This window comes from Pseudomonas sp. GW456-L12 (assembly GCF_059424045.1).
The window spans coordinates 1-56623 of record NZ_JBWKZA010000035.1; the positions used below are offsets into that span (position 1 = coordinate 1).

A 56623-nucleotide genomic window follows, 5' to 3' on the forward strand; every position below is an offset into this window, starting at 1 on the left:
GGGCGAGTGGGAGGTGCTGGGGCTTGCGGGATTTGATTACGCCCTCAATTGAATGTCCGCGGTTCCTAATAAGAGACCGCGAACACCCCAAAAGCGGTCATTCGCGAAGGGCAGTAATCGGTCAGAAGCTGTCATTCTGCTTGGGGTAGCTGGTCACCCTGTGTGTTATCTCTCATGGTTCAGGCCACAAAGGTTGCAAAGGTGCCGAGGTATGGCTTGATAGCGGCAACGACAGCGTTACGCTCGTTAGTTCGCGCAAGGCGAATCACGAGTTCGACGAGCTCTCCCGATTTCAGCCCTAGTGCATTTCCGATCTGATTCGGAAGAGACTTGCGGTTGTAGAGCCGCAGCAAACCTCGGTAGTCTGACACATCAATTACAGTCTGAAACTCCACGTTGAACTGAGCGTATAAGGCGGAAATGTCAACTCCCTGGGTCAGTTTTTGCAAAGCAGTCGTGAGCCCGGGCACTCCGCGGGCCGACGCATCGAAGCAATTGAGCTTGAACTTCACTTCTGCGATGACTCGCAAGGATACTTGGGTGTCGAGCTCTGCTTTCAACTGCTTAAAGACGTGTGTGACTGACTGATTGAAATCGATTTTTACATCGCGAGCCAAGCGATTGCTGACAAGAGCTAGAACCTCCTCTGTGCAGAAAAGGTTTTCGACCTCCGCGACATCCAGCGTGAAGATATTGTCAGTCTGCAGCGCTGCGATTTCAGACGGCGTGCGCCGATCACGATCGATAAGGCCGTAGACCTGCAGGTGGTGGAGTTGGGTGTTCGAACGCAAAGCGCGAACAGCTTGGATGACCTGTTCGCAACTACCGCGAGGAATTACCAAAAATTCTGCGAGTATCTCGCGGTAGAGCGACACATCGTGACTGCCATTCACTCCCTCGACAAAGACAACGGGCTTTCGACTGCCCAGAACTTCAATCAATAGGTCATCCGGAAGGTCATCTTTGTCTTCGATGAGCTCCCAATCCCAAGATGCTCCGTCAAAAGACTTAAGCCAGACTCTCTGCGCGCCTTCTTGGGCCACAGTAAAATCCACATCATGGGTCAGATAGACAAATAGACAATCGGGACGCAATTTCTCAACCTCGGCCCAGAGAGGGGTCTGCACCGACTTATGCAGGTGCAGCTCAGGCTCGTCGATGACGACGATGCTATCCTTGGGCGCGGCAATACACTGCCCGATCAGGTAAAAAATGACGCGTTCGCCATCGCTCATTTCAGAAGAGTTGTAGATTTTGCTCGCGTCACCCCGAACCTGGGTCTGAATGCGTAAACCACTGACTACGAGCTCGCGATGTGGAAGGATCCGTTCCCATGCCTGCTTCAGTTTGTCCATCCTAGTAAGCGGCGGCTCAACCCGCGTAGATGACTGCCGCTGAGCGACCTTGTATTTGGCGTTCTCCTCCGTCTCGTCTGAGAATAGAAAGATCATAAGTTTCTCGTAATCGTTCAGGAAAGCCGTGGCAGGCTTGTTTTGCCATCGGTGGTATTTGTTTGAATCCGTTGGATGACCGAAAACAAGGTTCCGCTCCGCAAGGTCAAAAGACATAGGCGTCGCCGTATCGGGCATAGCCAGCGACTTCTGCGCGGAGATCCTAAACACGTGGGTTTTTTCAGGCGACTCCATTTCAAGCCAGGTTCCTAGGCGAGTCTTGCCTGAACCATTGGCGCCAACAAAAAGTAGACTCCGGTTTGTCGTAATCGTCTGATGAGCGCCGCCGTGGCTTGGTAACGTGATTGTTCGCGGAAATGGCATGTTTGACATCGAATGTGCTGTGCTCAGATTAATTGTCTGGGGCCGTCCTGCAAACATCTAGGCTGCCGAGCGGTTTGTAGGTCGCAGCGTGAAGCGGTTCTCAAGCGTAGCCCAGCTAAAAGATCGGATGGTCTCTGGCTGTTCGAGGTTCGACCCCGACCGCGAGGATAAAGCGACCAGCGGATATTTTTGGGGCAGCATACTTCCTCTCTCGAATTGATACGAGCACTCAGCCTGAAACGGTCACGGCGCAAGTATCTGAAGGGCAGATCCTGGCCGATTCCAGCCCATCGCGACGCTCAGCAAACGCCCCCATCCCGTCTCGCATCCGCCAGCCACACCATAAACCATGCTGTACAGCTCCTTGGCGCTGTAGATCATTGGCCCGGCGCATCGGCGACGTTGATTTAGTAATTGAAGCGGTTTTCCCGCGCCACTTCCTCGTCCAGGATGCGGTAGCCGTTTTCCATTAGCCATTGGCGCAGCCGCTGTTGGGATGCTGGACCGGGCGCTCCTGGCCGCTGTCGAGGATGTCGCGAATCGCCCGAAAGGAGATGTACCTGACCACGCACTCTTGTGCTTATATCGCCCGTCTGGAAAAAGGCCAGGAACATCAGGATGAAGACCCCACTGCTGGTAACGATGCCGCGCTCATGAAAACACTGTTGATCGCAGCCACTTTGACGCTCCTGGCGGTGTTCTATGTCGGTTACTACCAGGCGCTTGAGGATGGCGATATCGAGACGATCGTGTTCATAAAGCAGCATCCGACGATTCAAATGAAGTTCTACAACCTGCACGCCAACGATGGCGAGATCAGGAGAGTCGAGCGCCTCACCGGGCAGGAGCGGCGCTGGATCATCGATTACTGCCGCTACCGGCTGGGTATCGACACTGCCTTGACCCGCCAGGACGATGTGGAAACCTGCGGGAAAAAATAGCCATGGATTGAACGCCCGGAATGCTCCGCCGGCCACCGCTTAATCACCGCCATACCGATACACCGTCGCGCTCCAATAGCGGCTGCTGCCGTTAGGTGTCTGGCGAACCCATCCCTGTGCCTCCAGTTGCCTGGCGATCAGCCGATTCATGAAGCCATGGCCGAGCAGCAGAACCGGTCCAGCGCTGGCGAGGGCTTGAAGGCGTTGCGCGGCGGTGCTGGCGCGGGTCCTTGCAGTGGCGGCGGATTCGACGCTGGGCGAGTAACCGCACAACCACAGGACCCGAAGTCAATGCAAGGCGAGACCAACGGCTTTGGGGCTCGACGGTCACGCCATCGGCAACAAGTCAGTCTTCGGCCATGGCGCGGGCGTGTCTTGCACCCTGGGTTTCAAACCAGTCGCGGTCGCGGTACCACGCCACGGTGTCGGTGATCGTCAGCTCCAGCGCTCGAAAGTTCAGGCCCAGCTCCTGTTCGCTCTTGTGGTGGTTGAAACGGCTGCGGTCCTTCTCCCGTACCAACAGGCGCAAGGTGGCCAGGCTCAGCAGGATGGGCCTGCCGGTCAGGCGCGCGTAGACCTCCTGCACCGCCGCCAGGGTGTAGAGAAGGGGCAGCGGCACGTAGCGAGCAGGGGTCTTGACCCCCGCGATACGCCCGAGCACAGGCACCAGTTCGGCCATGGTCATATGCCGGCCCGCCGCCAGATAACGTTCACCGCTGCGCCCGTGCCCGGCCGCGGCAATCTGCGCCAAGGCCACATCGCGGGCATCGACGACGGAAAAGCTGCCGGGGATCAGCCCGGGCAACTTGCCGTGCAGGACATCGTTGACCAACTGCCCCGAGGAGGTCGGGCCCAGGTCGCCAGGGCCCCACATCCAGCCCGGCAGGACCATGCAGGCCTGCATCTCGGGATGGGCCTCGAGGAACGCCAGGACGGCACGGTCGGCGAGGATCTTGCTGCGGTAGTAGCCATCCGCGTTGGCGTCGGTGCGCAGGCAGGTTTCATCGATGGAGTTGCCAGGCGCGCCGTCGAGCACGGCAATCGAGGACGTATGGATGAACCGGCGGATACCGGCGCGGTAGGCCTGCTCGAGCAGTTCCCGGGTGCCGATGACATTGATCTTTTCCAGTTCCTGCCAGTGGCTGCCGCCCTTGTAGTTGTCGCGAAAGAACGCCGCGGTGTGAAACACCGTATCGCAGCCTCGCAGGGCCGCGGCGAAGGCCTCGACATCGCCCATGTCGCCAACGACCAGTTCCACGCCCGACAGGTTCTTGAACTGCTGTTCCCCCTTGGCCCTCGAGCGCACCAGGGCCTTGACCGCGCAGCCACGCGCGAGCAATTCACGCACCAGGTTGTTGCCCAGCAGACCGGTGGCGCCGGTCACGAATGCACGACGCATGGCTCAGCCCTCACTCGGTTCGGCTGACGGCATCAACACCGCGCTGTCGAAGAACACCTCTTGATGGATGGCCAACCCGTCCTTGAAGGTGAAGTGTGCGGCGTAGTGCACGGCAATAAAGCGTCCATGGGGCGCAAGCACCCGATCCGGCAGCACCAGGGGCGCTGCAAAGGTGCCGCTCAGCATGGCCGTCAGCGCCAGACGATCGGCCCCGACGGCGAACGGGTTGAAGATCACATGGGCATCGGGGAAGGCTTCGAACAGCGCGGTTTCTCGTTGGCGCATGGCCTCGCGGCCCACTTGTATCCCCATGCCATCGAGGTAGGTGAAGTCTTCGCTCACCATCACCAGCAGCGCTTCCACATCGCGGCGGTTGAAGGCATTGGCGGCGTGTTGCGCGTAGTCGTTGGGGCCAATCGGCATACAGTCCATTCCAGTTGTTTCCAGGGCCTGTAGATATACCGTCGAGCTCCCTCTCGAAAAACAGCGACTCCTGCATAATGGCTTTGCATATATGCAAATCAGGGAGCAGATGAAACATGGTGTCGGAAGCGAATTGGGACGATCTTCGCCTGCTGTTGGCCGTCTCGCGGCGTGGCAGCTTTCTGCAAGCGGGCCAGTTGCTGGGGATCGCGGCGTCTACCGTGTCCCGTCGGTTGACCCAGCTTGAGGAGGCGCTGGGCGAGCCGCTCGTCGAGCGTGGTGTCGAAGGATGCCGGTTGACCTCGCGGGGCCAGTCCCTGGTGGAGGTTGCCCAGGCGGCGGAAGCGGGCTTGAGGCGGCAAACCGTGACCGGCCTGTCCGCGCTGGACAGCGAGCTGTCGGGCAGTGTCCTGGTCAGTGCGGGGGAGGGCTTTGCGTCGTGCGTGCTGGAAGCTGCGAGTCGCTTCACCGCGCTTCACCCACGTTGCACGGTGGAATTGCTGGTAGCCGCCGACTTTCACAAGATCGTGCGCGGCGTGGCCGATATTGCGGTGCGCACCGCGCACCTGGGCGAGCCGTCATTGATTTATCGACCCATGGGCCGGCTTGCCTACGGGGTCTTCGCCGCTGCGGATTATCTGCGGCGGTTTCCACAGGTGACGCCGGCCACGGCCGTCAATATTGGCCTGCTGCCGCCGCTGGACATGTTGCCGCAAGTGCGCGCGGCCAAGGCCGCGGGCCTGGAGCGCGCGCAGATCAGCGTGAACTCGTTCGCCCTGCAGCTGGACGCGGTGAGGCGTGGCCTGGGGGTGGCAGTACTGCCGCGGGTGCTGGCGCAGAACTTGATTGAGTTGTTCCCGCAGCTCCAGCTTCCCGATATGGAGGTCTACCTGGTGACCCGGCCACAGGCATTGAAGCAGGCTCATATCAGCTGTTTCTTTGCCATTCTGCAGCAGGTGCTGCTCCAAGCCCTGGCCCTGGAAACGGTTGAAAGTGACGCCTTGGGGGCGAGGGCTGAGGGGTGAAGCGATCCCGGTTTTCCTGTGGGTTATGCATGATCGGCAGAGCGCGGTCAGAAGCAGGCACTCGGAAACTCAACCCTGCACCAGATAGGCTCCGGACGGAACCCGATCGCGCAGCTTCTTGCATTTGCCGGGTTTGGGTTGATGCCCCGGCGGGCGATCAGGAAACCAGATTCGACATTTACCCGGAGGCGGTCGATGGCCACGGGGAATTTCAATCTCGTCGTACGTGGGGGTTGGCTCGGCGGAAGTCATTCGCAGTTGCCCTTCGGGACTTGGCCTGTCACCCGTCGGCCAGTTCGGTGCGTTCTCCGCCGCTTCGCGGGTGAGGGGCTCAGTGTGGCGTTCAGTGTCCGGCGTGGGCTGCTCGGCGGCGACAGTTTCTGCTTCACGGCGCCTTTTAACCTCTTCTTCCAGGCCTTCCCGTACGGCAACAAGACGCTCGTCGGCGTTGGGTGGGTTATTCGACGCCAGGGCCTTCTGCGCCGCCTGGATCAATTGGAGGTTGCGATTGCGTAGAGCGACGTTGTGACCCACCCGCATATTGGAGCGCGTCGCCAGCGCTTCAGCCTGCTGATACTGCCCTTGCTGAAGGCGCAACACACCGAGGTAATGCAGCGTCGCGGGATTGTTCGGCTGGATATGCAGGGCCCGTTCCAGCGTGGCAGCGGCTTGGTCCAACTGGCCATCTGCATACTGCTGCGAGGCGGATTCAATCAGGGTTGTTGAGGCGTTGTTACTTTGCTGAGAGGCTTTGCGCTCGGCCGCAACCGAACAATGCGACGCGGCTGCGCAGAGCGCCAGGATCAGACCCGGCAGAAAACTCTTGGTTGGCATCAGGGGGCAGACTCGGTTGATCATCGACGGCACTGGCGTAAAACAGGCCTTCAGCGCTGCTCGGCCGGGGTTTGTTCACTGTCCCGTCATGACCGATGAAGGGGCTGCTATCGACCTGGCCCGTACCCTGAAGTTCCTGCAGGAACGGCCAACAGGTGGGCAAGTCCTTGCAGTTACCCATAAGAAAAAGCAGAGGTGTGTATGCCGCCATTCAAAATGCGCGAGCTGAGCCGTACCGATACGCAAGCGCTGCTGGCGTTCGAAACCCGGAACCGTGAGTGGTTCGAATCCCATATCGAGGCGCGCGCCCCGGCCTTTTATTCGTTGCAGGGCGTCGCCGGGCATATCGAGGGCTATCTGGCCGCTTTCGCGGCCGGCACCTGGTATCCCTTGGTGATCGAGGATTGCAGCGGAAACATCATCGGTCGCGCCAACCTGAAAAACATCGATACCGCGCAGCGCTCCGCCGAAGTCGGCTATCGGATTGCCCAAAGCGCCTGCGGCCAGGGGCTCGCGACACAGGCGCTGCGGCAACTGATCGAGCAAGCGCGGACGCGCTGGCAACTGACGCAGCTGGTGGCTTATGTCTACCCGGAAAATCTCGGCTCGACCAAGGTCGTGGAACGCTGCGGGTTCTTGCCGGAGCAGCCCGCAGAAGACACCAAGGCGGGAGCCGAGCGCCGGTTCGTTCTCCCGATCTAGATAAGGGTTGTGGCCCTTTACCGCACTCGCGACTCTGACTGCTGGCCTGTAACCGCTACGTCGCGTCAGTCAGCCGGATAGCGCTTATCCGCGCCGCTCGGCCACCAACAGCAACGACTGTGGCACCGGGCTTTGTGGGTGTTGCGGTTCCTGCAGGCTGGCGAGCTGGAAGCCGGCCATGTCCAGGGCGTTGAGCCAGCTGGACAGGGTGCGGAAGTACCAGGGCATGGGTTGCCACTGGCCCTTGATGCCGGCGAAGGTCTCTTCGCGCCAGCCATCCTGGTAGTCGCCGGCCGCGGCGCTCCAGGGGTGCAGGGTCTGGATTAGCAGCGCGCCGCCCGGGGCGAGCAGGGCGTGCATGGCGGCCAGCAGCGGGATGATGTCCTGGTGCAGCAGGGCGAAGTTGGCGCAGATCAGCTCGTAGTCGCGGCCGATGTCTACTTGCGCTTCCGCCAGTGCTGCATAGCTGGCCACATGCACCGTTGCCGAGCCCGCCGCCCGCGCTGCCTCCACCAGGGCCGCATCGCCATCCACCCCGACCGCCTCGATGCCCCGTTGCGCCAGGGCGCGCAACAGCCAGCCTTCGCCGCACCCCAGGTCGAGCACGCGCTCGGGCTGACGGCCCAGCACCGCCAGCAGGATCGCCTGGTCGGTGACCTCGACGCGGCTTTGAATGGCGCCGCCGCGAATGGCGTCGATCCAGGCCTGGGCATTGTGGTGCCAGCTGTGCAGCAGGGTGGATTCGGGAGTCGGCATGTCGGTGTCCAGCGTCAGTGGTGGGGGCTACGGGGTCGCTAGCGCTGACGTTAGCAGGCGGGGCGCCCGGGTCCAATACGTTGTTCGCCAATACATCGTTCCATGTCGGGCCCTATGCCAAGCTGATTGAAGCCGCGGACCTGTCCTGGCTGGTGGGGCTTGTCGGCGGATAGCTCAGTTGCGGGAAGCAAGGCGCCTGGAGTGAAAATCCCAGCGCCTTTTTTAATGGATATAGCGTTCTGAGGCGGAGGGCGCTGGAGATGAAAAACGCCTCTACTTTTTGGCTCACGCCGATTAGAGTTGCCGACTTTCGCAAGACGGCGCGACAGCATCCGCCCGTCTCTCAAGGAGGAGAGTCATGCAGTACTTCGATCGTAGTTCCGTACCACCGCCAAGCCTGTTGCAGAGCCGGGAGGCCAACGCCGACAGGCAGGTACTGGTCGATTATTTCCTGGCTGACAAGACCAAGAGGGCACAGAGTCGGGTCCCGGAATCGCTTGTCGATCTGAATGAAGACTCCGTCCGTCTTGGCCTGAGCCGGCTGTTTCACGGCAAATGTGCGTTCTGCGAGCGGGCGGAGGTCCCCACGGCCATCTATCGATTTCGTCCGAGGTCGCAGGCCAGCCCATTGAAGCTAACGCCGGATGCCCACCTGTATTACGTCTGGCTGAGCAGCGCCTGGGAAAACCTCTACGCCATCTGCAAGGGCTGCGAGCCCGAGCGAGCGGACTACTTTCCTGTTCGGGGCAGCCGCTCGCCTTTGCCTTCGGCGCGGCAGATCGAGGCCTATGCCCAGGAGAACATGGGGCTATGGCGCGACTACCCGCTCAAGGAGCAGCAACTCCTGCTCGACCCTTGCGAACAAGTCGGCCTGGCCCGCCATCTGTCGGTCGATCTATCGGGCCAACTTTATGCGCTGAGCGAGCGTGCGGCTGTAACGATCGAGCATTTCAAGCTCAATCGTCTGCAGGTACTCAAGCAGCGCAAGATCAAGCTGAAGCGCTATTTTGACGAACTGATCGACAGCTGGTTCTTCCGGTCGGGGGACGAAAGCCCGCCGTTCATGCTCTTCGACTTCGCCGCGCTGGACTTTGGCGGCTGCTGGTACCTGCTGTGCCGGCGTATCGTCCTGGCGCTTGCAAAGTCCAGGGTCTCGCCGGCAGCACTGGCTCCTGAGCGTATCGAGGAGACATTGCGAGCACTCTCCAATAGTGCTGATGTCTTCGACTGGTTTGGAGACCTTGAGTCCCAGTTGGCAGAGTCCGTGGTACAGCGATTCGTCCCGGCTTCGCAACGGGTGAAACCCTTGCCACGTGAATACCCGCCACTGGCATCGATTCGCTTCAACAATTTCAAGGGCATCGAGCAGCTCGAACTGCAGATGCCCGCTGTACAATCGACGCGGATTTCAGGTACGAAGCCACCTCAACCGGCCCTGCTGATACTTGGCGAAAATGCCGCCGGTAAAAGCTCCATCCTGGAAGCCACGGCCCTGGTGCTCAGCGGCGACAAGGCCTGTAGCAAATTGCCGATCGACATTTCCTCGTTGCCCCTGGACCCGGAACTGCTGGGGGTAGAGCGCGCGCCGCGATGCCGCTCAGCGTCCGTGGTCGCGATGTTTCAGGATGGTAGTAAGCGCGATCTGACCATTGAGGAGGGGATGTTCTGGCACGACGGCACACACGTTGTGCCTCCGGTCTTCGCTTACGGCGCATTCCGGCAATATCAGAAGCAGGTGCGGCGCTACAGTCCGAGCAAATCGATCATCAATCTTTTCGACTCGACAGCCTTGCTGTCCAACCCGGAAAAGTGGCTGCTGGGCCTCAAGCCGGACGAGTTCAACACTGTGGTGCAAGCCCTGCGGGGCATCCTGTCCATCGAAGGTGCGTTCGATGTCATGGAGCGCGACGAGCAGAACCAGCGATGCCTGATCGTTACTGCAGCAGGGGATGACCAGCTGTTGTGCCGGACCCCGCTGAGCCTGGCTTCATCCGGTTATCGTTCGGTACTGGCGATGGCCTGCGACATCATCCAGGGCTTGATGAATCGGCGTATCAACCCGTATTTCGAAAGCCTGGAAACGGCCCAGGCGGTAGTGCTGATCGACGAAGTGGAAGCGCATCTGCACCCGCGCTGGAAAATCCAGATCATGCGGGCGCTGCGCCAGGCACTGCCCCAGGTCACCTTTATTGCTAGCACTCATGATCCGCTGTGCCTGCGCGGCATGCAGGACGGTGAGGTGATCGTCATGCAGCGGGTACCCAGCGAAAAACGCTCCGATATCCAGTGGCCGGTGATGGTCGAGCAGCTGGTCCGCTTGCCGGAGGTCAGCCAACTGACTGTCGAGCAGTTGCTCACCTCGGACTTTTTCAGCCTGACCTCCACTGACCAGCCAGATACCGAGCGTGAATTGGCTCACCTGGCGGATCTGCTGGGTGCCCGGGGAAGAGGGGAATTGCTGGCGCCGCCACAGCAGGAAAGGCTGCGTAGCCTTGAGCGCAATATCAGCGCTGCCTTGCCGGTCGGTTCCACCGAGGTCCAACGGCTGGTACAGGAGGCTGTTGTCGAGTACCTGGATAATCGGCGGCGGGTATCGACGCACAAGCTCGGGCAGCTGCGGGTCGAGGCCAAGCAGCGCATCCTCGGCATTCTGGAGGGGCTCTGAATCATGCGCGCCGTCAGTCGTGAGAGCGTGGCCGTTCCCGATGCTATGTCGGGAGACGAATCGCCGGCGAACAAGGAACTGCAGAAACTCCAGGATTACTTCAATGCGCCAGCGGGGGCATTGCCAGCCTTTGCCGTCTACAGGTCAGACAGCGTCAAGAAGCAATTGCATGAGTTGTTCCATGGCAAATGTGCCTACTGCGAGAGCTTCTACTATGGCAGTGCTCCGGTGGATATCGAACACTACCGACCCAAGGGGCGCGTATACGAGGAGCCGGACCATCCCGGCTACTGGTGGATCGCCATGGACTGGGAAAACCTGTTGCCTAGCTGTATCCATTGCAACCGACGTAGCGGGCAGGTGACGCCCAGGCTTTCCGCCAGCCTGGTCAGCCTGGTCAATGAAGGAAAGGCGTTCAGTCGTTCCAGTGTGATGCAGACTGGCAAGCAGGACAGCTTTCCGATCCTCGGCCAGCGAGCAGCGGTGGGGGCCCGGGACTTTAGCGCTGAACAGGCGTTGCTGCTGGATCCGTGTCGGGATCAGCCGCAGGAGCACCTGCGGTTTCATGTCGATAGCGGCAATCTGATCGGCCTGGTGCTACCCAGTGCCCATGACAGCGGTGGCCTGGCCTTGGCTGGCGGTGTGGCGGGGATCAGGCCGGAACTGCAATCGGTCATCGAACAGGCCCTGGCCGATGGGCTGAGTCTCAGGGGCGCGGTATCGATCCATGTCTATGGCTTGAACCGGCTCGGGCTAGTGCAGGAGCGCACACGCGTGCTGCGCCAGTTGGAGTTCCTGGAAATGCTGACGGTGGAAATGGGGCTGATGGCCCAGGAGCTGGACCCTGACCCGGAGATCCCGATTGTCGACGGGCCTGATCGGGACAGCAGGTTACGCGACAGGCGTATCGCCGGGCGCTTGCGCTTTCTTCAGGAGCAGATCCTGGGGCAGATAAAAGCGCTGGCCAGCCCGCAGGCGCCGTACTCGGCCATGGTCCGCGAGTGGGTGGAGGGCTTCAAGGCGCGCCTGCTGGCCTGATCGTGGTGTCGCGGGGGCATTGTTCGGGACCGGGCGAAAGCCCTGGTGTACGGGCACCGCGTGCCAGGTTTCAAGGCGATCAGCCGACGCTGTCAGGCCTTGCCACATCCCTCTGTGGTGTCCGGCCGAGCATTGTTGTTCGGTGCTTTACAGGATGCGCATCCGGTCCTCGTCGGGCGATTTGTTGCGACTGGTGATCAGGCTCAGCAGCACCGAAGCCAGAATGATTCCGCCGACAGTGGCCAGCGACCATTCCACCGGCATGTGCAGCCAGGGCATCAGCGTCATCTTGCTGCCGATGAACACCAGCACGATCGCCAGGCCGTATTTGAGCAGGTGGAAGCGCTCGGCCATGTCGGCCAGCAGGAAGTACAGGGCGCGCAGGCCCATGATCGCGAAGATGTTCGAGGTGAACACAATGAACGGGTCGGTGGTGATGGCGAAGATCGCCGGGATGCTGTCGACCGCGAACATCAGGTCGCTGGCCTCGATCAGCACCAGCACCAGGAACATCGGCGTGGCCCAGCGCCGACCGTCCTGCTTGACGAAAAAACGCTCGTCATGAAAGCCGCTGGTGATCCGCAGATGGTCCTGTATCCAGCGCAACAGGGGGTTCCTGGCGAGGTCGGGCTGCCGATGGGCGAACAGCAGCATCTTGATCCCGGAGATGATCAGGAACACGCCGAACGCATACAGCAGCCACGCGAACTGCGACACCAGCCACACGCCGGCGAAAATCATCGCCCCGCGCATCACGATCGCCCCGAGCACACCGTACAGCAACACCCGGCGCTGCAACTCCGGGGGCACGGAAAAGTAGCCGAAGATCATCACGAAGATGAACATGTTGTCGATCGACAGCGATTGCTCGATCAGATAGCCGGTAAGGAATTCCAGGGTCTTGCGTTGGGCGATCTCAGGCCCGAACTCGCCCTGCAGATACCACCAGAGCAATCCCGCGAAGGCCAGCGCCAGCGTGGACCAGGCAATCACCCAGCACGACGCTTCGCGTACCGATACACGATGGGCCTTGCGTCCGCCGAGGACAAACAGGTCCAGGGCCAGCATGGCCAGAACGAAGATGATGAAGGCGAACCACATCCAGGGTTCGCCGATGTGCAGGGGCTGCATGCCGTTCTCCCGGTCTGGGCGTGTGCTGGAGCCAACGGTTCATGCTAGTGGGGAGATCGCGGTGAAGAAAAATCGATTATTCCTCACCCATGGTTCGTTATTTACGAAGTGTCGCTGAAGGTTCTGCCGCGAGTTTCATTCGGTCAGCAAAAAAAGGTCACTCCAGCCCGACGTTGTGGTGACCGAAGGGGGGCAGGGGAAAATCGGGCCCAGCTCGGTGGGCCTTTGCCTCGGTGAGCGCCAGCCGCCTTGTTCAAGTCGCTTTCGGCCCATTCGGTATAGAAGCAGGCGTCGGTTGCTAGCTGTTGCTGTCCAGCGTTCTTCAGAACAATCTGAATCTCCATTCCCACGTTTTTTGCAAGACCAAGATCGTGCATTGTGGCAGCTCGAATCAGTTGCGCTCTCAAGGGGTGATTGAGTGGATGGCATGAAGTTCGTTAAATATTTTCCTGTTTTGCTTGGCTTGGGCATGGCACTGGGAAGCATGAACGCCTGGGGGCTGCCGAACGACAGTGAGCAACTCATTCGAGTTCAGGCCGACCGCAGTCAAATTGATAACAGGCAAGGTTTTGCTACTTATACCGGCAACGTCATCATTACCCAGGGTTCGATGAAGATCACCGGCGACACTGTGACTGTCACCATGAAAAAGGGCAGCCACAACGAGGTCGATGTCGTCACCTCCGTGGGCAACCTGGCCTATTTCGAACAATTGCAAAAAGCTACAGACCCTGAACCGGCCCAGGCATATGCCGTGACCATTCAATATCTGACCCAGCAGAACCGCATCATTCTGATCGACAGAGCCAAAGTAATCAGCGCAGGCAATACCACCTTGGGTGAGAAAATTGTCTACGACACCGTCAAGCAGATTGCCAGTGTTGGTCGCGCCACCGGTAGCAAGATCACCGAGCCGCACCCTCGGACCGACATGGTCATCCAGCCGAAAAAGAAAAATGAGATGCAAAGGGCCCAGTAATGGGCACTGACAAGATCCGCTGCATCGAGGGACTGCCCCCTTCAGGCGATGTGGCTCATAACCATAGTTAGAAACGCAAAAGTCTCGGTGCTGTCGTTTCGTTCTCTAAAACAACAAAGAAATGAACTTGCTCATGATCAAAAAGGCGTTGTTCCTATCGTTTGCCAGCAGTCTTGGTCCTTGGTCCGCGCTCAATCGATCGCAACTTCCTCTCCCTGTTTCAGCTTTATAGTCTTCGGCGATAGCCTCAGCAGTTCCGGGCAGATTGCTGACCTCGGCGGTCGCGCGGAGACTTCACTATTTCCATGTGCAAGATTCACTAATTGATCATGGGGAATGAAGCTGATTTTTAGGAAATATCTTATATCGACTGTCGAAGCTTCTATGTAGCGTTGCCGCACAAGTCATCCAATTCCTGAGGAGTATTTCTTGTTCCGCATTCGTGGGCTCAGTGCCTGGACTGTAGGGCTTACGGCGGCCGGCAGTGTGTTCTCCCCGTACTCGGTCGCCGCCCTTTCCGATGTCTGCCTTCCTTTAGGTCCCGCTGTTATCAGTGTTCCTTTTTCCAGCTCGCTGGTTGTGCAACGGGACGTCCCGGTTGGCGGCGTACTGGCATCCGTGGAGGTCAAGACCCCTATTCGATGTAATAACCGCTTCTTTCCAACCGGGAGCTATGCCCAATACTTCAAGTCGTCTTCCAATGCGGCGGTTGGGGTCAGTCGTGGGGCATTCAGGACGAGCAACAGTGGGATCGGATTGAGGTGGAGCCTGTCGGCGCCCATGGGAAACTATGCGTTCAGCAGTACCGATCTCAACAGCACCAGTCCCATGACTGGCGTCTCCTTTCCCTATCTGGGAGGGGACAAATATTACGCGCTCCAACACACCTTCGAGTTGATCAAGCTGGGGGATGTGGCGGGGGGGAGTTTTCGATTTCCGGACTTCTCGGTGATGAGCAGCCCTGAGTCTGTCCTGGGTGGTCTGTATGAAAAGAAGCTCAACACCTTCACTTTTCCCCTGGTCAATGTGGCGGTGTCGTCCTGCTTCGTGATGGAGAACAGCATCCTGGTGAAGATGGGCAGGGTGGATGCGAACAGCTTTCGCGGCCCGGGCAGCATGACGCAGGAAAAGAACTTCTCCATCGACCTGCGCTGCGATGCGGGAGCCAGGGTCAACCTGACCCTGGATAATACCTATCAGGTCGGTGGCTACCCGGGGACCATCAGGTTGTCCTCTTCGGCGCAGTCGGCGACAGGGGTCGGCATCCAGGTGCTCAATGCTTCCACGGCAAACCACACGCCAATGCTCCTGGGGCAGCCGCAGATGATGGGGCTGGCCAGCGGCGGGATCAATTCGTTGAAGCTGGCGGCCCGGTACATCCAGGTTGCCAATCAGGTTTCCAGTGGCAAGGCCGACGGCACGCTGACTTTCGTCCTCAGCTACCTTTGAAGGCTGGGCTGCCGATTGCGGTTCCTGCGTGCCGAGCCATCCTCAACCCGCCGCGAATGCTTGCCGCCCTCCAGGCGTCCGCGGCGGCGGGGCTGTCCAGGGCCGGACAGCGCGCTGCGCCATAACGGCATAAGCCAGCACCTTTGATTATTGGACAGGCCAAGTTCGCCCGGTCGATGCTGCGGGGCCGCTTGACCCAGGAGCCGTCACAAGGAGCTTGCCATGCCTGCGCAACGCCAACTCAAGCTGGGCGCCTTCATGCGTCCGGTCAGCATCCACACCGGCGCCTGGCGCTACCCGGGCGCCTATCGCGATGCCAACTTCAACTTCGCCCACCTCAAGCGTTTCGCCCAGACCATGGAGCGGGCGCGTTTCGATGCGTTTTTCATGGCCGATCACCTGGCCTTGCTCAACATGCCCATCGACGCCTTGAAGCGCAGCCATACCGCCACCTCGTTCGAACCCTTCACCCTGTTGTCCGCCCTCAGCCAGGCGACCGAACGCATCGGCCTGGTGGCGACGGCCTCGACCACCTACGACGAGCCGTTTCATATCGCCCGGCGCTTCGCCTCCCTCGATCATTTGAGCAACGGTCGCGCCGGCTGGAACATCGTCACCACCGCCAATCCCGACGCCGCGCTGAACTTCGGCCTGGAGCAGGCCTTTGCCCACGACCAGCGTTATGCCCGGGCGCGGGAGTTCTATGAGGTGGTCACCGGGCTCTGGGACAGCTGGGCGGACGACGCCTTCGTGCGCGATGCCGACAGCGGAGTGTATTTCGACCCGGACAAGCTGCACCGCCTCGACCATGCCGGCCGCCACCTGAACGTGCGCGGGCCGCTGCACATCGCGCGCCCGGTGCAGGGCTGGCCGGTGATCGTGCAGGCAGGCGCGTCGGAGCCCGGGCGCCAGCTGGCCGCGGAAACGGCGGAGGTGATTTTTGTCGCCCCCGGCACGCTGGAGGAGGGCCGGGCGTTCTATGCCGATATCAAGCGGCGCATGCTCGCCGTCGGCCGCGACCCCGAGCACCTGAAGATCCTGCCCGGGGCCTTCGTGGTGGTCGGCGATACCCAGGAGGAAGCACGGCGGATCCACGCGCACCTCGACAGCCTGGTGCACTACGAGAGCGCGATTGCCTCGCTGTCCATCGCCCTGGGCACGGACGCGACGCAGTTCGATCCGGACGCTTTCCTGCCGCCGATTCCCGAGACCAATGCCAGCCAGAGCGCCCGCGAGCGCGTATTGGCCCTGGCCGATCGCGAACAGCTGACGGTCCGTCAACTGGCCCAGCGCCTCGGTGGATACGCCGGCCTGTCGTTTGTCGGCACCGCCCGGAGCATCGCCGACGACATGCAGCAATGGCTGGAGACGCGCGGCAGCGACGGTTTCAACATCATGTTTTCCTGGCTGCCGGGCGGCCTCGACGACTTCGTCGCCAAGGTCGTTCCCGAATTGCAGGGGCGGGGGATTTTCCGTCGCGAATACGAGGGCGCCACCTTGCGCGAAAACCTTGGGCTGCCACGTCCGGCGAACCGGTTTTTTGCCTAGACGAGCGATTGCACGGGTTAGCCGTCAGGGCGGTTCCGCGTCGCGATCAAGTACAGCCAGCCCCAAGGTCGAAGGGGAGGGTTGTCGCTCCAACGCGCCTGGAGCCGCGGCCACAGGTATTTGTTGCAAGCCGCGATGGCGTACATGACAATGCGAGTCATTATCAGTCGCGAATTATTCCATTGTCATGCCCGCCAACGACTTGTCCTTACGCAGTGCTGTCAACGATCTGTATTGTGACCATCACGGTTGGCTCCAGGGCTGGCTGCGCAAGCGCCTGGGCAACGCCTTCGATGCCGCGGACCTGGCTCAGGACACTTTCGTCCGGGTGATCAAGGCCCGCTCCGCGCTGGACATCCGCGAGCCGCGCTCGTACCTGTCGATGATTGCCAAGGGCCTGCTGATCGACCTGTTTCGCCGGCGTTCGCTGGAGCAGGCCTACCTTGACGTGCTGGCCGCCATGCCCGAGGCCCTGCAGCCGTCGCCGGAGGAACAGGCGATCCTGTTCCAGGCGTTGATGGAGATCGACCGCCTGCTGCAAGGGTTGGGGCCGCGGGTCAAGCAGACCTTTATCCTGTCGCAGTTCAGTGGCCTGACCTACCCGCAAATCGCCGAGCAGTTGGGCGTCAGCGTGCGCACGGTGAACAACCACATGGCCAAGGCCATGGAGCATTGCTGCCTGATGCAGATCCAGTTGCAACTCCCATGAGCCTGCCTGCCGAGGAAGTGAAGGCCATCGGCGTCGCGGCGCGCTGGTATGCCCGCCTGCATTCCGGCACGGCGACCGACGCCGACCGGGCCGCCTGGGACAGCTGGCTGGCGGCCGATCCACTGAATCGCCAGGCCTGGCAGAGAATGGCCGCCGTGGCCGAGCAGATGGCCAGCGTGCCGGGCGCCCTGGCGGCGCCGACCTTGAGCCAGGCCGGCAATAGTTCCCGACGCCAGGTGCTGCGCAGCGCCTTGCTGCTGACCTGCGCCGGTTCCCTGGGCTGGCTGGGCTGGCGCAGCCAGGCCGCGCAGAACCTGATGTGCGACTACCGCACCCGGGTGGGCGAGCGCCGCGAATTGCGCCTGGCGGACGGCAGCAGCCTGCTGCTCAACACTGACACCTCGGTCAACCTGCGCTTCGATGGGCGCCAGCGGGTGCTGGAGCTGCTGTGGGGCGAGATCCTGGTGAGCACCGCGCCTGATCCATTGCAGCGGCCCTTCAAGGTGGTCACCCGCCACGCCGAGGTGCTGGCGCTGGGCACGCGTTTTATCGTGCGCAGCCAGGCCGGGGGCGGCGAGGTGGCGGTGCTGGAAAAGGCGGTGGAGGTCAGCGTGCCGGGCGGCGGTCCGGCGATGCGCGTCGAGGCCGGCAAGCGGCTGGCGTTCGACGAGCGCAGCCTGGGCACGCCACGGGGCAACGACGTTTCGGTGGGCGCCTGGCAGCAGGGCAGCATCATCGCCATCGACCGGCCGTTGGCGGCGCTGCTCAACGACCTGTCGCGCTATCGCCCCGGCGTGCTGCGCTGGGACCCGGCCATCGGCGACCTGAAAGTCTCCGGGGTCTTTCCCATCGATGACACCGACCTGGCCCTGGCGGCGCTGGAGAGTGGGTTTGCCTTGCGCGTGACCCGCTACAGCCGTTTCTGGGTCCAGGTCGCCCGGGCCGATTCGCGCTGAACAGGCACCTTGGATAAAAAATTCTGCGGCGCCTGCACTTTTCGAGCGCACCGTTCGGCTCATCCCTCAGTGAGTTGTTATTGACCGTTTTGGGGGAGGGAGCATGTCTCGGGTGAACGCGCCAGGTCGTCTGGCGAACGCAGTGAAAGTCGCTTTGCTGGCAACCACCATGGCCAGCGCCTGTTCGGCGAATGCCGACCCGGCCACAGGGGCCGTGGCGCAGCAGAGCCAGGTCCGCGCCTACGACATCGGCGCCGGCAGCCTGGTGGATGTGCTGACCCGTTTTTCCAGCGCCGCCGGGGCGGCGATTTCCTTTGATGCGCAGCAAACCCAGGGCCGGCAATCGCCCGGGCTCAAGGGCCAGTTCGGGGTCGATGAAGGTTTCGCGCGGATTCTGCGCGGCAGCGGTCTGCGCGCCGAGCCCCAGGCCAACGGCAGCTATGTGCTGCGCGCGGTGCCGGTGCTCGGCTCGGCGCTGGAACTGGGCGCCACCAACATCGACGGCCAATTGCTGGGGGCAACCACCGAGGGCAGCGGCTCCTACACCACCGGGGCGGTGACCATCGGCAAGGGCCAGCACTCGCTGCGCGAGACCCCGCAATCGGTAACGGTGATGACCCGCAAGATGCTCGACGACCAGAACCTGCACAGCATCGACCAGGTCATGGAAAAGACCCCGGGCATCACCGTCTACGACTCGACCATGGGCGGCAAGTATTTCTACTCCCGCGGCTTTCGCATGTCGGGCCAGTATCAGTACGACGGCGTGCCGCTGGACATGGGCAACCAGTATGCCCAGGCCGACAGCTTCAGCGGCGACATGGCCTATTACGACCGGGTGGAAATCCTCCGTGGCGCCGCCGGGATGATGAAAGGCGCGGGCGGCACCGCCGGCGGGGTGAACTTCGTGCGCAAGCGCGGCCAGGGCACGCCGCAGACCGAAGTCACCTTGTCCGGCGGCAGCTGGGACAACTACCGCGGCCAGGTCGACACCGGCGGCCCGCTCAACGAGTCCGGTACCCTGCGTGGTCGTGCGGTGGTGACCGAGCAGAGCCGGCGTTACTTCATCGACGACGCCAGTCGCAAGGACCAGGTGTATTACGGCGCGCTCGACTTCGACCTGAGCCCCGACACCACCCTCGGCCTGGGCATCGCCTATGAAGACGTCGACGCCAACCCGTGCTGGGGCGGCCTGCCGCGCTACAAGGACGGCAGCGACCTGAAACTCAGTCGCTCGACCTGCCTCGACCCGTCCTGGAACACCTGGCGCAGCAAGCGCACCACGGTGTTCGGCGACCTCAAGCACCAGCTCAACGACGACTGGGCGCTGAAGGTCGCCGGCGTCTATACCAAGAACACCCAGGACATCAAATACGCCTTCGCCTCCGGCGCGGTGACCCCCGGCGTCGACACCACCGGCATGCTCGGCAGCCTGTACGACTACGACCAGGTCGATTACGGCCTCGATGCCTACCTGGACGGCAAGTTCACCGCGTTCGGCCTGCAGCATGAGCTGGTGGTGGGGGTCAACGGCAGCCGCGCGGACAAGGACGATTTCTTCTCGGTGGCCTTCCTGCCGCAGCAGCAGAACGTGTTCAACCCGGACCGGCATATCCCGAAACCGGACGACAGTTACTTCATTGAGAACTCGAGCCGCGGTGGCCCGGTGAAGACCGTCACCGAACAGCGTGGCCTGTACTCGACCCTGCGGCTCAAGCTGGCGGAGCCCCTGACCTTCGTCGTCGGCGGCCGGGTCAGCTGGTACCGCTCGAAAAGCGATTCGGTGTTCCTCAACTCGGGCACTTCGGAGCACGCCAGAAGCACCGAGACCGGCCAGGTCACGCCCTTTGCCGGCCTGTTGCTGGACCTCAACGATAACCTGACCGCCTATGCCAGCTACGCGGAGATCTTCACGCCCCAGGGCAACCTCCGCTCGGAAAGCGGCTCGGCGCTCAAGCCGCTGGTGGGGGAAAGTTACGAGCTGGGGATCAAGGGCGAATGGTTCGAAGGGCGCCTGAACAGCGCCTTCAACCTGTTCCAGACCGTGCAGAAGGACCTGGCGCAGACCGACTACAACTCCAGCTGTGCGTCATCGGACGGCTACTGCTACCTGAACTCCGGCAAGGTCCGCGCCCAGGGCTTCGAAGCCGAAATCAGCGGCGAGGTCATCGAGCGCCTGCAACTGCTGGCCGGCTACACCTATACCCAGACCAAGACCCTGGACGACATCGACAGCGGGCTCAATGGCGCCGCGTTCAACAGCTATGTGCCGCGCCATATGCTGCGCCTGTGGGGCGACTATGCCCTCGATGGCGCGTTCGAGCGCTTCAGCATCGGCGCCGGGGTCAACGCGCAAAGCGACAACTTCCGGGTCTCGCAGGTCACCGGCGAAAAAATCACCCAGGCCGGCTACGCGGTGTGGAACGGCCGCATCGGCTACCGCATCGACGACACCTGGTCGCTGGCGCTCAACGGCAACAACCTGTTCGACAAGCGCTACTACTCCACCATCGGCATCGAAAGCTTCGGCAACTACTACGGCGATCCGCGCAACTTCACCATGACCCTCAAGGCGCAGTTCTAAGTTGTTCAGCCAATAAAAAAACGCCACTCCCGGGAGTGGCGTTTTTGTCTGCGGCTGACTCAGCCGATTTCCACCCATCCCTGGGTATCGCCAGGCTTCACAGAGCATCCAGCAGCACATTGCCGATGGGCGACTTGAGGACTGCACAAATTTCGGAAATTCCCTACAACACGCCTGTAACTTCTTTCAATAGGATGGCCAGCTGACTAAAAGGAGGGTCACGTATGGCTAATCACGGTTACATGACCATAACCGGCAAGGCCCAAGGACTGATTTCTGCGGGCTGCTCAACCCAGGACTCCATCGGCAACAAATGCCAGGCGGCGCATACCGACGAAATCATGGTGCTGTCTTACAGCCACAACATGGTCAATATTGGCAATATCAATAAGCCAACACACAGACCAATTACCGTCACAAAAAATATTGACAAGTCATCTCCCTTGCTTGCTCAAGCGCTCTCAAGCAGAGAGGAAATAGCCTGTTCAATTAGTTTCTACCGAATTTCTTCATTTGGTTATCAGGAAAAATTTTACACGGTAGAAATTAGCGGTGGAATTATCGCCGACCTGACCGTTGAGATGCCTCACATTGTTTTGCAGAACGACGCTGAGCCTCAAGAACATCTTGCGATTCGCTATCGCGATATTACTTGGACGCATCACGTAGCAGGCACCAGCGGACATAGCTCGTGGGGGAGTAACGAGTGGGACCTTTAAGGGAGAGTTGCACGCCAGGCAGTTGTGATTATTGGATGGTAAGTAAGGCCGCAGGAAACCTGGCGAATCAAGCCTGCACGCTAGGTGCCCGACACATTAAAAATGGCACTTTGCGTTTGCAGTTCAATCGTGAGGTTTCTTATTACGCAAGCAGCATTGTTAGTGATGTAGCACAAGGCAAAAAAAGTCCTGAACAGGGTCTGGCGGATATAAAAAACGAACAGAGCAGCTTGCTGAGTCAGTCTTGGGAAATTGCCAAGAAAGGTGCTGGTACCATCGCTGGGGCAATGCAAATTGTAACAGGCGCAGGGATCTGCTACGGCTCGGCCGGGACGCTGTGTCTTGTGGCGGGTGTGCCGATGATGGCCCATGGAGCAAATAACGTTTATGAAAACGGGCGTAATCTTTTAGAGGACCGCATTGATACAGAAGGCCCAGTCAGGAAGGGGTATCAAGCTGCAGCCAAGGCAGTCGGTTACGGGGCCCGCGAAGGAAATATGGTCTATGGTTCGGCCGACTTAGGGCTGTCTACATATGCTCTTGGTCGATTTGTATTAAAACCAGATGCCTGGCGCTTGTTTCGATACGTCAGAGCAGACTATGTACGATCCTATAAAAACATGGGGGCAGGCGCGATGGGTTTTGAAATATATACCGACGTCCAAACAGGAAAGCAGGTGTACCGAGAATCCGGAAAATGATTTTGTGGGTTTTTCCTGTTTTGGCCGCCTGTGGCATTAGTGTTGCCTACTTTCTGAAGGTGCGCCTCTCTAGCAGCGATTTGAATTACGCCAGGTTTTATTTCTGTTTGGTGCTCAATGGTCTTTTTGTCGTGCCTTACATGGACATTCTTCAGAATGATGACTTTCTGTTCTTGGGGAATCGGCCCGAGATAATTTCAGAGCATCCATTTATTGGGTGGATTGCTTTTTCTTGCATATTTATTCATCTGTTTGCGCTCCCGGTTAAACGAAAAGTCAAAGTGTGGTTTTCACAAAAGTAAGCGCATGCGAATAAATGATTCCTGGATTACGCAGTGGCCGCAATTCACCTTGGGCGAGCTCTTTCGGTACTGCGAAGAAGCACTGTCCTGATCTGAGAACCTCGGCCTGCCGCGCCCAGAGAATCGGTTTTTACCTGGGCGTGCAGGCCTGGAGAGAGGCATGACTCAGCCGATCTCTACCCATCCCCGGATGTCATTGGCGCCTAGCAGATCAGCGACCGGCTTCACGGCAATCCGGCCATCCACGGTGCCCAGCGCCAGTTGCCCGGCGTGGGCGTCCATGGCATGGATGAGGGTCGGCAAGCCGTCGATCCGCGCCTTGGCGTTCAGCCGTAGCTGCCCGCTGCGGGCATCGATCAGCATGAGCGTTCCGTCCAGGAAAGCCGCCGCCACCAGGCCGGCTTCGGGCAGGTGGACGATCGCGCTGGGCGAGGCCGGGGTGGAATGCCGCCACAGTTCCTGGCCGCGCTCCAGGTGCCGGCGGTAGATGAAGCCCTGGTACGCATCGCCGACCGAAGGGTTGTAGTGCTGGCCGGCGATGACCACGCTCGCGCCCAGGGCATCCGCCACATAAGCGCCGCGGCATTCCATGGCGTGGCTGGCCCGGGTGCCGTCCTGCCTGAGCAGCGGCCAGAGTCTTTGCAGCGTGCCGTCGGGCTGGACGATGCACAGGTACTTGTGTTCGTGGGAACTGGCCGGCGTACCCTGCAGTGCGAACAGATGGGGCGCGCCGCTGATGCCGATGTAGTGGTTGAAGCAGTCGTAGTGGCCGACATCGACGGGCTGGACACTGTCGCGAGTCGGGTCGAGCAGGACGTCGACGGCCTTCGAGCCGGGCCCTCTCAGGCGGTTGCGCCGCCCCAGCAGGCGGCCGTCGCTGGCGGCCGAAAAGGTGTATTCATCGTCGTATTCCTGTACCAGGACCAGGCCGTTGTCCGTCAGGGCATACAAGCGGGAATCGCGGCGATAGGCCTCGGGCCCGTCCTGCACCAGCACCCCGTGCACATGCACACCGGCCCCGCGCAGGATCTCGGCGCCGTAGCCCGAACCGCCATGGTGGGCGAGCCGGCTGCCGTCCGTGCCGTAGATATCCAGCAGGCAGCCGTCGTGGGTGACGCCCAGGCGGTCCGGGCCGAGCCAGGCGATATCGCGGATCGCGCCCCGGCATTCCAGCTCGGGCAGACCCAGCCAGTGGGCCAGGCGCATGGCTGGTGGGCGCTGGTCATCTGCGGCAAGGCCCGAGGCCTCGACGGTCGCGGCCGGGTCCAGTTCCAGCACCGCGGGCGCTTGCCCAGCCCAGGCTGCCTCGCTGTCATCGGCCTGCACCAGGAACAGGGTGTCGAGGATCACCGACCAGTCGCTGTCGTCCAGCCCGTCCCATTCTTCGTTCCATGGCCGCACCCAGGCTTCGATCCGCTCGCCGCTGGCGTCGTAGCGGCAGCGCACCACTTCGGGAATATCGGCAAAAGGGCGCCGGCTCTGGCCGGTCTGCCAGTTCCACACCGCCAGCTCGCCTTCGAACAGGTAGCCGCCGTCATAGCGGCCGGCGCCGATCACGATACGGGGCAGGGTGGGGTGGAAACCCACGTCGTTGATCGGCAGGCACAGTTCGTCGAAGATGGCGAACGGCACCGGCTCGCCACGTCGGTACAGGCCGAGCCGATAACGCAAGCCGGTGCCGCCATAGGCCGCGCGCGCGGGCGGATTGACCAGCAACGCAAACTCCGAGACCACGGCGGCGATATCCCCCGCCGGGTTGAAGAACGCGCCGGTGATCCTGCCGGTTCCGCGCAAGGTGGGGTCCATGATGCTGGTCATTGCTGCTTCCTGAGTGGTGCTGTATCGATGTGTCGTTTCATTTCCATGGAGGGAGAATGCTCATTCAAACAATCCTGTTTTTCGCCAATTCGGCTAGCAGAACGACCCTGCGGCGCGCCATCGCGACCGCTGCATTGCTGGTGGCCTCATCTGTTGTGCCCCTGCAGGCGGCGTCGCTGTCATTGGAGGTCGAACTGGCCGACAGCTCCATTGCCTACCTCGATGAATCGACCCAGGCGCGATTGTGGCCGCAAGTATGGACGGGGGCTGAGCTCGTTGCCTATTACTTCCCCTCTATCGGTAGCAAGGGCAAGACGCAGAAGACGCGGCCCAGCTTGCAGCTGTTCACCTGCATGGTCGGTACCGTCTGTGTCCCGGCGCCTCGTTTCGAGATGGAAAGCTTGCCGGTGCGGCGCCAAGTGACGGTTCGCGCACAGGTGTTGCAGGGCAGTGCGGGGCAGCCGCTGAAGCTGCGCTTCGAGTTGCCCGAAACACCTGCCGAGCATTACAGCTTCAGCCATGCCCAATTGCGCGCACCGGCGGAGGCGCTGTGGCGCGAGCCCTTGTTTACAAGCTGGGCCCGCGATTTGTCGTGGGAGGCACGGCGGGGGTTCTCCAAGCGACGCAAGCAACCCCTGAGTATTGCGCTGGTCTTCCCGAAGCAGGATGTACCCGGTTATCAGATGGTGGATCTCGCCGTCAGAACGCCAGGGGGAGATAGCCACCCTGGCGATCCTATGGCGGTGACGACCCTGCGTGCCAACCTGAAGGCGCCGGACGGCAGCGTGCGACAGCTGGCATGGCCGGGGCACTTGAGCCTGGACCTGCAGGAGCGGCTTGAGGCATCGCCGGACTGGGCCAGGACCGGCCGCGTGCCGGCTGCCGTCAAGCTCAATCAGTTTCCCAGGCGACTCTATTCGTATAGTGCCAAGGAACGCATCAGCACCGTCGTGATGCCGGATAGCACACCGCGCTGGTACGGCTTGAAGCACTACAACGCGCCCAAGGGCGTGTGGTTGCATCTGACCCAAAGCGGTCCCCTCGCGCAGGTGGAGCTGCTGGCCGAAGCGGGCGCCGAGCGGGCGATCGAGGGGCACGTAGCGGTCAAGCGCGAAACCTGGCTGTTCTTCGCAGGCAAGCTGATGCGCTACCGTGGGCAATTGCATTACGACAACGGTGCCGAGCACTTGCCCGACACCGAGTGGCGGATGGATTGGAGCAATGGCGAGCGATTGGAGGCGAGCGCCGCGAATGTGTCGTCCAATTCACTGAGCAAACAGCTGCCGGATTGCCGCTGGAATGGCTGCCGGAAAAACCTGGCCGAAGCTCAGGCCCAGTTGGCGGCGAGCGATGCGCAGCTGCAATCGGAAGGCGAACGCTACCTGCGGCTTGCGGGTTATCGCGATTGAAGCGGCGGATCATGGGTGCGGCCGCTCTTTAGGCCTTACACAGTGAATGGGGTGATGACGACCCCCTCGGGGACTTGTGGCTTTCTTGATTGACGTCAACCGCGCCAGCGGGGCGGGGCGGTAGTCTCGCGGCAACGTGCGAGGCCGGGGCGATTTCGCCTGGTCCGAGCCCATCGCATTCTTAGTCGAAACCACAAGGCTTTTTGTCCATGAACGACGCGGTACTGACCCACCTCGATTCCCTCGGCCGTGCGCGCATGGTCGATATCACCGATAAACCTGTGAGCTTTCGCGAGGCGGTGGCCGAGGCCTGGGTGCATATGCGCGCCGAGACCGCGCGGTTGATCGTCGGCGGCGGGCATCCCAAGGGCGATGTGTTCGCGGTGGCGCGCATCGCCGGCATCCAGGCGGCCAAGCGCACCAGCGAGCTGATCCCGCTCTGTCATCCGTTGCTGCTGAGCAGCGTGGTGGTCGAGTTGAGCCTCGAGGATGAGCATCGCGTGCGCATCGTTTCGCGCTGCAAGCTGGCCGGGCAGACCGGGGTCGAGATGGAGGCGCTGACCGCCGCCAGCGTCGCCGCCCTGACGCTGTACGACATGTGCAAGGCGGTGGACCGCGGCATGCATATCGAATCGATCCGGCTGTTGCGCAAGTCCGGGGGCAAGAGCGGCGATTACCAGGCGCCGTCGGCATGAGGCTGCAGGTGCAGTATTTCTCCCGCTACCGGGAAACCCTGGGCTGCGCGAGCGAGGTGGTCGAAGGCGATTTCGCCTGCCTCGAGCACCTGCGCCGGCACCTGGCGAGCCGCTGCGGCATCTGGCGGGTGCTGGACGAACCGAGCCTGATGTGTGCCCGCAACCAGGACCTGTGCGGGCTCGACGAGGCGCTGGACGACGGCGACGAGGTGGCGTTTTTCCCGACGGTGACCGGAGGCTGAAGCGATGATCTATCCGCTGCTGCTCACCTTGCACCTGTTCGCCGCGCTGGTCTTCATCGGCACGGTGTTTTTCGAAGTGCTGTTCCTGGAACACATCCGCCAGCAACTGCCGGCCAAGCTTATGGTGCTGCTCGAACAGGGCATCGCCCGGCGTGCCCGCCAACTGATGCCCTGGGTGCTGCTGGTGCTGTTCGGCGCCGGGTTGGGCATGGTCTGGGTGCGTTACCTGCCGGTGCTGGCAGCGCCCTTGGCGTCGTCGTTCGGCACCTTGCTGCTGCTGAAGATTGTGCTGGCCGCCAGCGTGCTCGGGCATTTCCTGGTGGCCATGCTGCTGTTTCGGAACGGGCGCATGAATGCCCGCTATTCGCGCTTTATCCATCACAGCCTGTTCAGCCATATGCTGCTGATCGTGCTGCTGGCCAAGGGCATGTTCTACCTGAACTGGTAGGTCGGCGCCGACCCCACGCTTGATGCAAGTCAAGGAGCCCCGGGTGTTAACGCCGGACACTGGCCCTCCACCGCCAGCCATGGAGCCCAGTCATGCCCGATCTACTCCCGCACCGCAGCGAGCCGGTCGTTCGACGCGATCAAGGTGTGCTCGACCCCAACTGCCATGTCGACACCCGCCGCTTTCACGGCGGCATCGGCTCCCTGGACCTGCTGCGGGCATTGCGCAACAGCCGGCAGAAGCGCCGGCCGCTGTCCTTGAACGTGCAGTTCCCGCCGCGCCTGGCGGGCACGCCGGTGGACGCTGGCGCAAGCTACCTGCGGCGGCTGGAACGCGAGATCGACCTGGTGGGCTGCCACCTGGCGCCGGAGCAGCGTATCGAGCAGTTCCACCTGGGTGGCGGCACCCCGGAGGCGGCGCAGCTGCAACGCTTGATGCAGCACCTGCGCCAGCGCTTTCACTTCCTCGAACACGATTGCGGCGACTACAGCATCGACGTCGACCTGCACCACACCGACTGGGCGACCATGGGCCTGCTGCGTGACCAGGGGTTCAATCAGGTCAATATCGGGGTGCCGGATATCGGCAGCGACAGCCAGTTGTCGGTGGCCTGCTACCAGAACCCGGCGCCCATCCATTCGCTGATCGATGCGGCGCGGACCTTTGGCTATCGCTCGGTGAATGTCGACCTGGGGTATGGCCATGCCTGGCAGACCCCTGCGAGCTTCGCCTCGAAGCTGGGCACCCTGATCGAGCTGGAGCCCGACCGCCTGCAGGTGTTCGACTATGCCCAGCCACCGTTGCGCTACCGGCGCCAGAGCCAGGAGCGCCCCGCGGCGGCCTGCAGCCAGGAGGCCAAGGAGACGATGCGGCGCATCTGCTTCGAGCGCCTGCTGGCGGCGGGTTACCAGTACATCGGCCTGGGCCAGTTCGTGCGCCCCGACGACGACCTGATGATGGCCCAGGAGCGCGGCCGGCTGCGCCGCAACTGCCAGGGGTTTACTTGCCACGGCTATTGCGACCATGTGGGCTTCGGCCTGGGCGCCATCAGCCAGTTCGACGAGCTGTATACGCAGAACAGCGAGCGGCTCGACGACTATCTGCAACAGCTGGACCTGGGCCAGCTGGCGACCCGTCGCGGCTGGCGCTGCGAGGCCGGCGACCAGGTCCGGCAGCTGGTCATGGAGCGCCTGGCGTGTGACCTGGAGCTGGATATCCTGGCCATCGAAAGCCGCTACGGGCTGATCTTCCGCCAGTATTTCGCGTCCGCCTGGCTGCGCCTGCAACAGCTGAGCTGGAACGGCCTGGTGGAGCTTTCGGAGCGCTTTATCAGCATCCTGCCCGCCGGTCGGCTGGAGGTGGACAGCATCTGCCAGCTGTTCCAGGAGGACCTGGACAGCCCGGGGCAAGCCTCTGGTTGCGAGTGCGTCGAGCCCGATTGCGAGCGTTGATTGCAGGCAGTTATTTCGAGGCCTGAGCGCAGCCCGGCGCGGCACGCTTGACGGCGATCAAGTTTGCCCGCCGGTTCGCTTGCCGCTCCCTTGCGTGGCGCCTTAGCGTGGTCCCCGAACCCCGCTGTGAATCAGGTAGCCCATGGATCTCGGAACGGCTTGCGAACCCTTCTATCAACCCTTGAACAATGAACAGGCGCTGTTCGAACAGGCCTGGCGGCACGGCATGCCGGTGCTGATCAAAGGCCCCACGGGCTGCGGCAAGACCCGGTTTGTCCAGCACATGGCACACCGCCTGAACCTGCCGCTGCACACCGTGGCCTGTCACGACGACCTCAGCGCCGCCGACCTGATCGGCCGCCATCTGATCGGCGCCCAGGGCACCTGGTGGCAGGACGGGCCGCTGACCCGGGCGGTGCGCGAGGGTGGCATCTGTTACCTCGACGAAGTGGTCGAGGCGCGCCAGGACACGGTGGTGGTCCTGCACCCCCTGGCCGACGACCGCCGCGAGCTGTTCCTGGAACGCACCGGCGAAGTGCTGCGGGCGCCGCCGTCCTTCATGCTGGTGGTGTCCTACAACCCCGGCTACCAGAACCTGCTCAAGGGCATGAAGCCCAGCACCCGCCAGCGCTTCGTGGCGATGCGCTTCGACTATCCGCCGCCGGCCGAGGAGGAACGCATCGTCCAGCGCGAGGCGCAAGTGGATGCTGCGCTGGCGCGGCAGATTGTCGGGCTGGGGCAGGCCCTGCGCCGTCTGGAGCAGCATGACCTGGAGGAGGTGGCGTCCACCCGGCTGTTGATTTTCACCGCGCGCATGATCGGCGCCGGCATGCCGCCGCGCGAAGCCTGCCTGGCGTGCCTGGCCGAACCCCTGAGCGATGACCCGGTGACGGTGGCGGCGCTGATGGACGTGGTCGATGTGCACTTCGGCTGACTCCGCCGCGGCAGCCACCGAGGCCTCGCGGCGCCACCTGCCGGGGGACCTGGCGATGTGGTTGTTCATCCTCGCCGAGCTGTCGGTGTTCGCCATCCTGATCCTCGCGTTCGCGGTGACCCAGCGGCTCAAGCCGCAGCTGTTCGCCGAAAGCCGCCAGCTGCTCGACAGCTCCACCGGCCTGGCCATGACCCTGAGCCTGCTCAGCGCCGGGCTGCTGGCGGCGCTGGCCCAGGAACGGGTGCGCCGGGCGCGGCCACGCCAGGGCGCGGCGCTGCTGCTGGCGGCCTTGCTGGTGGCCACGGTCTACCTGCTGCTCAAGCTCGGCGAGTTCCGGCACCTGCTGGGCCTGGGCTTGGGGCTGGAGCACAACACCTTCTTTACCCTGTACTGGATCCTCAGCGGTTTTCATTTCCTCCATGTGCTGCCGGGCATGCTGATTTTCGCCTGGCTGGCGCAGCGCTGCCTGAGAGGCCGCTATGGCGCCGACAACTGCTCGGGTTTCGAATCCGGGGTGCTCTATTGGCACATGGTCGATCTGGTCTGGGTGCTGCTGTTTCCGCTGGTCTACGTCCTGGATTGACGAGGTGCGCATGTCCGCTGGCAGGTTCCTGTTGAGCTGTTGGGTCGCACTGGCCGGCCTCAGCGTCGGCACGGTGTGGCTGGGCAGTTGGCTGGGGCAGGGCGCACCACGCGGGCTGGCGCTGCTGATCCTGCTGCTGGCGGTGGCCAAGGCCTGGCTGATCGTCGACGGCTTCATGGAGCTGCGCCACGGGCCGCGCCTGTGGCGCTGGCTGCTGCTCGGCTGGCCGCTGGCGCTGGCCTTGCTGCTGGGGTTGATCCTTAGTCTGGGCCGGTAATACCCGAGTAAAACCATCGGCGTTTCTTGATTGCCATCAAGCGGGTTTATGCCCCGCGCTTCCTATCATGGCCGGGCCAAGCCAAGAGGAAGCGAGCATGTCGCAGAACTTCACCAAAGGCATGGCCAGGAACATCTATTTCGGGGGAAGCGTGTTCTTCTTCCTGATCTTCCTGGCCTTGACCTATCACACGGAGCAGACCTTTCCCGTACGCAGCAACGACGCGCTGTTGAGCGCGGCGGTGGTGCGCGGCAAGACGGTCTGGGAACAGAACAACTGCATCGGCTGCCACACGCTGCTGGGCGAGGGCGCCTACTTCGCGCCGGAGCTGGGCAACGTGTTCCAGCGTCGCGGCGGCGAGGAGGGCTTCAAGCCCTTCCTGCAAGCCTGGATGAAGATGCAACCGCTGGGCGTACCCGGACGCCGGGCCATGCCGCAATTCAACCTGAGCCAGCAGGAGGTCGACGACATCGCCGAATTCCTCAAGTGGAGTTCGAAGATCAATACCAATGGCTGGCCGCCAAACAAGGAGGGCTGAACGATGCGTCTTGCCAATCCACACCTGAAATTCGCCTCGCAGGCCGTGGCCAAACCCTACTTCGTGTTTGCCCTGATGCTGTTTCTCGGCCAGGTGCTGTTCGGTTTGATCATGGGCCTGCAATACGTGATCGGCGATTTCCTGTTCCCGATCATTCCCTTCAACGTGGCACGCATGGTCCACACCAACCTGCTGATCGTCTGGCTGCTGTTCGGCTTCATGGGGGCGGCCTACTACCTGATTCCGGAAGAGGCCGACCGCGAACTGCACAGCCCGAAACTGGCGCTGCTGCTGTTCTGGGTGTTCGCCGCCGCCGGCGTGCTGACCATCCTCGGCTACCTGCTGGTGCCCTACGCGGGCCTGGCCCGGCTGACCCACAACGAGCTGCTGCCGACCATGGGCCGCGAGTTCCTCGAGCAGCCGACCATCACCAAGATGGGCATAGTACTGGTGTGCCTGGGCTTTCTCTACAACATCGGCATGACCCTGCTCAAAGGCCGCAAGACCACCGTCAGCATGGTGATGATGACCGGGCTGATCGGCCTTGCGGTGTTCTTTCTGTTCTCCTTCTACAACCCGGCCAACCTGGCCCGCGACAAGTTCTACTGGTGGTGGGTGGTGCACCTGTGGGTGGAGGGCGTGTGGGAGCTGATCATGGGCGCGATGCTGGCCTTCGTGCTGATCAAGGTCACCGGCGTGGACCGCGAAGTGGTGGAGAAATGGCTCTACGTGATCATCGCCATGGCGCTGATCAGTGGGATCATCGGCACCGGCCACCACTTCTTCTGGATCGGCGCGCCCGAGGTCTGGCTGTGGGTCGGCTCGATCTTCTCGGCCCTGGAGCCGCTGCCGTTCCTGGCCATGGTGATCTTCGCCTTCAGCCTGGTGAAGAACCGCCGCCGGCAGCACCCCAACCGCGCCGCCACGCTGTGGGCCAAGGGCACCACGGTGACCGCGTTCTTCGGTGCCGGGGTCTGGGGTTTCCTGCATACCCTGGCGCCGGTCAACTACTACACCCACGGCACTCAACTGACCGCGGCCCACGGCCACCTGGCGTTCTACGGCGCCTACGCGATGATCGTCATGACCCTGATCAGCTACGCCATGCCGCGCCTGCGCGGGCTCGGCGAAGCGGCGGACGAGCGCTCGCAGACCCTGGAAGTCTGGGGCTTCTGGCTGATGACCCTGTCGATGGTGATGATCACCCTGTTGCTCACCGCCGCAGGCGTGGTCCAGGTGCTGCTGCAACGCTGGGCCGAGGACGGCGCGGCGATGCCGTTCATGGCCACGGTGGAGCATCTCAATGGGCTGTTCTGGGCACGCCTGGTCAGCGGGCTGGGGTTCTTCGTCGGGCTGCTGTGCCACCTGCTGAGCTTCCGCCAGCGCGGCCGCGCCGCCTTGCGCGTCGCCACCTCTGTGACCCCTTGATATGTAGCCGCCTGTAGCCGCTGCCGAGCGCAGCGAGGCTGCGATCGGTTTGGGCGGCATTCCGACGCAGCGGCCGCAAGCCGGGCCATGCGGTCTTTCAGGCAAACCGCGCGCGCAGGTTTTGCGAGGACTACGTCGGAATGCCGCCCACCTCGAACGTAGCCTCGCAGGCTCGGCAGCGGCTACAGCGCACCGTTTTCCTGCATTCGAAAAAGGAGGCTCCATGGCCTTTACCCTGGAACTGGAAGAGTGGGTCGGCAGTGTCTGGCATCGTTTCATCACCCGGCGCGCCAGCGTGGATTTTCCCGAGGCGCGAATCGAGCTGGCGCCGCGCCAACGTTCCCTGGCCCTGCTGTTGCGGGCCATGGGCGGCGCCGGCCGCGGCGTCGAGGCGGCCAGCGAGCGCGACCTGCTGTTGCGCCGCAGCCTGTTGCAGCAGATCGCCGGCACCTGCCGGCAAACGCCCCTGGCCTGGTGCGACGCCGACAACCTGCGCCTGCCGGCCAGCCTCGCGGTGTTCCCCGAGGCGGCGTTGAATGAGGAACTGTACCGCTGGCTGGCCCTGCTGACGGCGCAGTCCGGGCCGATGCGCCATTGGGGCCGGGACAATCAGCGCTGGACCCGGCGCCTGCTGCAACGCTACCCGGCGTTGCGTGAGCGCTACCGGCGGCTGGTGGAGGCGCACCTGCAACTGCGCCCCGATCCAACCTCGTTGAGCCGCCCCGAGGCCGCGCTGGAGCGCGCCCTGTGCCAGGCCCTGCGCGAGCCCGGCAGTGTCGCCGAGTTTCCCCGCAGCGAACGCGCGGCCTGGCCCGTGCCGCTGTGGTTGTATCCGCCGCTGCACCTGGCCAGCCCGCTGGCCGCCGATCTGGAGGACTCGGCGGAGGACCTGGCCACCGCTGCCGGCGAGCAGGCGGGCGGGCGCAAGCGCGCTAGCCGGGTCGAGGATCACAGCCGCGACGGCGGCCTGCTGATCGTGCGCCTGGAGAACCTGTTCAGCTGGACCGAGCATGTGGACCTCGACCGCTGGGCCGACGACAGCCAAGACCCGGACGCCGCCCGGGTCGCCGCCGACCTGGACGAACTGACCCTGTCGCGCACCCGCCTGCGCAAGGGCGGCGGCCTCAAGCTGCACCTCGACCTGCCGCCGGCCGACGTCGACGACATTCCCCTGGGCGAGGGCATCCACCTGCCGGAATGGGACTACCGCAAGGGCCGCCTGCAAGAGCACTTCGTCAACCTGCAGATGCTGGTGCCGCGCGATTGCCAGGCGCAGCCGCTGCCGTTGCGCCTGAAACCGTCGGCGCAGTTGTTGCGGCGGCAGTTCCAGCAGTTGCGCAACGAGCGCCAATGGTTGCGCCAGCAGCCCCAGGGCTCGGAACTGGACCTGCAGGCCTGGCTGGATTTTCACGTCGAGCGTGCCCATGGCGCCTGTGCCGAGCGTGGTCTGTTCATGGAACAGCGCCAGACCCGGCGCGACCTGGCGTGCCTGTTGCTGGCCGATGTCTCTATGTCCACCGACGCCCACCTCAACGACGAGCACCGGGTGATCGAGGTGATCCGCGACAGCCTGCTGCTGTTCGGCGAAACCCTGGCCGGCCTCGGTGACGACTTTGCCCTGTACGGGTTTTCCTCGCTGCGCCGCCAGCAGGTGCGCATGCAGGAACTCAAGGCCTTCGACCAGCGTTACGACGACCACGCCCGCGGGCGCATCCTGGGGCTCAAGCCGGGTTTCTACACGCGCATGGGCGCGGCGATTCGCCAGGCCACGCGCCTGCTCGGCAGCTGCAAGCGCCAGCGCAAGCTGTTGCTGTTATTGACCGACGGCAAGCCCAACGACCTGGACCTCTACGAAGGCCGTTATGGCGTCGAGGACACCCGCGAGGCGGTACTGGAAGCGCGGCGCCAGGGGCTGACACCGTTCTGCATCACCATCGACCGCGAGGCCGCGGCTTACCTGCCGTACCTGTTCGGGGCCAATGGCTACACCCTGATCCGCCAGCCCGAGCAGCTGCCCCTGCGTCTTCCGCAGTTGTATCGGCAGCTGACCCAGCCCTGAGGCGCCCGCCGCCTGGGACACCTTCGCCGCCCAGGACAGGCGAGGGGGAAGGGTTCCAGGCAAACCAGGTGTGTAGGCCTTGCGAGGACTGCGTCGGAATGCCAATCAGGCAACGCGTTATTTCAGGTAAATCTCGCGCATAGGTTTTGCGAGGACTGCGTCCTCGATCGCAGCCTCGCAGGCTCGGCAGCGGCTACAAGACCGCGCACGACTCCAGACCTGTAGCCGCTGTCGAGCGTTAGCGAGGCTGCGATCGGTATGGGCGGCATTCCGACGTAGCGGCCGCAACGGTGTTTCAGGCAAAAGCATCTGCTAGGAACGCGGCAACCAGAAGAACATCGCCACGCAGAACAGCGTCAGGCCGATGCAGAACCCGGTAAAGCGCCGCAACCGCCGTTGTTCGGCGTGCGCCGCAGTAGCGGGAAGGGGCATGCCGCAATGGCGGCAGGAGGCTTGCCGAGGCGGGTTGAGGCCTTGGCAATACAGGCAGACCGGCCCGGCGTTCATTCGAATTGCTCCAGCCGCGGACGGTCGAGAATGACGATCTGGCGGCCGTCCTGGCTGATGATCTTTTCATCGATCAGGCGCCGGATGATCCGCGAGAAGGTCTCCGGCTGGATCGCCAGGTGGCCGGCGATCAACTGCTTGGCCATCGGCAGTTCGAACCGGCGCTCCACCGGTTGCAGCTGCATCAGTTGCGTCAGCAGATAACGCACGACCCGGTGGGTGGCGTTCTTCAGCGACAGGGTTTCGATCTCGTTGACCCGCTGGTGCAGGCGCACGCAGAGCTTGCCGAGCAGGGCGAAGGTCAGGCGGCTGTTGCTTTGCAGCAGGCGCAGGTAGGTGTCGTTGGACAGGCGATAGAGCTGGGTCGGGCCGATGGCTTCGGCGCAAGCCACATAGTCTGGCGTATCCATCAGCATCATCGCCTCGGCGAAGGTCTGGCGCGGGCCGATGACCTCGAGCACTTTTTCCTGCCCATCCGGCGTCAGGCGGTAGACCTTCACCGCGCCGGCGATCACGAAATAGAAAGCCTCGGCCGGCTCGCCCTGGCGGAACAGCGGGTCGCTCTTGTCGAGGCTGAGCAACTGGCTGGCCGCCATCAGCTCGTCCAGCTGTTCCTCGTTCAAGGGCTCGAACAGGTGATGGCTGCGCAGGATCTGGTGATGCACGCGATGAAGCACCATGAATATTCATCCTTATGGCTGGGGGAAAGGTGCTGCCGTGGTTCAGACGAGGCCCAGGGCGACGCGGCTGGCGAGGGCCAGGATCGCGCCCAGGACGACAAACCACGTCAGTGGCTGGAGGGTCTTTTTCAGGGTGGCTGCGGCGGTATTCATGGTGGCTCCGGTCATTCGGCAGGGATGGGGTGCCCTCTGTTCAGCAAGAGCCGGGCCAGGCGCCAGGGTCCCTGTAGGCGGGGGATCTGTGGCTACGTGGTCAAAAAGACCTGGCGATTTCGGGTGTAAATGACTAGCGAATGGTCATTTTGACCCTCGCGCTGTAAGGCGAGCCCCGGCACCGCGCCGGCCGCAACCCCGGCCCGCTGGCTTATGGCCGTTCCTGGTGGTGATCGGGCCCCGGGGCACGGCCCTTGCACTGCCAGACAGGACGGTGGGCACAACAGCCCGCCGCATCCCGGGCAAGCTTGATTTGCGACAACGGCAAGGGCGCGCCAATGGCCGATGATGGCCGGGGATTTCATTCGCCGCGTGTCGACCGTCGCCGGGTCGGCACGCTGGGTAAAGGAGTGGGCTTGATGCAAGTACTTGAGCGTCGTGCGGCGATGGCAATCGTGCCGCTGTTACGCCTGGCCTTCCGGCCGTTTTTCCTCGCCGGTTGTGTCCTGGCGCTGCTGGTGGTGCCGCTGTGGCTGGCGGCGCTGCAGGGCGCCCTGGGCGACTGGCAACCGGCGGGAGGCTGGCTGGGCTGGCACCGCCACGAACTGCTGTTCGGTTTCGGCCTGGCGATCATCGCCGGCTTCCTGCTGACCGCGGCGCAGACCTGGACCGGCCAGCCGGGCCTCTGCGGCAAGCCGCTGGCGGCCCTGGCCTTGCTCTGGCTGGCCGCGCGCCTGGCCTGGCTGGGCAGCGCGCCCTGGCCGCTGCTGGCGGTGCTGGAGCTGGGGTTTCCCCTGGCGCTGGCCGGGTTGATGGGCCGCATGCTGTGGAAGGTGCGCCAGCAGCGCAACTACCCGATTGTCCTGGTGCTGCTGTTGCTCGCCGCGGCGGACGGCCTGTCGGTGGCCGGCCTGCTGCAAGGCCACGAAGGCTGGCAGCGCCAGGGCGTGCTGAGCGGCCTGTGGCTGGTGGCGGCGATGATGAGCCTGATCGGCGGGCGGGTGATTCCGTTTTTCACCCAGCGCGGCCTCGGTCGGGTCGCGGCCGTGACGCCCTGGCCATGGCTCGACTATTTGCTGCTGGCGGGCTCGGCCCTGGTGGCGCTGCTGTATGCCGCCGGGCCGGCGCTCATCGCCAATACCTGGGTTGGCGCGCTGTTCCTGCTGCTGGCGGCCGCGCATCTGCTGCGGTTGTGGCGCTGGCAGGACCGCGGGCTGTGGCGCGTGCCGCTGCTGTGGTCGTTGCACCTGGCCTACGCCTGGCTGGCGCTGGCGTGCCTGGGCATGGCGCTGTGGCATTTCGGCGCGCCGCTGAACCCCAGCCTGGCCGTGCACGGCCTGACCATCGGCGCCATGGCCGGGCTGATCCTGGCGATGATCGCCCGGGTCAGCCTGGGCCATACCGGGCGGCCGCTGGAGCCGCCGGCGGGCATGACCCTGGCGTTCATCCTGCTCAACCTGGCCTGCCTCAGCCGGGTGCTGCTGGTGCTCTGGCTGCCGGTGGCGGCGTTGTGGCTGGCGGGCCTGTGCTGGGCCCTGGCCTTTGCCCTGTACGTCTGGCGCTACGGGCCGATGCTGCTGCGGGCGCGGGTCGACGGGCACCCGGGCTGAGCCCTGAATGCGGAGCAAGGAGAAGGGCAATGATTTATCCCTGGTTAGTGGTTATCCACCTGCTGGCGGCCATCGGTTTTATCGGCACGCTGTTCTTCGAGGTGTGCATCTGGCACACGGCGCGCCGGCAACTGGCGACGGACGCCCAGGTGGCGGCGGACCAGGCCATCGCGGTGCGTTCGCGCAAGGTCCTGCATGGCGTGGTGCTGCTGTTGTACGGCGCCGGTATCGGCCTGGCCTGGCAGCATCGCGGGGCCTTGAGCCAGCCCTTGAGCAGCAGTTTCGCCAGCCTGTTGAGCCTGAAGATCGTCCTGGCCCTGAGCATCATCGGCCATTACCTGCTGCTGGCGTACTGGTTGAAAACGTCGCGGCTGAGCGCCGGCCGCGCCTGCTGGATCCGCCGCAGCGTGCTGGGGCACATGCTGCTGATCGTGGTCCTGGCCAAGGCGATGTTCTATTGGCATGGCTGAATGAACGTGCCAGCCACCGGGCTGGCACGCAGGGGCGGGGGTCAAGCGTTCAGGGCGTTGGCGAACAGCACATTGTTTTCCAGATGGATGTGCTGCATCAGGTCGTCGCGAAATTCGCTCAACCCGCGGTACAGCGCGCGCCAGGTGTTGCAGGCGTCGGCGGGCGGGGTGATGTAGTCGGTCAGCACCAGCAGTTTTTCCAGGGCCTCGCCATGTTGCTCGTGCTCCAGGCGCAGCACATGGATCGGCGGCGCCGCCCGGCGGCCCAGGCCCTGTTGCAGCATCGGGAACAGCACCTGTTCTTCCTTGAGCATGTGGCCTTCGAGTTCCTGCTGCATGTCCCGCAGGTGATCGGCCAGGCCGTTGGGGCAGGTGTCGCGGGCGCCATGCACTTGCTCCACGCGACAGGCCAGGCGGATCAGTTCCGGCAGCTGTTCGCGGTGGCGGGCGTGGTAGCGGGTGAGGATATGGGCGATCAGCGCCTCGCTCGGTTCATCGCGCCAGTCGTGCCGCCGGGCGTCGCTGTCTTGCAGCAGGTGCAGGGCCTCGGCGATCTGCACGGGGTCGAGGCCTTTGCCGAGGGCGGCGTCGCGCAGGGTTTTCTGCCCGCCGCAGCAGAAGTCCAGGTTGAACTCATGAAACACCCGGCTGGCGCCGGGGATGTCGCAGGCCAGTTGGCCGAGGCTTTGTTCCAGGAGGTTGGGCTGCGAAGCGTCTTGTTGGGCAAGACCGGGTCGTTCCAGCAGTGTCGGGTTCATCAGGTTTTCCTTGTTGTGGCAACGGTTCCCCTAGGCCGTTGCATCCGCCATGCCAGCTGTAACTTATTGAAAGTAATGGACTGATTTTTTGTCGTGGTGCGGATGACCCTGAAATCTCGGGGTCGGAACCACCAGAAAGGGTGATGACTACCATGTTGCGTGAAAGTCTGGCGGCCGACCTGATTGTCGAGTTGCCCAATGCCGTGCGGTTGCAGCGTCTGGTGCAGACCCTGCGTGAATACTTCAAGGCCGGGGCCGTGGGCCTGCTGCGCCTGGACGACGACAGCCTGCGGCCGCTGGCCACCGTCGGCCTGGTGCATGAAGCCCTGGGGCGGCGCTTCGTGATCGCCCAGCACCCGCGCCTGGCGGCGATCATGGCGTCCCGCGAGCCCACCTGGTTCGAGCCCGACAGCCGCCTGCCGGACCCTTATGACGGGCTGCTCGACCACCCGGACAGCGGGCCGCTGGCGGTGCACGACTGCATGGGCGTGAGCCTGTATGTGGAAGGGCGGGTCTGGGGCGCCATCACCCTCGACGCGCTGCGGCCCGGGACCTTCGACCGCCGGGCGCGGGATGAGCTCAAGCGCTGCAGCCTGCAGATCGAGGCGGCGCTGCGGGTCACCCGCCTGGAGCAGGAAAACCGCAGCCTGCGCCTGTCGCGCAGCGAGCCGCAGGATGCGCGCGGGCCGGTGGAGGAGGGCGAGATCCTCGGCCAGAGCGAAGTCCTGCACCAGTTGCTCAACGAGCTGGACGTGCTCGCCGATTCCGAGTTGCCGGTGTTGCTGCTGGGCGAGACCGGGGTTGGCAAGGAGCTGTTCGCCCGGCGCCTGCATCGCCTGTCCCGACGCGCCCACAAGCCGCTGGTGCAGGTCAACTGCGCGGCGCTGCCGGAATCCCTGGCCGAGAGCGAGCTGTTCGGTCACGTCAAGGGCGCCTTCTCCGGCGCCACCAGCGACCGCGCCGGGCGCTTCGACGCGGCCAACGGCGGCACGCTGTTTCTCGACGAGGTCGGCGAGCTGCCGCTGAGCGTGCAGGCCAAATTGCTGCGCACCCTGCAGAACGGCGAGATCCAGCGCCTGGGCGCGGACAAGCCGCTGCATGTGGATGTGCGCATCATCGCCGCGACCAACCGCCACCTGCCGGACAGCATTCGCGACGGGCTGTTTCGCGCCGACCTGTACCACCGGCTTTCGGTGTACCCGGTGCCGATCCCGCCGCTGCGCGAACGCGGCTCCGACGTGTTGCTGCTGGCCGGGCATTTCCTCGAACTCAACCGCAGCCGTCTCGGCCTGCGTGGCTTGCGCCTGTCGCCGGCGGCCGAACGGGCGCTGCTGGCGTACCCCTGGCCGGGCAATGTGCGCGAGCTGGAACACGTGATCAGCCGCGCCGCGCTCAAACAGCTCAGCCGTGGCGGCAGTCGCAACCTGATTTTGACCCTGGAGCCGGAAGTCCTCGATCTCGACAGCGCGCTGAAGGGCGCGGAGCCGCTCGAACAGTCGCCGCCGCCGGCGGCCGACGACGGGCCCTTCCAGCCCCTGAGCGAAGCCGTCGACGAGTACCAGCGGCAGAAGATTCACCAGGCCCTGAGCCGCTGCCGCAACAACTGGGCGCGCGCCGCCCGGCTGCTGGAGGTCGACCCGAGCAACCTGCACAAACTGGCCCGGCGCCTGCGGCTCAAATAGCAGGCCCGACGCTCGACGGCTGCTCCTACAGAAGCAACTGCTGGCGCGCCCACCTCGATCGCAGCCTCGCAGGCTCGGTAGCGGCTACGGAACATGGGTGTCTTGGAGGGGGTGGCGCAGTTGCTACAGAAGATAGGGATCGGCAACTGACGTTGATGGCGATCAAGGTCATGCCAGGCGGCTCCTCGCAGACTGCGGCAAACCCCAACGGAGATCACCCTCATGCCGCTTTCCTTGGCCCAGATGCGCCGTAACTATTGCCGCGATGGCCTGGCCGACGAGGCCGCGCCGGACGATCCGCTGCCGCTGTTCCGCCAGTGGCTGCAGCAGGCCCGCGACACCGAGCAGGCGCCGGTGGAGGCCAACAGCATGTGCCTGGCCACGGTCGACGAACAGGGCCAGCCCCATTGCCGGGTGCTGTTGCTCAAGGGCCTGAGCGATGAAGGTTTCACCTTCTTCGGCCACTACCAGAGCGCCAAGGGCCTGGAGCTGGCGGCCAATCCCCGGGCCGCCATGACCTTCTTCTGGCCGGCCCTGGAGCGTCAGGTGCGCATCGAGGGACTGGTATCGCGGTTAGCACCGCGGCTGTCGGATGTGTATTTCGATTCGCGCTCCCTGGCCAGTCGCCTCGGTGCCTGGGCCTCGCCGCAAAGCCAGCCCTTGGCCAACCGGCTGCAACTGGAATCCCTGCTGGCCAGCACCACCAGCCGTTTCGACGGCCAGCCGCTGCCGCGCCCGGAACACTGGGGCGGCTACTGCCTGCGCCCGCAACGCCTGGAGTTCTGGCAAGGGCGCAGCGACCGCCTGCATGACCGCCTGGATTACCGGCTGCACCAGGGCGTGTGGCGCCACGGCCGGCTGGCGCCCTGAGGGTCGTCGTCCCGTCGAGGTACCTCCTTGGAGGAATAGGTTCGTCGGCGGATTCGGTTCAGGCTGGGGCCAATCTCAATTCACGGGAAGGCTTGGATATGGCCCATCTGGCGCAACGCACGTTTCAACCCCTGAACATCGCCGTGCTGACCATCAGCGATACGCGCACCCTGGAAACCGACACCTCGGGCCAGACTCTCTGCGACCTGTTGCAGAGCGCCGGCCATGTGCTGGTCGATCGTGGCCTGGTGCCGGACGACATCTACCAGATCCGCGCCAGCGTCTCGCGCTGGATCGCCGCCCCCCAGGTGCAGGTGGTGCTGATGACCGGCGGCACCGGCTTCACCGCGCGGGACAACACGCCCCAGGCGGTGCTGCCGCTGCTGGACAAGCATGTGGAAGGTTTTGGCGAGCTGTTCCGCCAGGTGTCGGTGGAAGAAATCGGCATGTCCAGCCTGCAGTCGCGGGCCCTGGCCGGGGTCAGCAATGGCGTGCTGGTGGTGTGCGTGCCGGGCTCGCCGGGGGCCTGCCGCACCGCCTGGAACATGATCCTGCGCCCACAGCTGGACAGCCGCACCGGCCCGTGCAATTTCGCCCCCCACCTCAAGCCGCAGACCCATGAGGGGCCGTCACAGAACATCGAGGCCTGTGGGGCGCGGTCGTGACCGGCTGTGGCTGCGACAGCGGCCAACTGATCCCGGTGGACCAGGCCATCGCCCATCTGCTGGACCAGGCGCCGCCGCCACCGACGACCCAGATCATCGCCCTGGAGCAGGCCCTGGGCCGGGTGCTGGCGGCGGACCTTCATTCGCCGCTGGACCTGCCCGGCTGGGACAACAGCGCCATGGACGGCTACGCCTTGCGCGCCGCCGACCTGCCGCCCGCCGGTGGCCGCCTGACCCTGGGTGGACGGATCGCCGCCGGGCAAGCGGGTGAGACTCCCTTGGCGGCGGGGCAGGCGGTGCGCATCTTCACCGGCGCGCCCTTGCCGCCGGGGGCCGATACGGTGGTGCCCCAGGAGAACTGCCGGGTCGAGGACGGGCAAGTCTGGTTGCCGCCGGCGACTGTCGGCGCTCATGTGCGCCAGCAGGGCGAGGAGGTCGCCCGCGGCGATCTGTTGCTCAAGGCCGGCAAGCGCCTGCGCGCCCAGGAGCTGGGCTTGCTGGCGGCGGCCGGGATCGCCCGGGTCGAGGTCTATCGGCCGTTGCGCGTGTGCCTGCTGAGCAGTGGCGACGAGCTGCGCGAACCCGGCCAGCCCCTGGCGCCGGGGCAGATCTACAACAGCAATCGCTATTGCCTGTCGGCGCTGCTGCGCGGCTGGGGCGTGGAGGTGCACGACTACGGGGTGATGGCCGACGAGCTGGCGGCCAGCCACCACGCCTTGAGCCTGGCCTCGTCGGAGTGCGACCTGCTGCTGACCTCGGGCGGGGTGTCGGTCGGCGAGGAAGACCACCTCAAGCAGGCGATCGAGGAGCTGGGCCATGTGGATTTCTGGCGCCTGGCGATCCAGCCGGGCAAGCCCCTGGCCTTTGGCGCAGTGGCCGGCAAGCCGTGGCTCGGCCTGCCGGGCAACCCCTCGGCGGCGCTGGTGACCGCGCTGGTGGTGGTGCGCCCGTTCCTGCTGCGGGCCCAGGGCGTGACGGATGTGCTGCCGCGGCCCATGGCGTTGCCGGCGGGCTTCGAGTGGTTGCAGCGCAACCGCCGGCGCCAGTACCTGCGCGCCCGCCTGGTGCCCGGCGACGATGCCCAGGTTCGTGTGCAACCGCACCCGCAGCAAAGCTCGGCGATGCTCGCCGCCGCCTGCTGGGCCGAGGGCCTGGCGCTGGTGGAAGGCGAGCGCTTGGTACGTCCGGGCGACCCGGTGCCGTTCCTGTCGTTCGCCGAACTGATGCAGTGACGGCAATTGATTGCGGTCAAGGCCGTGGCTGTCGGTCTGGCTAGACTGGCAGCGCATTTCCGATCGCTGCGCACGCGTCGCTCCGGCGCGTTCTTTGATGAGGAACCCCCCATGCAACTGGTCTGCCCCGCAGGCAACCTGCCTGCGCTCAAAGCGGCGGTGCGCCAAGGCGCCGATGCCGTCTACGTCGGCTTTCGCGACGACACCAACGCCCGGCATTTCGCCGGCCTGAACATGGACGACAAGCAGTTCGACGCGGCGGTCGCGCACATTCGCCAGCACCAACGCAAACTCTATGTGGCGGTCAACACCTACCCCCAGCCCCAGGGCTGGGCGCGCTGGCAACGGGCGGTGGACCGCGCCGCCGAGCATGGGGTCGACGCGCTGATCGCCGCCGATCCGGGCGTCCTGGCCTATGCCAGCCAGCGCCATCCGCAATTGAACCTGCACCTCTCGGTACAGGGCTCGGCGACCAATGCCAGCGCCCTGGCGTTCTACGCCCGGCACTACAACATCCGCCGCGCCGTCCTGCCGCGGGTGCTGTCCCTGGCCCAGGTGCGCCAGGTGGCGGCCAGCAGCACGGTGCCGCTCGAAGTATTCGCCTTTGGCAGCCTGTGCATCATGGCCGAAGGGCGTTGCCACCTGTCTTCCTACATCACCGGCGAGTCGCCGAACCTGTGCGGCGTCTGCTCGCCGGCCAAGGCGGTGCGCTGGAGCGAGGACGCCGAAGGCTTGAGCGCGCGCCTCAGCGAAGTGCTGATCGACCGCTATCAAGCCGACGAGCCAGCCGGCTACCCGACCCTGTGCAAGGGGCGCTTCCTGGTGGAGGGCAAGCGCTTCCATGCCCTGGAGGAACCCACCAGCCTCGACACCCTGGACCTGCTGCCGGAGCTGGCGGCGATCGGTGTCGAGGCGGTGAAGATCGAAGGCCGCCAGCGCAGCCCGGCCTATGTCGAGCAGGTCACCCGGGTCTGGCGCGCGGCGCTGGATGCCCATCGCGCCGCGCCCGCCAGTTTCACGGTCAAGGACCAGTGGCGCCAGGTGCTGGCCGGCCTGTCCGAGGGCAGCCAGACCACCCTGGGTGCCTACCATCGATCATGGCAATGAGGAATTCGCGATGAAGCTCAGCCTGGGCCCCGTCCTGTTCTACTGGGACAAGGAACAATTGGGGCGTTTTTATGCCGAGATGTCGGCCTTGCCCCTGGATGTGATTTACCTGGGGGAAACTGTCTGTTCGAAACGCCGGGCGCTGTCCCTGGACCAGTGGCTGGGCCTGGGGCGCGAATTGCAGGGCTGCACGTCGGCGCAGATCGTGCTCTCCAGCCTGACCCTGATCGAAGCCGCCTCGGAGCTGTCGAGCCTGCGGCGCCTGTGCGACAACGGCGAGCTGCTGGTGGAGGCCAACGACATGGGCGCGGTGCAGTTCCTCGGCGAACGCAAATTGCCCTTCGTCGGTGGCCCGGCGCTGAACCTGTACAACGGCCACGCCCTGGCGCAATTGCAGGGCTGCGGGATGATCCGCTGGGTACCGCCGGTGGAATGTTCGGCGGCGCTGATCCGCGCAGTGCTGGAGCAGGTGCACGAGCTGGGCCAGGCGCTGCCCGAGGTCGAAGTCTTCGCCTATGGGCATCTGCCCCTGGCGTATTCCGCGCGCTGTTTCACCGCCCGGGCCCAGGACCGGCCCAAGGACGACTGCCAGTTCTGCTGCATCCAGTACCCCGACGGCCTGGCGCTGAGCAGCCAGGAAGGCCAGGCGCTGTTCACCCTCAATGGCATCCAGACCCTGTCCGCCGAGGTCACCAATCTGCTGGCGGACTACGCCGGGCTGGTGGCCTGCGGCGCCGACCTGCTGCGGCTGAGCCCGCGGGCCCAGGGCATGGGCGAGGTGATCGAGGCCTACCAGCGGGTGCGCCAGGGCGCGACGCCACCGCTGTTCGTCGAGGGCTGCAACGGTTACTGGCATGGCCAGGCCGGGATGTTGCGCGTCGAGGAGGTGGGCCTGTGCTGAGTGGCAAATCCAAACGCAAGGACTGGCTGCTGCGTGGCGCCGACCGGCTGCTGCCATTGCTGCGGCGGGTGCCGTTCGGCGTGCAGCGCCTGGCCTTGCAGCAGGGGCTCAACCGCTGTTTGGCCGAGCCGCTGCGCGCCGGCGAATTCGACCTGCTGCGCCGGCGCTGGCTGTGCCTGCGGATTCCCGACCTGGGCCTGGCCTGGTACCTGACCCGCGACCGCGACGGCCTGCGCATTGCCGAACGCGCCCGGGCCGACGTGACCATCAGCGGCAACTGGCGCGAGTTCCTGCTGCTGGCCAGCCGTCAGGAAGACCCGGACACATTGTTCTTCCGCCGGCGCCTGGTGATCGAGGGCGATACCGAGCTGGGCCTGACCCTGAAAAACCTGATCGACAGCCTCGACCCGGACGTGTTGCCGGTCTGGCTGTGGCGCAACCTGGAACGGGCGGGCAAGGGGCTGGCCGCAGGCTGAAGGCTGAAGGCGTCGGCTTGTCAGTGCCAGGATGCACCCCCGGCAGGTCAGCTTCTGTAGGAGCCAGCTTGCTGGCGATTCTGGCGCCGCAGTATGCCTGGGACGCCGCCATCGCGAGCAAGCTCGCTCCTACAGGGAATAGGGGCGGGCCTGCTGCCGCTCAGCCCTGGTAGGCGGCCAGCTCCTCGGCGCCGGGGATCTGGATAGTGCGCCGCTCCATGGCGATCAGGCCGCTTTCCACCAACCGATGGAGGATGCGCGAGAAGGTCTCCGGCTGGATTCCCAGCTTGGAGGCCACCAGGCGCTTGGACACTTGCAGCACCACCTCGCCGCTGTGCGGGTCGCGCTCCTGCAACAGGAAATTCACCACCCGCCGGCTGGCGCTGCCCAGGGTCAGGGTGTCGATGTCCTTGAGGCGCTGGTGCAGGTGCACGCTCATGCTCGCCAGGATCGCCAGGCACACCTGCGGCTGGTCCTCCAGGGCGTGGCGGTAATGGTTGCCATCGATGCTGACCAGCACGCTGTCTTTCAGCGCAGTGGCGTTCACCGGGTAGAAGCGCGCCTGGCTGAACAGCAGGGCCTCGGCGAAGGTCTGCCCGGGCTGGATGATTTCCACCAGGTTCTCCTGGCCTTCGCCGCTGATGCGATACAGCTTGACCTGGCCGCTGACCAGCAGGAAAAAGCGCTTGGCCGGGTCGCCCTGGTGCATCAGGGTGTTGTGGCTGGGCAGGCGCCTGAGCATGGCCCGGCCACAGACCTCCTCGAAGACCTTGTCCGGCAACTGGCTGAACAGATGATGGCGACGCAACAACAGCACGATGGAAGGGTGGGTCAGCATGGGTACCTCCGCTGCCGGCCATGGTAGAGCGCGCGGCTGCCAGGGCCTATGCCTCCACCGGCGTACCTCCAAAGGGGCAGGGGGGCAAAGGGGCAGACGCGGCTCAGCCGGCGTTGCGCAGGTGCTCCATGGCCCACACCGCGGCCTCGACCCGCGAGCGCAGGCCGAGCTTGTGCAGCAGGTTCTTCACATGGACCTTGACCGTGCCTTCGGTGATACCCAGCTTGTGGCCGATGACCTTGTTGCTGTAGCCGCTGGCGATGGTGCGCAGCACCTGGCGCTCGCGCTCGGTCAGCTCGACCTCCGGCTGGCGCGGCGGCGAACGCAGGGCCTGGGCCATGACCCGGGTCAGCCCCGGGCTGATCACCAGGGCGCCGCTCAGGGCATCGCGCAAGTACTGGATCAGCAACTCGGGCTCCATGTCCTTGAGCAGGTAGCCGTCGGCGTCCAGGCGCAGGGCGTCGCGAATGTCGTCCTCGGCGTCGGACACGGTGAACAGCAGCACCTTGCCGCGGTAGTCCATGGCCCGCAGGCGGCGCAGGGTCTCGATGCCGTTGAGTTGCGGCATGTTGTTGTCGAGCAGCACCAGGTCGGGCTGCAAGGGTTCGATCAGGCCCAGGGCTTCTTCGCCGTGGCTGGCCTCGCCGACGATCTGCAGGTCGTCTTCCAGTTCGAGCATCTGGCGGATGCCGCGACGCATCATCGGATGGTCGTCGACCAGCAGGATCCGGTAGGAGGGGGATGGGTTCATGCGGCGCTACCTTGTGTGGGGACGGCGAGAAACTCCGGACGGAATTCCATCTGCACCAGGGTGCCCTGGGGCGTCCTGGAAGAAATCTGCAACTGGCCATGCAGGCTGCGGGCCCGCTCATCCATGATGTTCAGGCCGTGGTGTTCGCGCTGGTTGCCACTGTTGTCGTGGTCGCCGCTGAAGCCGCGGCCATCGTCCTCGATCGACAGGCGCAGGGTTTCGCCATGCTGGCGCAGCTGCAGCCAGACATTCTCCGCGTGGGCGTGGCGCAGGCAGTTGGAGAGCGCCTCGCGGGTGATCTGCAGCAGGTGGATCTGCTCGCTGGCCGACAGCTCGAAAGCCAGGCTGTCGAGTTGCACATGCACCTGGAAATCGCCGCGGCGCGAGAACTCCTCGGTGGTCGCCTCAAGCTCGCGCACCAGCCCGGCGTCGTGGATCTGCAAACGAAAGGTGGTCAACAGTTCGCGCAGCTGGCGGTAGGCATTGTTCACCCCCTCGCGCAGTTCGGCGGTGACGTTCTCCAGGGTGCTCAGCGGTTCGCCACGGCGCATCAGGGTCTGCATGCGGCTGACCTGCAGCTTCATGTAGGACAGGGCCTGGGCCAGGGAGTCGTGCAGCTCGCGGGCGATGATCGCGCGCTCTTCGAACAGCAGCAGGCGATGGTCCTGTTCGCGCTGGCGCTTGAGCGACAGCGAGGTGCCGATCAGGTTGGCCAGGGCCTGGATCAGTTCGGTTTCCCAGGCTTGCGGGGCATGGCCGTCGACGAAGTGCGCCTTGAGCTCGCCCAGTTCGCTGCCCTGGTTGCTGATGCTGAAACGCTGCCGGGCGATCGGCTGGTGTCGCTGGCAGCTGGCGCAATCGCTGACCGCGCAGACCTCCCGGCTGTCGGCGCCATGCAGGGCGATCAGCTGTTGCGCCGGGGCCTGCAACTGGCCTTGCAGGCACAGCGACAGGCGCAACCCCGGCAGGCGTTGCTGGAAGCGCCGGATCAGTTCGTCCAGGCCTTCGGCGTTGGCCAGCCGTGTGGCCAGGCTGCGGCTGCTCTGGTACAGCAGCTCGAGGGCGGCGTTGGCCTGTTGCAGGTTGTGGGTCTTTTGCCGCACCAGGGTTTCCAGGGTGCGGTGGGATTGCTCGATGGTCTCGGCCATGGCGTTGAAGCTGGTGGCCAGCTGGCCCAGCTCGTCCCGGGACTGGTGGTTGACCCGCACCTGGAAGTCGCCACGGCGAAAGCGCTGGGTGGCTTCCACCAGTTCCTGCAAGGGCGTGACCACGCCGTATTGCAGTTCGTACAGGCCCAGCAGCAGGACGAACAGGGTGGTGAACAGCGCCGCGCCCTGGATCAGCTGTTGCCAGGTCTGCTTATGTTCGCTCTGGCGTTGCAGCAGGCTGACGAACTGGTTCAGCTGTTCGACGAAGGGCAGGGCCAGGGCCTGGAATGTGGCGGCATCGCGTTGTTCCAGGGCTGGCTGCAACTCAGCGTTCCAGCGTTGCTGGATCTGCCGGTAGCTGTCCACCAGCTCGGGGTCGGCGCCGTCTTCCAGCACCGCCCTGAGCGACTGGCTGTCGAGGCGCTGTTGCAGGCTCTGGCGGATCTGCCCGATCTCTTCGGCGCTGGCGCCCGCGGCCAGCTTCCAGCTCAGGTGGTAGGTCTCCATGCGCACCGAGCCCGCGGTGTTGATGGCCGCCGCGTCGCCCTGGCTGAACCAGGCGATCAGCCCGGCGCTCAGGGAACTGGCCAGCGCCAGCACGGCGATCAGGACCACCGCCAGGCCGGCGCGGGCGGGCAGGGAACTGCGCAGCCAGCGGATCAAGGGCGCGGGCCGGATGTGAATGGGGGAAGGGCGGGCATAGCAGGCTCCAGGGACGACTGGCGATGGTTTTGCAGCCGGTCCCTGGCGCTCTACCTCTAAAGAGTTGTTGTTCATCGGATCCGTGCAGCCGCCTCGTGGAGCCAAGGCAAGAGCCTGATAAACAAAGGGTTCAGAGGTTTTTCGGCACTACCTCGTTGGAGGTAGGCGGCGCAAGCATAGGCCCAGCAGGCCCCGGGCTTCCTTGACCCGGGTCAAGTTTTTACCGGGTTCGCCTCTCTAGTCTGCGGCCATGAATGACTGACTGGAGAGCGAGATGACCCAACCGCGTGTACGACAAGGCCTGGTGCTGGGCATGAGTACGCTGGCCTTCACCGTGTGCTTCATGGTCTGGATGATGTTCGCGGTGCTCGGTGTGCCGATCAAGGCACTGCTTGCGCTCAACGAAACCCAGTTCGGCCTGCTGGCCGCCACTCCGGTGCTCACCGGTTCGCTGGCACGCCTGCCGCTGGGCCTGCTGACCGACCGCTTTGGCGGGCGCAGCGTGTTCTTCCTGCTGATGCTGTGCTGCGTGTTGCCGCTGTACTTGATCAGCCACGCCACGGCCTACTGGCAGTTCCTGGTCCTGGGCCTGTTCGTCGGCCTGGCCGGCGGTTCGTTTTCGGTGGGCATCGCCTACGTCGCCAAGTGGTTCGACCAGGACAACCAGGGCTTCGCCATGGGCATCTTCGGCGCGGGTAACGCCGGTGCCGCGCTGACCAAGTTTCTCGCCCCGGCGCTGATCGCCGCCGGCAGCTGGCAGCTGGTGCCGAAAGCCTTCAGCGCCATCCTGTTCATCACCGCGCTGCTGTTCTGGTTTCTCAGCGCCGACAACAAGGCCCATCGCAGCGCCTCTGGCGCTACCCTGCGCGAGCAGTTGGGCGCGTTGAAGGACCCGGCGGTGTGGCGCTACTGCCAGTACTACTCGATCGTCTTCGGCGGCTATGTGGCCCTGGCGCTGTGGATGACCCAGTACTACGTGCAGGAATACGGCTTCAGCCTGCAGAGCGCGGCGCTGCTGGCCGCCTGTTTCTCCTTGCCGGGCGGGGTGCTGCGCGCCGTCGGCGGCTGGATGTCGGACCGCTGGGGCGCCCAGAGCGTGACCTGGTGGGTGCTCTGGGTCAGCTGGATCTGCCTGTTCCTGCTGTCCTACCCGCAGACCCAGCTGCAAGTGCGCACCGTCGACGGCGCCCTGGATTTTCACATCGGCCTGAATCCTGCGTTGTTCACCGTGCTGCTGTTCGTCATGGGCATCGCCTTCGCCTTCGGCAAGGCCTCGGTGTTCAAGTACATCGCCAACGACTACCCGCAGAACATGGGCGCGGTGTCCGGCATCGTCGGCTTGGCCGGCGGCCTGGGCGGCTTCGTCCTGCCAATCCTGTTCGGCGCCCTGGTGGACCTCACCGGCGTGCGCTCTTCCTGCTTCATGTTGATGTACGGCGTGGTCTGGGTGTCGCTCACCTGGATGTACTTCAGCGAAATCCGCAAGCGCCCGCTGCTGGGCAAACAGCCGCCGGCCACCTCGTCCCCGTTTTCCAGCATTGCCCAAGGAGAAGAACATGTCGGTTCTTGATAAGCCCGATTCAGGCCCGTTGATTCATGACTGGCGCCCGGAAGACCCCGCTTTCTGGGGGCGCAGCGGCAAGCAGACGGCGACCCGCAACCTGTGGATCTCGATTCCCGCGCTGCTCTTGGCCTTTGCCGTGTGGATGGTCTGGAGCACGGTGATCGTGCGCCTGAACGCCATCGGCTTCAGCTTCAGCACCGACCAGCTGTTCTGGCTGGCAGCGTTGCCGGGGCTGTCCGGCGCCACTTTGCGGGTGTTCTATTCGTTCATGGTGCCGATCTTCGGCGGCCGCCGCTGGACCGCCCTGAGCACCGCGTCGCTGTTGCTGCCGTCGCTGTGGATGGGCTTTGCCGTGCAGGACCCGAACACCCCCTACAGCGTGTTCGTGCTGATCGCGCTGCTCTGCGGTTTCGGCGGCGGCAACTTTGCCTCGAGCATGTCCAACATCAGCTTCTTCTACCCCAAGTCGCAGCAGGGCACGGCCCTGGGCCTGAATGCCGGGCTGGGCAACCTCGGGGTGTCGGTGATGCAGTTCTGCGTGCCGCTGGTGATCACCTTCGGCCTGTTCGGCTGGCTCGGCGGGCAACCCCAGGTACTGGCCGACGGCAGCCAGCTGTGGCTGCAGAACGCCGGGTTTGTCTGGGTGCCGTTCATTATCGCGGTGACCCTGCTGGCCTGGTTCGGCATGAATGACCTGTCCAGCGCCAAGGCTTCGTTCAGCGAGCAGGCGGTGATCTTCAAGCGCAAGCACAACTGGCTGATGTGCTGGCTGTACCTGGCGACCTTCGGCTCGTTCATCGGCTTCTCGGCGGCTTTTCCAATGCTGATCAAGACCGCGTTCCCGGACGTGGTGGCGCTGAAGTTCGCCTTCCTCGGCCCGCTGGTGGGTGCCCTGGTGCGGCCGCTGGGCGGCTGGCTGGCGGACAAGCTCGGCGGTGCCCGGGTGACCTTGTGGAACTTCGTGGCGATGATCGTGATGGTCTTCGGGGTCTTGCACTTTCTTCCGCATAACGGCGCCGGCGGCAACTTCTACGGCTTCCTCGGCCTGTTCATGCTGCTGTTCATCACCACCGGCATCGGCAACGGTTCGACCTTCCGCATGATCCCGGTGATCTTCCGCACCCTGCATGAAAAAGCCGCCGCTGGGCAAAGCGCCGCGGTGCGCGAGCAAGCGTTGAAGAACGCCGGCAAGGAGTCGGCCGCGGTGCTCGGCTTCAGCTCGGCCATGGGCGCCTTCGGCGCGTTCTTCATCCCCAAATCCTTCGGCACTTCCATGGCCCAGACCGGCGGCCCGGAGATGGCCTTCTACATGTTCGTCGGCTTTTACCTGAGCTGCATCGTGGTGACCTGGTGGTGGTACGCGCGCAAAGGCGCGGCGACTCCCTGCTGACACGACCCGAATCCAAACCTTGCCCGGTCGGGGCATAGAACCCCGCGGCAAGCCTGAGAGGAAAGCACCATGAGTCATTTGTTGGATCAACTGCGGTTTTTCAACCGCAAGCAAAGCGAGTTCGCCGAGGGCCACGGGGAAACCCGCAAGGAGTCCCGCGACTGGGAAAACGTCTACCGCTCGCGCTGGCAGTACGACAAGATCGTGCGCTCCACCCACGGGGTGAACTGCACCGGTTCCTGCTCGTGGAAGATCTACGTGAAGAACGGCCTGATCACCTGGGAAACCCAGCAGACCGACTACCCGCGCACCCGCAACGACCTGCCCAACCACGAGCCGCGCGGCTGCCCGCGGGGCGCCAGCTACAGCTGGTACATCTACAGCGCCAACCGCCTGAAGTACCCGAAGATCCGCAAGCCGTTGCTCAAGCTGTGGCGCCAGGCGCGGCAGACTATGGCGCCGGTGGAGGCCTGGGCGAGCATCGTCGAGGACCCGGCCAAGGCCGAGTCGTACAAGAGCAAGCGCGGCATGGGCGGCTTCATCCGTTCCAGCTGGGATGAGGTCAACGAGATCATCGCCGCGGCCAACGTCTACACCATCAAGCAGTACGGCCCCGACCGGGTCGTCGGTTTCTCGCCGATCCCGGCCATGTCGATGGTCAGCTACGCCGCCGGCGCCCGTTACCTGTCGCTGATCGGCGGCGCCTGCCTGAGCTTCTACGACTGGTACTGCGACCTGCCGCCGGCCTCGCCGATGGTCTGGGGCGAGCAGACCGACGTGCCGGAATCGGCCGACTGGTACAACTCCAACTACATCATCGCCTGGGGTTCCAACGTTCCGCAGACCCGTACCCCGGACGCACACTTCTTCACCGAGGTGCGCTACAAGGGCACCAAGACCGTGGCCATCACCCCGGACTATTCGGAAGTGGCCAAGCTCACCGACCTTTGGCTCAACCCCAAGCAGGGCACCGACGCGGCGCTGGCCCAGGCCTTCAACCATGTGATCTTCAAGGAGTTCCACCTCGACCGCCCGAGCGCCTATTTCACCGACTACGCCAAGCGCTACACCGACCTGCCGGTGCTGGTGCTGCTCAAGCCGATGCTCGGCACCGCGCCGGGGGCCGGCTACCAGCCGGACCGCTTCCTGCGCGCCTCGGACCTGGCCGGCAACCTCGGCCAGGACAACAACCCGCAATGGAAGACCATCGCCATCGACGCCAGCGGCGAGCTGGTGTCGCCCCAGGGCTCCATCGGCTACCGCTGGGGCGAGCAGGGCAAGTGGAACATCCTCGCCCGGGAAGGCGGCGCGGGGCGTGAGATCGACCTGAGCCTGAGCCTGATCGGTGGCGATGTCGCCGAAGTGGCCTTCCCGTATTTCGCCGGGGAAATCCAGGAGCACTTCCAGCATGTGGCCGGCGACGCCGTGCAATACCGCCGCGTGCCGGTGCGCAGCCTGACCCTGGCCGACGGCAGCCAGGTCAAGGTGGCCACGGTGTTCGACCTGTCGGCGGCCAACCTGGCCATCGACCGTGGCCTGGGCGGCGCCAACGTGGCCAAGGACTACGACGACGCCAGCGTGCCCGGCACCCCGGCCTGGCAGGAGCAGATCACTGGCGTCAGCCGCGAGAAAGCCATCCAGATCGCCCGCGAGTTCGCCGACAACGCCGACAAGACCCGTGGCCGCTCGATGATCATTGTCGGCGCGGCGATGAACCACTGGTACCACATGGACATGAACTACCGCGGGCTGATCAACATGCTCATGCTCTGCGGTTGCGTCGGCCAGACCGGTGGCGGCTGGGCCCACTATGTCGGCCAGGAAAAACTCCGCCCGCAATGCGGCTGGCTGCCCCTGGCGTTCGGCCTGGACTGGAGCCGGCCGCCACGGCAGATGAACGGCACCAGCTTCTTCTACGCCCACAGCTCGCAATGGCGCCACGAGAAGATGAGCATGCACGACGTGCTCTCGCCGTTGGCCGACAAGAGCCAGTTCCCCGAACACGCCCTGGACTACAACATCCGTGCCGAACGCGCCGGCTGGCTGCCCAGCGCGCCGCAGCTCAACAGTAACCCGCTGCACATCTGCCGCGACGCCGCAGCACTCGGCATGACGCCCAAGGACTATGTGGTCAAGTCGTTGCATGAGGGTTCGCTGCGTTTCGCCTGCGAGCAGCCGGACAGCCCGCAGAACTTCCCGCGCAACATGTTCATCTGGCGTTCCAACCTGCTGGGCTCCTCGGGCAAGGGCCACGAGTACATGCTCAAGTACCTGCTCGGCACCCGTAACGGGGTGATGAACGAGGACATCGGCCAGGTCGGCGACTGCAAGCCGCAGGAAGCCGAATGGGTCGACCAGGGCGCCATCGGCAAGCTCGACCTGGTCACCACCCTGGACTTCCGCATGTCCTCGACCTGCGTGTATTCCGACATCGTGCTGCCGACCGCCACCTGGTACGAGAAGGACGACATGAACACCTCGGACATGCACCCCTTCATCCACCCGCTGTCGGCGGCCATCGACCCGGCCTGGGAATCGCGTTCCGACTGGGAGATCTACAAGGGCATCGCCAAGGCGTTCTCCAGCATGGCGGTGGGGTACCTGGGCGTGGAGCAGGACCTGGTCACCGTGCCGCTGATGCATGACAGCGTTGGCGAGCTGGCCCAGCCGTTCGGCGGCACCGACTGGAAAACCGCGGGCGTGGCCCCGCAGCCGGGCAAGAACGCGCCGAACCTGCAAGTGGTGGAGCGCGACTACCCGAACATCTACAAGCAGTTCACCTCCCTCGGGCCGCTGCTGGAAAAACTCGGCAACGGCGGCAAGGGCATCAACTGGAACACCGAGGAGGAGGTGAAATTCCTCGGCGAGCTGAATTACCGCGAGGGCGCGGCGGGCATCAGCCAGGGCCGGCCGAAGATCGACACGGCGATCGACGCCGCCGAGGTGATCCTGTCCCTGGCCCCGGAAACCAACGGCCATGTGGCGGTCAAGGCCTGGGCCGCGCTGTCCGAGTTCACCGGCATCGACCACAGCCACCTGGCGCTGTCCAAGGCCCACGAGGCGATCCGCTTCCGCGATATCCAGGCGCAGCCGCGCAAGATCATTTCCAGCCCCACCTGGTCGGGCCTGGAGGACGATCACGTCAGCTACAACGCCGGCTACACCAACGTCCACGAGAACATCCCGTGGCGCACCATCACCGGTCGCCAGCAGTTCTACCAGGACCACCCGTGGATGCAGGCGTTCGGCGAACAACTGATGAGCTACCGGCCGCCGGTCAACACCCGGACCATCGAGGCGGTGAAGGGCAAGCGCACCAACGGCCACCCGGAAATCGTCCTCAACTGGATCACCCCGCACCAGAAATGGGGCATCCACAGCACCTACAGCGACAACCTGCTGATGCTCACCCTGAGCCGTGGCGGGCCGATTGTCTGGCTCTCGGAAATCGATGCGAAGCGTGCCGGCATTGAGGACAACGACTGGATCGAATGCTTCAACGCCAACGGCGCGGCGACCGCCCGGGCGGTGGTCAGCCAGCGGGTCAAGGAGGGCATGGTGATGATGTACCACGCCCAGGAACGGATCGTGAACGTGCCCGGCTCCGAGACCACCAAGACCCGTGGCGGCCACCACAACTCGGTCACCCGGGTGGTGCTCAAGCCGACCCACATGATCGGCGGCTATGCCCAGCAGGCCTACGGTTTCAACTATTACGGCACGGTCGGTTGCAACCGCGACGAGTTCGTCGTGGTGCGCAAGATGGCCCGCGTCGACTGGCTCGATGGCTCGGACGGCGATGAGCTGCCACGCCCCCTGCCGACCGAGATGGATTGAGGAGTTGTCATGAAGATTCGTTCACAAATCGGCATGGTCCTGAACCTGGACAAATGCATCGGCTGCCATACCTGCTCGATCACCTGCAAGAACGTCTGGACCAGCCGCGAAGGCATGGAATACGCCTGGTTCAACAACGTCGAGACCAAGCCCGGGATCGGCTACCCGAAAGAATGGGAAAACCAGGACAAGTGGAAGGGCGGCTGGGTGCGCAACGCCAACGGCTCGATCAACCCACGGATCGGCGGCAAGTTCCGGGTGCTGGCGAACATCTTCGCCAACCCCGACCTGCCGAGCCTCGACGACTACTACGAGCCGTTCGACTTCGACTACCAGCACCTGCACACCGCGCCCCTGGGCGACCACCAGCCGACCGCGCGGCCGCGTTCGGTGGTGTCCGGCAAGCGCATGGAAAAGATCGAGTGGGGGCCGAACTGGGAAGAGATCCTCGGCAGCGAGTTCGCCAAGCGGCGCAAGGACCGGAACTTCGACCAGATCCAGGCGGACATCTACGGCGAGTACGAAAACACTTTCATGATGTACCTGCCGCGCCTGTGCGAGCACTGCCTGAACCCGGCGTGCGCGGCGTCCTGCCCGAGCGGGGCGATCTACAAGCGCGAAGAGGACGGCATCGTCCTGATCGACCAGGAGAAGTGCCGCGGCTGGCGCATGTGCATCAGCGGCTGCCCGTACAAGAAGATCTATTTCAACTGGAAGAGCGGCAAGTCGGAGAAGTGCATCTTCTGCTACCCGCGGATCGAGGC

At 64.1% G+C, this 56623-nt stretch carries 50 protein-coding genes and 2 pseudogenes (1 of these 52 cut by a window edge); 37 read left to right on the plus strand and 15 right to left on the minus strand.

All coding sequences use genetic code 11. The features are described from left to right. Nucleotides 1-179: 179 nt before the first annotated feature. Both AC07Y9_RS27890 and AC07Y9_RS27895 read right to left on the minus strand, forming a co-directional pair. Entirely contained in the window at nt 180-1646 is a 1467-nt protein-coding gene (locus tag AC07Y9_RS27890) for a DUF4435 domain-containing protein (RefSeq protein WP_256580991.1), read from the minus strand. A 539-nt stretch (nt 1647-2185) separates the two neighbouring features. Then, a pseudogene (locus AC07Y9_RS27895) lies at nt 2186-2316 on the minus strand (tRNA (adenine-N(1))-methyltransferase); the annotation flags it as partial. 112 nt (nt 2317-2428) lie between these two features. On the opposite strand from AC07Y9_RS27895, the gene AC07Y9_RS27900 reads away from it, so the two are divergent. Beyond that, a complete protein-coding gene (locus AC07Y9_RS27900; RefSeq protein ID WP_102680944.1) occupies nt 2429-2716 on the plus strand; it encodes a hypothetical protein in 288 nt (95 codons plus the stop codon). A gap of 39 nt (nt 2717-2755) precedes the next feature. Here the strand turns inward: AC07Y9_RS27900 and AC07Y9_RS27905 are convergent. From AC07Y9_RS27905 to AC07Y9_RS27915, 3 genes and pseudogenes are all read right to left on the minus strand, one after another. After that, nucleotides 2756-3004, minus strand: a pseudogene (locus AC07Y9_RS27905) (histidine phosphatase family protein); the annotation flags it as partial. 58 nt (nt 3005-3062) lie between these two features. Beyond that, complete coding sequence (locus AC07Y9_RS27910; RefSeq protein ID WP_102680939.1) at nt 3063-4115, minus strand: SDR family oxidoreductase; 1053 nt, start codon at nt 4113-4115, stop codon at nt 3063-3065. 3 nt (nt 4116-4118) lie between these two features. After that, nucleotides 4119-4538, minus strand: coding sequence for an ester cyclase (locus tag AC07Y9_RS27915; protein ID WP_102680938.1), 420 nt, complete (start codon nt 4536-4538; stop codon nt 4119-4121). Between the two features lie 116 nt (nt 4539-4654). On the opposite strand from AC07Y9_RS27915, the gene AC07Y9_RS27920 reads away from it, so the two are divergent. Next, complete coding sequence (locus AC07Y9_RS27920; RefSeq protein ID WP_102680937.1) at nt 4655-5563, plus strand: LysR family transcriptional regulator; 909 nt, start codon at nt 4655-4657, stop codon at nt 5561-5563. Between the two features lie 69 nt (nt 5564-5632). On the opposite strand, the gene AC07Y9_RS27925 is transcribed toward AC07Y9_RS27920, so the two are convergent. After that, nucleotides 5633-6397, minus strand: a complete 765-nt coding sequence (locus tag AC07Y9_RS27925) for a tetratricopeptide repeat protein (protein ID WP_102680943.1) — start codon at nt 6395-6397, stop codon at nt 5633-5635. Nucleotides 6398-6598: 201 nt separating this feature from the next. Between AC07Y9_RS27925 and AC07Y9_RS27930 the strand changes: the two genes are divergently transcribed. Further along, the gene (locus AC07Y9_RS27930) at nt 6599-7099 is read left to right on the plus strand and encodes a GNAT family N-acetyltransferase (RefSeq protein WP_102680936.1); all 501 of its coding nucleotides are present in this window, start codon (nt 6599-6601) and stop codon (nt 7097-7099) included. Nucleotides 7100-7183: 84 nt separating this feature from the next. Here AC07Y9_RS27930 and AC07Y9_RS27935 read toward each other — a convergent pair whose 3' ends face one another. Continuing rightward, nucleotides 7184-7855, minus strand: coding sequence for a class I SAM-dependent methyltransferase (locus AC07Y9_RS27935; RefSeq protein WP_102680935.1), 672 nt, complete (start codon nt 7853-7855; stop codon nt 7184-7186). A 358-nt stretch (nt 7856-8213) separates the two neighbouring features. Between AC07Y9_RS27935 and AC07Y9_RS27940 the strand changes: the two genes are divergently transcribed. Both AC07Y9_RS27940 and AC07Y9_RS27945 read left to right on the plus strand, forming a co-directional pair. Beyond that, complete coding sequence (locus AC07Y9_RS27940; RefSeq protein ID WP_256580990.1) at nt 8214-10520, plus strand: AAA family ATPase; 2307 nt, start codon at nt 8214-8216, stop codon at nt 10518-10520. 3 nt (nt 10521-10523) lie between these two features. Further along, nucleotides 10524-11558: an HNH endonuclease family protein gene (locus AC07Y9_RS27945; protein WP_102680934.1), complete on the plus strand. Its 1035-nt coding sequence runs from the start codon at nt 10524-10526 to the stop codon at nt 11556-11558. Nucleotides 11559-11705: 147 nt separating this feature from the next. On the opposite strand, the gene AC07Y9_RS27950 is transcribed toward AC07Y9_RS27945, so the two are convergent. Then, nucleotides 11706-12689 carry a TerC family protein gene (locus AC07Y9_RS27950; RefSeq protein WP_102680933.1) on the minus strand — a complete coding sequence of 328 codons (984 nt, stop codon included), beginning with the start codon at nt 12687-12689 and terminating at the stop codon, nt 11706-11708. Between the two features lie 427 nt (nt 12690-13116). Between AC07Y9_RS27950 and lptA the strand changes: the two genes are divergently transcribed. From lptA to AC07Y9_RS27990, 8 genes are all read left to right on the plus strand, one after another. Beyond that, nucleotides 13117-13668 (plus strand): lipopolysaccharide transport periplasmic protein LptA, encoded by a 552-nt coding sequence (gene lptA / locus AC07Y9_RS27955; RefSeq protein WP_102680931.1) that lies wholly within the window; start codon nt 13117-13119, stop codon nt 13666-13668. Nucleotides 13669-14097: 429 nt separating this feature from the next. Beyond that, nucleotides 14098-15117 carry a fimbrial protein gene (locus AC07Y9_RS27960; protein ID WP_102680930.1) on the plus strand — a complete coding sequence of 340 codons (1020 nt, stop codon included), beginning with the start codon at nt 14098-14100 and terminating at the stop codon, nt 15115-15117. Between the two features lie 222 nt (nt 15118-15339). Next, nucleotides 15340-16665, plus strand: coding sequence for an LLM class flavin-dependent oxidoreductase (locus AC07Y9_RS27965; RefSeq protein WP_102680929.1), 1326 nt, complete (start codon nt 15340-15342; stop codon nt 16663-16665). Nucleotides 16666-16852: 187 nt separating this feature from the next. Continuing rightward, nucleotides 16853-17374: a sigma-70 family RNA polymerase sigma factor gene (locus AC07Y9_RS27970; RefSeq protein ID WP_007923435.1), complete on the plus strand. Its 522-nt coding sequence runs from the start codon at nt 16853-16855 to the stop codon at nt 17372-17374. Continuing rightward, a complete protein-coding gene (locus AC07Y9_RS27975; RefSeq protein ID WP_102680928.1) occupies nt 17371-18330 on the plus strand; it encodes a FecR domain-containing protein in 960 nt (319 codons plus the stop codon). The genes AC07Y9_RS27970 and AC07Y9_RS27975 overlap by 4 nt, the downstream gene beginning before the upstream one ends. Nucleotides 18331-18433: 103 nt before the next feature. Then, a complete protein-coding gene (locus AC07Y9_RS27980) occupies nt 18434-20914 on the plus strand; it encodes a TonB-dependent siderophore receptor (RefSeq protein WP_102680927.1) in 2481 nt (826 codons plus the stop codon). A gap of 224 nt (nt 20915-21138) precedes the next feature. Then, on the plus strand, nt 21139-21633 hold the full coding sequence (locus tag AC07Y9_RS27985) for an Hcp family type VI secretion system effector (RefSeq protein WP_102680926.1): 495 nt from the start codon (nt 21139-21141) through the stop codon (nt 21631-21633). A gap of 35 nt (nt 21634-21668) precedes the next feature. After that, nucleotides 21669-22334, plus strand: a complete 666-nt coding sequence (locus AC07Y9_RS27990) for a DUF4225 domain-containing protein (RefSeq protein WP_102680925.1) — start codon at nt 21669-21671, stop codon at nt 22332-22334. 467 nt (nt 22335-22801) lie between these two features. On the opposite strand, the gene AC07Y9_RS27995 is transcribed toward AC07Y9_RS27990, so the two are convergent. Beyond that, a complete protein-coding gene (locus AC07Y9_RS27995; RefSeq protein WP_102680923.1) occupies nt 22802-24454 on the minus strand; it encodes a hypothetical protein in 1653 nt (550 codons plus the stop codon). A 56-nt stretch (nt 24455-24510) separates the two neighbouring features. Between AC07Y9_RS27995 and AC07Y9_RS28000 the strand changes: the two genes are divergently transcribed. The 11 genes from AC07Y9_RS28000 (at nt 24511) to AC07Y9_RS28050 (ending at nt 34518) form a co-directional block, all read left to right on the plus strand. Beyond that, entirely contained in the window at nt 24511-25863 is a 1353-nt protein-coding gene (locus AC07Y9_RS28000) for a hypothetical protein (protein WP_102680922.1), read from the plus strand. Nucleotides 25864-26072: 209 nt separating this feature from the next. Beyond that, nucleotides 26073-26558, plus strand: a complete 486-nt coding sequence (moaC, locus tag AC07Y9_RS28005; protein ID WP_102680921.1) for a cyclic pyranopterin monophosphate synthase MoaC — start codon at nt 26073-26075, stop codon at nt 26556-26558. Further along, on the plus strand, nt 26555-26800 hold the full coding sequence (locus AC07Y9_RS28010; RefSeq protein WP_007929122.1) for a MoaD/ThiS family protein: 246 nt from the start codon (nt 26555-26557) through the stop codon (nt 26798-26800). The genes moaC and AC07Y9_RS28010 overlap by 4 nt, the downstream gene beginning before the upstream one ends. A 4-nt stretch (nt 26801-26804) precedes the next feature. Beyond that, nucleotides 26805-27248, plus strand: coding sequence for a CopD family copper resistance protein (locus AC07Y9_RS28015; RefSeq protein WP_102680920.1), 444 nt, complete (start codon nt 26805-26807; stop codon nt 27246-27248). A 92-nt stretch (nt 27249-27340) separates the two neighbouring features. Continuing rightward, nucleotides 27341-28699, plus strand: coding sequence for an oxygen-independent coproporphyrinogen III oxidase (locus AC07Y9_RS28020; protein ID WP_102680919.1), 1359 nt, complete (start codon nt 27341-27343; stop codon nt 28697-28699). Between the two features lie 142 nt (nt 28700-28841). Beyond that, on the plus strand, nt 28842-29633 hold the full coding sequence (locus AC07Y9_RS28025) for a CbbQ/NirQ/NorQ/GpvN family protein (protein ID WP_092295349.1): 792 nt from the start codon (nt 28842-28844) through the stop codon (nt 29631-29633). Then, nucleotides 29617-30216, plus strand: coding sequence for a cytochrome c oxidase subunit 3 (locus AC07Y9_RS28030; RefSeq protein ID WP_102680918.1), 600 nt, complete (start codon nt 29617-29619; stop codon nt 30214-30216). Before AC07Y9_RS28025 ends, AC07Y9_RS28030 begins: the two co-directional genes overlap by 17 nt. Nucleotides 30217-30226: 10 nt before the next feature. Then, the gene (locus tag AC07Y9_RS28035; RefSeq protein ID WP_102680917.1) at nt 30227-30493 is read left to right on the plus strand and encodes a cytochrome C oxidase subunit IV family protein; all 267 of its coding nucleotides are present in this window, start codon (nt 30227-30229) and stop codon (nt 30491-30493) included. Between the two features lie 97 nt (nt 30494-30590). Continuing rightward, nucleotides 30591-31031, plus strand: coding sequence for a c-type cytochrome (locus tag AC07Y9_RS28040; protein ID WP_053261567.1), 441 nt, complete (start codon nt 30591-30593; stop codon nt 31029-31031). 3 nt (nt 31032-31034) lie between these two features. Continuing rightward, nucleotides 31035-32459, plus strand: a complete 1425-nt coding sequence (locus AC07Y9_RS28045) for a cbb3-type cytochrome c oxidase subunit I (RefSeq protein ID WP_102680916.1) — start codon at nt 31035-31037, stop codon at nt 32457-32459. A 223-nt stretch (nt 32460-32682) separates the two neighbouring features. Next, nucleotides 32683-34518, plus strand: coding sequence for a nitric oxide reductase activation protein NorD (locus tag AC07Y9_RS28050; protein ID WP_102680915.1), 1836 nt, complete (start codon nt 32683-32685; stop codon nt 34516-34518). Between the two features lie 312 nt (nt 34519-34830). Here the strand turns inward: AC07Y9_RS28050 and AC07Y9_RS28055 are convergent, their stop codons facing one another. After that, on the minus strand, nt 34831-35025 hold the full coding sequence (locus AC07Y9_RS28055; RefSeq protein WP_102680914.1) for a protein DnrP: 195 nt from the start codon (nt 35023-35025) through the stop codon (nt 34831-34833). Next, the gene (locus tag AC07Y9_RS28060; RefSeq protein ID WP_102680913.1) at nt 35022-35705 is read right to left on the minus strand and encodes a Crp/Fnr family transcriptional regulator; all 684 of its coding nucleotides are present in this window, start codon (nt 35703-35705) and stop codon (nt 35022-35024) included. The genes AC07Y9_RS28055 and AC07Y9_RS28060 overlap by 4 nt, the downstream gene beginning before the upstream one ends. Before the next feature lie 572 nt (nt 35706-36277). Here AC07Y9_RS28060 and AC07Y9_RS28065 point away from each other — a divergent pair. Continuing rightward, on the plus strand, nt 36278-37468 hold the full coding sequence (locus AC07Y9_RS28065) for an NnrS family protein (RefSeq protein ID WP_102690497.1): 1191 nt from the start codon (nt 36278-36280) through the stop codon (nt 37466-37468). 29 nt (nt 37469-37497) lie between these two features. After that, nucleotides 37498-37938 carry a hypothetical protein gene (locus AC07Y9_RS28070; RefSeq protein WP_053261561.1) on the plus strand — a complete coding sequence of 147 codons (441 nt, stop codon included), beginning with the start codon at nt 37498-37500 and terminating at the stop codon, nt 37936-37938. 41 nt (nt 37939-37979) lie between these two features. Here AC07Y9_RS28070 and ytfE read toward each other — a convergent pair whose 3' ends face one another. Then, the gene (ytfE, locus tag AC07Y9_RS28075) at nt 37980-38696 is read right to left on the minus strand and encodes an iron-sulfur cluster repair protein YtfE (RefSeq protein ID WP_102680911.1); all 717 of its coding nucleotides are present in this window, start codon (nt 38694-38696) and stop codon (nt 37980-37982) included. A 152-nt stretch (nt 38697-38848) separates the two neighbouring features. On the opposite strand from ytfE, the gene norR reads away from it, so the two are divergent. The 7 genes from norR (at nt 38849) to ubiT (ending at nt 45629) form a co-directional block, all read left to right on the plus strand. Next, nucleotides 38849-40378 carry a nitric oxide reductase transcriptional regulator NorR gene (gene norR / locus AC07Y9_RS28080; protein ID WP_102680941.1) on the plus strand — a complete coding sequence of 510 codons (1530 nt, stop codon included), beginning with the start codon at nt 38849-38851 and terminating at the stop codon, nt 40376-40378. Between the two features lie 222 nt (nt 40379-40600). Further along, nucleotides 40601-41248 (plus strand): pyridoxamine 5'-phosphate oxidase, encoded by a 648-nt coding sequence (gene pdxH / locus AC07Y9_RS28085; RefSeq protein WP_102680910.1) that lies wholly within the window; start codon nt 40601-40603, stop codon nt 41246-41248. 98 nt (nt 41249-41346) lie between these two features. Continuing rightward, nucleotides 41347-41913, plus strand: coding sequence for a molybdenum cofactor biosynthesis protein B (gene moaB / locus AC07Y9_RS28090; protein WP_102680909.1), 567 nt, complete (start codon nt 41347-41349; stop codon nt 41911-41913). Then, nucleotides 41910-43145, plus strand: coding sequence for a molybdopterin molybdotransferase MoeA (locus tag AC07Y9_RS28095; RefSeq protein WP_102680908.1), 1236 nt, complete (start codon nt 41910-41912; stop codon nt 43143-43145). Before moaB ends, AC07Y9_RS28095 begins: the two co-directional genes overlap by 4 nt. Before the next feature lie 111 nt (nt 43146-43256). Beyond that, on the plus strand, nt 43257-44252 hold the full coding sequence (gene ubiU, locus AC07Y9_RS28100; RefSeq protein ID WP_102680907.1) for a ubiquinone anaerobic biosynthesis protein UbiU: 996 nt from the start codon (nt 43257-43259) through the stop codon (nt 44250-44252). Nucleotides 44253-44262: 10 nt separating this feature from the next. Then, nucleotides 44263-45153, plus strand: a complete 891-nt coding sequence (locus AC07Y9_RS28105; protein ID WP_102680906.1) for a U32 family peptidase — start codon at nt 44263-44265, stop codon at nt 45151-45153. Then, nucleotides 45147-45629, plus strand: coding sequence for a ubiquinone anaerobic biosynthesis accessory factor UbiT (ubiT, locus tag AC07Y9_RS28110; protein WP_102680905.1), 483 nt, complete (start codon nt 45147-45149; stop codon nt 45627-45629). Before AC07Y9_RS28105 ends, ubiT begins: the two co-directional genes overlap by 7 nt. Before the next feature lie 160 nt (nt 45630-45789). Here ubiT and AC07Y9_RS28115 read toward each other — a convergent pair whose 3' ends face one another. From AC07Y9_RS28115 to AC07Y9_RS28125, 3 genes are all read right to left on the minus strand, one after another. After that, a complete protein-coding gene (locus tag AC07Y9_RS28115; RefSeq protein WP_102680904.1) occupies nt 45790-46467 on the minus strand; it encodes a Crp/Fnr family transcriptional regulator in 678 nt (225 codons plus the stop codon). Nucleotides 46468-46570: 103 nt separating this feature from the next. Beyond that, complete coding sequence (gene narL, locus AC07Y9_RS28120; RefSeq protein WP_087092107.1) at nt 46571-47218, minus strand: two-component system response regulator NarL; 648 nt, start codon at nt 47216-47218, stop codon at nt 46571-46573. Continuing rightward, on the minus strand, nt 47215-49029 hold the full coding sequence (locus AC07Y9_RS28125; protein WP_102680903.1) for a HAMP domain-containing protein: 1815 nt from the start codon (nt 49027-49029) through the stop codon (nt 47215-47217). The genes narL and AC07Y9_RS28125 overlap by 4 nt, the downstream gene beginning before the upstream one ends. 313 nt (nt 49030-49342) lie before the next feature. On the opposite strand from AC07Y9_RS28125, the gene AC07Y9_RS28130 reads away from it, so the two are divergent. The 4 genes from AC07Y9_RS28130 to narH all read left to right on the plus strand — a co-directional run. Continuing rightward, a complete protein-coding gene (locus AC07Y9_RS28130) occupies nt 49343-50638 on the plus strand; it encodes an MFS transporter (protein WP_053261550.1) in 1296 nt (431 codons plus the stop codon). Beyond that, complete coding sequence (locus AC07Y9_RS28135) at nt 50625-52022, plus strand: NarK family nitrate/nitrite MFS transporter (RefSeq protein WP_087092104.1); 1398 nt, start codon at nt 50625-50627, stop codon at nt 52020-52022. Before AC07Y9_RS28130 ends, AC07Y9_RS28135 begins: the two co-directional genes overlap by 14 nt. 69 nt (nt 52023-52091) lie before the next feature. Next, on the plus strand, nt 52092-55859 hold the full coding sequence (locus AC07Y9_RS28140) for a nitrate reductase subunit alpha (RefSeq protein ID WP_102680902.1): 3768 nt from the start codon (nt 52092-52094) through the stop codon (nt 55857-55859). Between the two features lie 9 nt (nt 55860-55868). Beyond that, nucleotides 55869-56623, plus strand: partial view of a nitrate reductase subunit beta gene (gene narH, locus AC07Y9_RS28145; protein ID WP_087092102.1) — the start only. The gene runs 784 nt beyond the window's last position; 755 of the gene's 1539 nt are visible here — the first part of the coding sequence; the start codon lies at nt 55869-55871; its stop codon lies beyond the right edge, outside the window.

Coding starts and splice junctions, on each gene's coding strand:
- AC07Y9_RS28140 (WP_102680902.1), top strand. CDS start 52,092: ATGAGTCATTTGTTGGATCAACTGCGGTTTTTCAACCGCAAGCAAAGC.
- AC07Y9_RS28050 (WP_102680915.1), top strand. CDS start 32,683: ATGGCCTTTACCCTGGAACTGGAAGAGTGGGTCGGCAGTGTCTGGCAT.
- AC07Y9_RS28010 (WP_007929122.1), top strand. CDS start 26,555: ATGAGGCTGCAGGTGCAGTATTTCTCCCGCTACCGGGAAACCCTGGGC.
- AC07Y9_RS28040 (WP_053261567.1), top strand. CDS start 30,591: ATGTCGCAGAACTTCACCAAAGGCATGGCCAGGAACATCTATTTCGGG.
- AC07Y9_RS28020 (WP_102680919.1), top strand. CDS start 27,341: ATGCCCGATCTACTCCCGCACCGCAGCGAGCCGGTCGTTCGACGCGAT.
- AC07Y9_RS27910 (WP_102680939.1), bottom strand. CDS start 4,115: ATGCGTCGTGCATTCGTGACCGGCGCCACCGGTCTGCTGGGCAACAAC.
- moaC (WP_102680921.1), top strand. CDS start 26,073: ATGAACGACGCGGTACTGACCCACCTCGATTCCCTCGGCCGTGCGCGC.
- AC07Y9_RS28115 (WP_102680904.1), bottom strand. CDS start 46,467: ATGCTGACCCACCCTTCCATCGTGCTGTTGTTGCGTCGCCATCATCTG.
- AC07Y9_RS27990 (WP_102680925.1), top strand. CDS start 21,669: ATGGTAAGTAAGGCCGCAGGAAACCTGGCGAATCAAGCCTGCACGCTA.
- lptA (WP_102680931.1), top strand. CDS start 13,117: ATGAAGTTCGTTAAATATTTTCCTGTTTTGCTTGGCTTGGGCATGGCA.
- AC07Y9_RS27965 (WP_102680929.1), top strand. CDS start 15,340: ATGCCTGCGCAACGCCAACTCAAGCTGGGCGCCTTCATGCGTCCGGTC.
- AC07Y9_RS27915 (WP_102680938.1), bottom strand. CDS start 4,538: ATGCCGATTGGCCCCAACGACTACGCGCAACACGCCGCCAATGCCTTC.
- AC07Y9_RS27970 (WP_007923435.1), top strand. CDS start 16,853: ATGCCCGCCAACGACTTGTCCTTACGCAGTGCTGTCAACGATCTGTAT.
- AC07Y9_RS28070 (WP_053261561.1), top strand. CDS start 37,498: ATGATTTATCCCTGGTTAGTGGTTATCCACCTGCTGGCGGCCATCGGT.
- AC07Y9_RS28015 (WP_102680920.1), top strand. CDS start 26,805: ATGATCTATCCGCTGCTGCTCACCTTGCACCTGTTCGCCGCGCTGGTC.
- norR (WP_102680941.1), top strand. CDS start 38,849: ATGTTGCGTGAAAGTCTGGCGGCCGACCTGATTGTCGAGTTGCCCAAT.
- AC07Y9_RS27980 (WP_102680927.1), top strand. CDS start 18,434: ATGTCTCGGGTGAACGCGCCAGGTCGTCTGGCGAACGCAGTGAAAGTC.
- ytfE (WP_102680911.1), bottom strand. CDS start 38,696: ATGAACCCGACACTGCTGGAACGACCCGGTCTTGCCCAACAAGACGCT.
- AC07Y9_RS28000 (WP_102680922.1), top strand. CDS start 24,511: ATGCTCATTCAAACAATCCTGTTTTTCGCCAATTCGGCTAGCAGAACG.
- AC07Y9_RS28065 (WP_102690497.1), top strand. CDS start 36,278: ATGCAAGTACTTGAGCGTCGTGCGGCGATGGCAATCGTGCCGCTGTTA.
- AC07Y9_RS27975 (WP_102680928.1), top strand. CDS start 17,371: ATGAGCCTGCCTGCCGAGGAAGTGAAGGCCATCGGCGTCGCGGCGCGC.
- AC07Y9_RS28045 (WP_102680916.1), top strand. CDS start 31,035: ATGCGTCTTGCCAATCCACACCTGAAATTCGCCTCGCAGGCCGTGGCC.
- AC07Y9_RS28030 (WP_102680918.1), top strand. CDS start 29,617: ATGTGCACTTCGGCTGACTCCGCCGCGGCAGCCACCGAGGCCTCGCGG.
- AC07Y9_RS27950 (WP_102680933.1), bottom strand. CDS start 12,689: ATGCAGCCCCTGCACATCGGCGAACCCTGGATGTGGTTCGCCTTCATC.
- AC07Y9_RS27995 (WP_102680923.1), bottom strand. CDS start 24,454: ATGACCAGCATCATGGACCCCACCTTGCGCGGAACCGGCAGGATCACC.
- AC07Y9_RS27935 (WP_102680935.1), bottom strand. CDS start 7,855: ATGCCGACTCCCGAATCCACCCTGCTGCACAGCTGGCACCACAATGCC.
- AC07Y9_RS27930 (WP_102680936.1), top strand. CDS start 6,599: ATGCCGCCATTCAAAATGCGCGAGCTGAGCCGTACCGATACGCAAGCG.
- moaB (WP_102680909.1), top strand. CDS start 41,347: ATGGCCCATCTGGCGCAACGCACGTTTCAACCCCTGAACATCGCCGTG.
- AC07Y9_RS27900 (WP_102680944.1), top strand. CDS start 2,429: ATGAAAACACTGTTGATCGCAGCCACTTTGACGCTCCTGGCGGTGTTC.
- AC07Y9_RS27920 (WP_102680937.1), top strand. CDS start 4,655: ATGGTGTCGGAAGCGAATTGGGACGATCTTCGCCTGCTGTTGGCCGTC.
- pdxH (WP_102680910.1), top strand. CDS start 40,601: ATGCCGCTTTCCTTGGCCCAGATGCGCCGTAACTATTGCCGCGATGGC.
- AC07Y9_RS28035 (WP_102680917.1), top strand. CDS start 30,227: ATGTCCGCTGGCAGGTTCCTGTTGAGCTGTTGGGTCGCACTGGCCGGC.
- AC07Y9_RS27925 (WP_102680943.1), bottom strand. CDS start 6,397: ATGCCAACCAAGAGTTTTCTGCCGGGTCTGATCCTGGCGCTCTGCGCA.
- AC07Y9_RS28055 (WP_102680914.1), bottom strand. CDS start 35,025: ATGAACGCCGGGCCGGTCTGCCTGTATTGCCAAGGCCTCAACCCGCCT.
- AC07Y9_RS27890 (WP_256580991.1), bottom strand. CDS start 1,646: ATGGAGTCGCCTGAAAAAACCCACGTGTTTAGGATCTCCGCGCAGAAG.
- ubiU (WP_102680907.1), top strand. CDS start 43,257: ATGCAACTGGTCTGCCCCGCAGGCAACCTGCCTGCGCTCAAAGCGGCG.
- AC07Y9_RS28130 (WP_053261550.1), top strand. CDS start 49,343: ATGACCCAACCGCGTGTACGACAAGGCCTGGTGCTGGGCATGAGTACG.
- AC07Y9_RS28135 (WP_087092104.1), top strand. CDS start 50,625: ATGTCGGTTCTTGATAAGCCCGATTCAGGCCCGTTGATTCATGACTGG.
- AC07Y9_RS27985 (WP_102680926.1), top strand. CDS start 21,139: ATGGCTAATCACGGTTACATGACCATAACCGGCAAGGCCCAAGGACTG.
- AC07Y9_RS27945 (WP_102680934.1), top strand. CDS start 10,524: ATGCGCGCCGTCAGTCGTGAGAGCGTGGCCGTTCCCGATGCTATGTCG.
- AC07Y9_RS28025 (WP_092295349.1), top strand. CDS start 28,842: ATGGATCTCGGAACGGCTTGCGAACCCTTCTATCAACCCTTGAACAAT.
- AC07Y9_RS28060 (WP_102680913.1), bottom strand. CDS start 35,705: ATGGTGCTTCATCGCGTGCATCACCAGATCCTGCGCAGCCATCACCTG.
- AC07Y9_RS27940 (WP_256580990.1), top strand. CDS start 8,214: ATGCAGTACTTCGATCGTAGTTCCGTACCACCGCCAAGCCTGTTGCAG.
- AC07Y9_RS28105 (WP_102680906.1), top strand. CDS start 44,263: ATGAAGCTCAGCCTGGGCCCCGTCCTGTTCTACTGGGACAAGGAACAA.
- narL (WP_087092107.1), bottom strand. CDS start 47,218: ATGAACCCATCCCCCTCCTACCGGATCCTGCTGGTCGACGACCATCCG.